Below are 57,671 nucleotides of genomic sequence, written 5' to 3'. Positions count from 1 at the left end.
CCCATCGACGCGAGCAGCCACAGCAGCACCGCGAGCGTCCCGCCCGCCACCGTCTGCCGCACCCCGCGCGACTCGGGAGGCCCCGACCGGAAGAGCAGCAGGACCAGGGCGACGACCACCGCGAACAGCAGCGGCCACCTCAGGCCCGCCCAGACGAGGGCCGCCTGATGGTCCGTCCCCGTACCCCGGCCGATGGCCCTGGCGACCCGCTCGGCGACGGTCAGCGTCAGGACCCCGCTGACCAGCAGCGCCAGGACGGTCAACGCCCTGAGCAGGATGGCCGGGAACGTCCGCCACGCCGGACGGCAGTCGGGAACGCCGTACATCGCGTGCAGCGCGCGCCGGAACACGGCCAGGTAACTGGACGCGGACCACAGGGCCGCGCCACCGGTGAGCACGATCAGCACCCAGCGGGCCGGCGCCTCCTCCTGCGAGCCGCCCATGGCCTGCGCCAGCACCGGGCGGGCGGCCTCCGGCACGAAGGCCCCCAGCTGCGCGACGACCTCCTGCGGGGAGCCCGTACCGAGCAGCGCCAGGGAGAAGACGATGACCAGCAGCGCGGGGAAGACCGCCAGGACCGCGTAGTACGTCAGCGCCGCCGCCCAGTCGGTGAGGTCGTCCTCCCAGACGGCGACCGGGGTACGGGCCAGCGCCCTGGCGTACGCCACGTGGCCGCGCCGGCCCGGCGCCGCGCCGCTCGCGGGGACACCGATCGTCATGAAACCACCGCTCCGTTCCGGCCTGCCGCGACCCGGCCGCCACCTCCGCGCGGGGCGACCGGCGGCGTCTCCTTCCCTGCTGCCCCGCGACGGCGGTGTCACGCCACGCCACACCACGGCACCGCACGGCGGAGCCTACGGGATCCCGGCTGATTCCCGGGCGCGCGAGCGGTGATGAGGAGAAGCATGACGACACCGGAGACGCGTACCAGGCTGCAACAGCTCGAGGACCGGCTCGGCGAGCGGACACCACCGCCGCTCGACGGCCAGACCCGCATCCCGCTGCCCCCGCCCACCACAGCGGACGACGAGGACGACGGCGCCGCGGCGCCCTGACGGGCCCGGCCGGCGGCCCCGGCGGCGGCGCGCGCCCGGCCGCCCACGCCGGGCCGGGCGCAGGTCCCCTCGGTCGACGGTCCTACGCCCCGGGCCGCATGACAGGCGGCGCGGGGACCCCGAGAATGCCTCCATGAGCACCGACCCGGTCACCCCGGCCCATCTCGACCGCATTGGGGCCGCACGTCCGTCCCGTCCCGACGCCGACGCACTGCGCGAACTGCACCTGCGGCACCTGCTGACGGTGCCGTTCGAGAACCTCTCGATCCACCTCGGTGAGGACATCGTCCTGGAGGAGAAGGCGCTGCTCGACAAGGTCGTCCACGCCCGGCGCGGCGGATTCTGCTACGAGTTGGGCGGCTCGTTCGCCGCGCTGCTGCGCGACCTCGGCTTCCGGGTGGACCTCCTCCAGGCGCGGACCTTCGACCACGAGGGCCGCACCGGCATTCCCTACGACCACCTGGCTCTGCGGGTCGGGACGGACGACGGCACCGGTCCCTGGCTCGTGGACGTCGGGTTCGGGGACCACAGCCACTACCCGCTCGCCCTGGAGGAGCGCGGGGACCAGGAGGACCCGGGCGGGGTGTTCCGCGTCGTGGAGACCGCCGACGGCGACCTGGACGTCCTGCGGAACGGGACGGCGCGCTACCGCCTGGAGCTGCGGGCCCGGTCGCTGTCCGACTTCGCGGCCGGCGCCTGGTACCACCGCACGTCACCGGCGTCGCACTTCACGCGGTCCCCGATCTGTTCGCTCCTCACCGAGGACGGTCGCGTCACCCTCAGCGGCCGGAAGCTGGTCACCACCGTGGACGGGCGGCGCACGGAACGGGTCCTGGAGGGCGACGACGAGACGCTGGCCGCCTACCGGGACCTGTTCGGCATCGTCCTGGACCGGCTGCCGGCCGTGCCGGGGACCGCCGCCCCGGCACGGGACGGGGGCCCCGGCGCCGTTCAGAGCCCGGCGACCCTGGAGCTCGCCGAGAGTTCGTAGACCAGCGTGACCGTGCGGCGGCCGTCGGGCGGGAGCGCGAGGTTCCAGCGGGCGATGCCCTCGGCGTCGATCGCGTCGGGTGCCGGGGAGCAGGCCGCCTCCCGCAGCCGTACGTCCACCGCCGAGGTCTCGGACACCGGGATCCGCTCGCGCAGGGCGACCATCCGCTCCCCGGTCTCCCCGGGGGCGGAGAACCGGGACAGGTACACCCGGACCGTGCGGGTCACCACGGTCCGCTGTGTGAGCCCGGCCGAGTCGCGGGACTCCTCGGTCTCCCGCACCACCCGGTGGTCGTCGCAGCTGCCGAACGCCAGCTCGAAGGGGGCGCCGGGAGCGGTGAAGTCCAGCGTGCCGCGCCCGGCGAACCCGCTGCCGCGGACCAGGTCCACCGGCCCGGCGAGCAGAGCGTGCCCGGACCGGTTGTCGCCCCGCACCACCTGTGTGACCAGCGGGGACAGCTCGGGCGAGCAGGCGTACTCGCTGCTCGCGGCCGTGCTGAAGGCGGAGAGCGGCACCCGGTGGGCGCGGCCGTCCGCCGGCACCGAGACGGGCGCGGGGGAGTGCAGCACCCGAGCCTCGCCGCCGTCGTCGACCCCCGGCAGGCCGAGCACCGGAGCGGGGCCCAGTTCCCCGATCTCCTCCTCGCGCACCTCGACGTCGACGGCGCGCCGCTCCGCGGCGGAGCGGTCCTTGAGCGTCAGCCGGTCCTCGCCGAGCCGCGGGGGGTCGCCGGCCAGGGCCGACCGGGCCGTCGACAGCGTCAGCCGTACGCCGGACCAGTCCTCGCCCGTGCGCTGCCAGACCATCGCGTCGGTCTCCAGCGTCAGTGAGTCCCCGTCGAGCACGGCCCGGTAGGCGGGCCGCCACAGCGCGCACGGGGTGAGGTGGCTCAGGCGCAGCCGTACCGGCCCGGCGACCGCGGCCTCCACGGTCAGCTCGACATGGCCGATCAGCTCCGTAGGCTCTTTCTCGGCCACGTCCATGGCCCGCTGCGTCTCCCCGAGTTCCGCGGCGAGGCCGGCCAGCCGGGCCTCCGCGGCGCGCAGCAGCTCACCGCAGGAGTCGCGCTCCTCGTCCACCCGGTCCAGTTCCCGCGCCCAGCGGGGCGCCGCGGTCTCCCCGGCGCCGGCCCCTTCACCGATCTCCCGGAGCAGGTCGGCGGCGAGGCGGCCGAGCAGGTCGAGGCGGGCGCGCAGCCGGTCGCGTCGCCCCTCCAGGGCGAACCGCTCCTCCTCGAGGGTGTGGACGCGCAGGCGCAGGGCGGAGTCGTCGCCGGCGGACGGCACCGGCCCGCGCGGTGTCCAGGTCCGCACGATCCGCGCGTCCAGCACGGTCGCGGCGTGGCCGGCGGTCAGCTCCGCGTGGAGGGTGCGGTCGACCGCCGGGGCGCCGATCGGCCCGAGGCGCAGCCGCTGGACTCCGGCCTCCAGGTCGAGAACGGCGGCGCGCTCGACGTGGGCGCGGTCCTCCAGGCAGGTGACGGCGGTGACGGGGAGGGGGATCGGTTCCGGCTTCGGTTCCGTGGTCATGGCGTGTGTCAGCTCCTGCGGTTGCCGCCGACCAGGGCCTTGCCGGCCGGGATGCGGATCTCGTAGCCGCCGTCGAGGGCGGCGGTGCCGCCGGCGGGCAGGTCCACCCGCCGGACGCGGGTGCCCGGGGTGTGGTGCTCGGGTCCCGTGCCGGGCTCGGGGACCGTCCAGCCCGGCCGTTCCTCGATGCGCACGTCCGGTTCGGAGGTGACGGGCACCCGCTCGCGGACCTCGACGGTGACGGGCCTCGCGAGCCGGTTGGCCAGCTCCACGTGGACCCGGTGGTCGAGCACGGTGATGTTGTTGCGCAGGCCCGACGTCGACTCGTGCACGTTCGTGCGGCGGGTGACCCGGATGCCCTCGGCCGGCCCGAGCCCCACCCGGCGGTCGGCACCGGCGGCGAGCGTGGGCAGCGCGGCGGTCAGCAGGAACTCGTCGTCGACCGTCACCTCGACCGGGCCGGCCAGCAGGGCCTGGTCGGTGGCGTTGCGGAGCACCAGCGTCGCGTACACGGTCTGCTCGACCGACGGCACGCACAGGTACTCGGTGCGCAGGCCGACCGGGATCTCGCCGATCGTGACGGTGTGCCAGGTGCCGTCCGACGGGACGTCGGCGCGGGCGGCGGCGTCGAAGCGGTGGTCGAAGGAGCCCGCCGACTCGCGGGGCCGCACGGCGTGGCCGGGCAGCGGCAGCGCGGCCACCGCCCCGGCGCGTCGGCGGTGCTCGGCCGCCACCGCGTCGAAGGGGGCGTCGGGGAACAGCCTGCCCCGACGGTCGGCCCGCTCCTCCGGGCCGCGCAGGACGAGGGCCGCGTAGTCGAGCTCGGCGCCGCTCGGCCGCGGTGGACCGGCCTCCGGTGCCGGCGCCGGTACGGGGGGCGCCGCCGATGCCGGTGGCGGAGGACCGCCGGGCGCCGCGGGCGCCGGCCGGGCGGAGGCCGCCGAGGCCCTGCCGCCGGCGCGAAGCCTGCCGCCGGGCCGCGCCTGGACCGGATGGGCGGGAGCGGGCATCGCGCCGCCGAAGGTCTCGGCGGGGGCGCCGGCCGCGCCGGCGGGCGTCGGGAAGGCGGCGGCCGGCCCACCGTAGGACCGCGGTGCCGGCGGAGGGGGAGGCGGCGGAACGGGGCCGGTCGCGCCGGCCACCGGCCAGGAGGCGGCCGGGACGGGTGGGGGAGCGGCGCCGGTGGCCGGGCGGGGACCGGCCGCGTCGTACCCGGCGAACAGGTCACCGAGGCCCGCGGGGGGCTCGCGCCAGCCGGAGGCGGCGGGGACGGGCTGCCGGCGTCCGATCCGGAGGGAGCGGAGCCGCGGCAGGTCGGTGCGCCGCCGCAGGTCGGCGGTGGCCAGGGCGATGCGCACCCCGGTCCAGTCCTCACCGGTGCGCTGCGCGACCGAGGCGCGCAGTACGAGCCGGCCGGTGCCGTCGCCCTGACGGTGAGCGAGCCGGTAGGTGGGCACCCAGACGGCGCCGGGGACCCCGTACTCCAGCTCCAGCTCCACCTCCTCGCCGCCGGTGCCGTCGAGGGTCACGACCGCGCAGACCGTGGTCGCCACGTGCGCCGCCGGTGCGTCGGTGGAGGCGCGGGCGAGCCTGTCGCTCGCGACGGCCAGCTCGTGCGCGACGCGGCGCAGCGCCTCCTCCCGTTCGGCCAGGCGCGCGTGCAGCACCGCCAGCCGCTCCTCGACGAAGTCGGCGAGTTCCAGCCACGCGTCGACCGGGGTCAGGCGGTGCGGGTCCCCGCGCCTGTGCGGCGGCGGGACCGGACGCAGTGCGGCGACCTCCTCGACCAGCCCCAGCTGCCGGTCCCGGCGGGCCACCGCCGCCGCGTACTCGTCGTGCAGCCGCTCGACCTCACGCCGCAGCTCGTCGGGCGTGCCGGTGCCGAGCGGCTCGGCCTCGACCTCCACGCGCGCCCCGGTGACCCGCACCCCCGGGGCGTTGAGGACACGGGCCCGCAGCGAACCGGGGTCCAGGGAGCGCGGCAGTCCCGTCACCCGCACCCGGCCGTCCGGCGGCACGTCGCCCCGGGCCAGGCGGTGACAGACCGCGCCCTGCGCGTACACCACGACCGAATCCAGGGCCGACGCCCACCGAGGTGCTGTCCCAGCCGTCATGTTCTCCGCCCCCACCGCGTCCTTGGCCGAGCGAAGCCTACGCCGGAGGGCCCCGCGCCTTCGTGCCGGTCCCCGGTTCCGGGCCGAGCGGCCCGCGTTCACCGCCGATGGTCACTGCCTCACCGGCACCCGGCCGGCCTCGCCCGGTGGATGCCGCCGGGCCCGGACGCCCGGGGACCGGCCGCCGACCGCGCGTCAACTGCCCCGCACGGCCGACGGATCGTGCGGGTCCCGCATGCGCGCGAGAGCGAACGTGCCTAGCATGAAAGCAGGGAATCGCGCGGCGCATGCCCCTCCCTTCCCCAAACCGGTCCGGTACCGGTGAGCGGCCGCCGATCCGTGGCACCGCGGCCGGCCGGACACCGACCGCTCCGCGTGAGGGACGCGGTCACCGGCCCCGGCGTGCCGACGGGCCTTCGGGGCCGTACCCACATCCCCGGAAACAGGACCGGAGGGTCGGTCATGGCAGTCACGGCCGACGCACGCGCGGAAGGGCTGAAGCAGGCCGAGGCCGCGGCCGAGCGGTACGAACGCACCAGCGCCGAGCGGCGGAACGTCGAACGGCAGATGGACGCCGGGGTCCGGTTCCCGGACTCGCCGGAGGCGATCGCCGTCCGCGCCGCGCGGTTGCTGGACCGGCAGGCGGTGCCCGCCGCCGCGGCGGTGGAGAGCATCCGCGAGGAGCACCTGTCCGCGCCCGCCGCGTACGAACGCATCCTCGGCCTGTCCAAGGAACTGCAGGCGTGGAGCTTCCTGCCGCGCGGCGCGCGCGCCGCGCACACCGTCGCCCGCATCCTGGCCAGGGAGAACGGCCGCGAGCTGCCGGTCGGTACCGGCTTCCTGGTCTCGCCGCGGCTGCTGATGACCAACCACCACGTCCTGCCGGACGAAGCGGCCACGCGCCAGTGCTTCCTGGAGTTCGACGCCCAGGTCACCATCGACAACACCCCTGGTACGGCGACCCGCCTGGAGCTCGATCCCGGCGCGTTCTTCGTCGCCGACGAGCGGCTCGACTTCGCCCTGGTGCTGGTACGGCCCACGGGAGACGGCCGGCCGCCGGGCGCGGTGTTCGGGTGGAACAGGCTCAGCGTCCAGCGCGGCAAGCTGGTCGTCGGGGAACCGGTGAACGTCATCGGCCACCCCATGGGCCGCCTCAAGGAGATCGCCGTCCGTGACAACGCGCTCCAGGTCCGGCTGGACGACTTCCTCCACTACCGGACCGACACCGAGCCGGGGAACTCCGGCTCACCGGTCTTCAACGACCAGTGGGAAGTGGTCGCCCTGCACCACAGCGGTGTGCCGGAGAAGGACGACCGGGGCCGCACGCTGCGCAAGGACGGCACGGTCTGGGAGTCCGGCGACGGGGACGACGCGGTCGCCTGGGTCGCCAACGAGGGCGTACGCGTCAGCTCCATCCTCCGGCACCTCGCCGCCCTGTCGCTCGACCCGCCGCGGCGCGAGCTGCTGGCCGGCATGGGGCCGGACTCCGGCCTGCCGGACGAAGGCGCGGCACCACGAGCGGTGACCGTGCCGGCGGACGCCGAGCCCGTCACCGTCGCCCGCAGGCCGAATTCCGCGCGTACGAGCACCACCGAACGCGTCCCCCTCCGCCCCGGTGCGACCGCCTTCGGCGGCAACCGGCACCTCGTCTTCCTGCACGGCAGGAGCCAGCAGGGCAAGGACACCGAGAAGCTCCGCCGGGACTGGTCCGCCGGACTCAACCACGGGCTCACCCGCGCGGGGATGACACCGATCGACCCGGCGGACGCCTGGTTCCCGTACTACGGCGACACACTCGTGGACGCCCTGCGGCAGCAGGAGGCGGTACCCCGCCCGTTCGTGGAGGTGACGGCCGGTCCGGTGGCGGAGGCGTGCGCTCCCGCCGGTCCGGCCCGCGAGGCCTACGAACAGCTCATCGCCGAAGCGGCGGCCGACGCGTACCTGCCCCGGCGGGACGGCACCGCGGACGAGGGTTTCGGTGCCTCGCTGGTCGGAGCGCTGGGGCGGCAGCTCAGCTGGCTGGCCGCCAGGACGGACCTGGACGAGTGGGTCATCGCCTCGATCCTGCGGGACGTCGCCGCGTACCTCGGCGACCCGGAGGTCCGCGACACGGTGCTCGACACCGTGCTCGCCGCGATGCCGGACTCCGGTGAGGTCGTCCTCGTCACCCACAGCCTCGGAACCGTCGTCGGCATGGACCTCCTCACCCGGCTCGGGCCGGACGTGGACATCGCCCTGCTCGTCACCGCCGGCAGCCCCCTCGGCCTGGACGGCGTGCACCGCCGGCTGCTCGCCGGCGGACCCGAGCGCCCCGAGGGGGACTTCCCCTGGGTCAACGCCTGGTGCCCGACCGACGCCGTGGCGATCGGCTGCCCGCTCGCCCGCACCTGGCAGGGCGAGCTCACGGACGTGGCCGTCACCAACTCCCGCGACCGGGCGCACCACATCGAGGAGTACCTCACCCACCCCGAGGTCGCCGGCGAGATCGGACGCTTCATCCGCGCGGCCTGACGGGACAACACCGCCCCCGGCCGGATCCACCGTCCGCCGGGACGCCTCGGACCACCGCCGTGGGCGGGGGTGCCGACGCCTCGCCGCCCCGCGCTCGCGAACACCCCGAAGTCCGGCCCGTCGGTCCGCGCCCCCCGCGCGCCGGCTCGGCGCGCCGCCGAAGTGTCCCCGCCGTACGCTGGAAGTGCACACGGAGCGGGAGGCCCGGGCCGTTCGTTTCGGGTTCCACCACCGCTGGATCACGTCCCCTTTCGGCAGGGCATCCCACGCCTGGACCCCACGCGTGAAGGAGCCCCCGATGGCAGCCAAGAACCGCGCGTCCGCCGGCCACGGGTCCTCGTCCCCGGACGGCGGGCAGCAACAGCTGATCAGTGACCTCAAGCAATTCATCCGCGCCAAGGGCTCGCGTTTCCTCAGCGACCCGAACGTGTCCTCGATCGGCATCGGGTACAAGGAGAGGAACGGGCGGCGGAGCAAGGAACTGGCCCTGCAGTTCACGGTGGACAGGAAGGTGCGCCCGGAGGCCATGGAGGGCCTGCGGACCACGGAGATCCCCGCGTTCATCGACATAGGCGACGGCGTCGAAGTACCGACGGACGTCATCCAGCGCTCCTACCAGCCGCACTTCCTGGTGGTGCCCGAGGGCGAGACTCCGGAGCGCCAGAAACGCCTCACCCCGGCCCGCCCCGGGGTGAGCGTGGGCAACGTCAACGTGTCCGCCGGGACCTTCGGGTGCGTCGTCTTCGACCGGAACGACGGCTCCCCGTCCCTCCTGAGCAACTGGCACGTGCTCAACGGCGTTGGCGGCGAACTCGGCGACACGGTCGTGCAGCCGGGGAAGGCAGACGACAGCCGCCTCGCCCTCAACCGCCTCGGCACGCTCAAGCGCGCCCACCTCGGCAGGGTCGGCGACTGCGCCGTGTCGACCCTCTCGGACCGGGACTTCGCCACGGACATCCTCGGCCTGGACGTCACCCCGGCGAAGCTGGGTGAGCCGCAGATCGACGACGGGGTCGTCAAGAGCGGCCGCACCACCGGGGTCACGCACGGCACGGTGACCCGGCCCTTCGTCAAGGTGAGCATCAACTACGGCCTGCCGGTCGGAGTGCGCGAGATCGAATGCTTCGAGATAGGGCCCGACCCGAAGCACCCGGCGGCCGGCGACGAGATCAGCCTGCCCGGCGACTCCGGGTCGGTCTGGATGTTCACGACGCGTTCCGGGAGGCCCACGGACGTCCTGGCCGGTCTGCACTTCGGCGGCGAGGCGGAGGACGACCCCGAGGAGCGGGCCCTGGCCTGTTTCCCGCAGGCGGTCTTCGGTGAACTGAAGATCACCCTCACCCGGCCGGACCCCGAGTCGCTGGAGGCCGTGACCGGGTACGACCCCGGCTTCCTCGCGGTACCGATCAGCACGCCGCGGCTCAACCCGTCGGTCAAGCAGGACGCCGTCCGCCTCGACGGCTCCGAGGTGATCCCCTACACGCACTTCTCCCTCGCCCTGAGCGCGTCGCGGCGGTTCGCCTTCTGGGTCGCCTGGAACATCGACGGCGGCTCGCTCAAGAAGCTCGACCGCAACGGGATCGACTTCGTCAAGGACCCGAGGCTGCCGGCCGCCGCGCAGGTCAGCAACGAGCTGTACAAGGGACGCGGCAACCGGCTCGACCGCGGACACATCGCGCGCCGTGCCGACGTGCTCTGGGGTCCGCTGACCGAGGCCGCGCGAGCCAACAAGGACTCGTTCTTCTACACGAACATCACCCCGCAGATGGACGACTTCAACCAGAGCTCGCGCGACGGCATCTGGGGACACCTGGAGGACGCTGTCTTCGAAGACGTCAGGGTCGACCAGCTGAGGGTGAGCGTCTTCGGGGGCCCGGTGTTCCACGAGGACGACCGGGTGTTCCGGGGGGTCGGGATCCCGCGCGAGTTCTGGAAGGTGCTCGTCTTCACCGAGGACGGCACGCTCAAGTGCAAGGCCTTCCTGCTGACACAGAGCCTGGAGCTGGCCGAGGCACTGGAGCTGGACGAGTTCCGGGTCTTCCAGGTCAGGCTGTCGGAGATCCAGAAGCGGACCCGTCTGCGCTTCCCCGCCGCCATGACGAAGGCGGACACGCTGGTGGTGCCGGAATCCCTGGAGGACAGGTCGCCGTTGGAGCGCCGGTCCGACATCGACTGGAGCTAGGTCGTGTCCGGAAGTCTCGCCCGGCCGCGACGCCCCACACGCCCGCCGCGTCGTCGCCGCACGGCCCGGCGGGCATGCGCGGGGCGAGGCGCTACGACGGGACGGCGACGCCCGTGGGCGCGTGATCGGTCTCCGGCTCCTGCGGCGGCTCGCCGAGCTGCTCGCGCACATAGTTCCAGACCACCGCGATCAGCGCGGCGACGGGCACCGCGAGGAGGCTGCCCACGACGCCGGCCAGACTGCCGCCCAGCGTCACCGCGAGCAGGATCACCGCCGCGTGCAGGCCGAGTCCGCGACTCTGGATCATCGGCTGGAACACATTGCCTTCGAGCTGCTGCACGACGACGATGATCGCCAGCACGATGAGCGCGTCGGTCAGGCCGTTCGACACCAGCGCGATGAGCACGGCGACGAGCCCCGCGAACAGCGCGCCCACGATGGGGACGAACGCGGACACGAACGTCAGCACCGCCAGCGGGAGGACCAGCGGAACTCCCAGGATCCACAGGCCGAGGCCGATGAAGACGGCGTCGAGCAGACCGACGAGCGCCTGGGACCGGACGAACGCGCCCAGCGTCTCCCAGCAGCGCTCGGCCACGACCGGGACGTCGGTGGCGAGCCTGCCCGGCAGCTGACGGGACAGCCACGGAAGGAACCTCGGGCCGTCCTTGAGGAAGAAGAACATCAGGAACAGCGCCAGGACCGTGGTGACCACACCGCTGAACACGGTGCTCATCCCGGTGACCACGGCGGTCACCATGCTGCCGACGCTCTTCTGCGCACGGGCGACACCGGCGTCGAAAGCGCCCGCTATCTGCGCGTCGTCGATGTTCAGCGGCGGCCCGGCGGCCCACTCGCGCACCCTCTGCACGCCCTCGCCCACCCCCTTGGCCAGCTCGCCGGACTGGGACGCGACCGGCACCGCGATGAGCGCCACGACCCCCGCCACGACCAGCACGAACAGCACCGTCACCACCGCCGCGGCCGGCGCCGGGCGCCATCCGTGCCGCCGCAGGAAACGCGTCAGGGGCCAGGTCAGCGTGGTGAGCAGGAGGCCCACGACGAGGGGCCAGACGACCGGCCACATGCGGCCCAGGAACCACACGGCCACCGCAGCCATGACGAGGACCAACAACAACTCGGCGGAGACGCGCGCCGATGTACGCAGCGCGGCGGCGGCTTTCGTGGCATTCAACGTGGCAGACATGGACGTCAGCCTACTGACACCGCTCCGCCGGGCCGCCGGACGAGGCGGCCCCCGTTCACAGCCGGCCGTTGCGGCGGAAGCCCCGGTGGACGAGGAGACACATGAGGGCGACGACGCCCGGGGCCAGGGGGTACCGGTACGTCCACCGGAACTCGGGCACACGGTCGAAGTTCACGCCGTACACACCGCGGACCATGGTGGGGACGGCGATGACGGCGGCCCAGGCGGTGATCCGGCACATGTCCTCGTCTCGGGCGACCGTGACCGGGGCGAGGTGCGCCGGGAGGATCGAGTCCAGCAACGCGCCCTGCTCGGCGCTCCGTTCGCTGACGCCGCCCGGTGACCGTCCACGTCGCGGAAGTACGGGCGTACGTCCGGGGCGACCGGCGCGGACGGCGGACGGCGCGGGGGCGAGGACGTGCAGCGGCTCCGGCGGAGCCACGGCCCGCTTGAACGGGCCGGTGGGCCGCCGAACGGCGCGCCGTGTCCGGTCCGCACCTGTCGACGGTCGATGGCAGGCAGCCCGGGTACGCGGGTGGCGCCGTCCCTTGCCGAGGTGGCCCGTGCGGACGGCGCGGGGAGTGAGCCGGGCGCTCCGGGGCACCCGCACGCCATGCTGGCACTCCGCGCGCTCGTCAAGCCCGTCGCCTCACCTCCGCCGGCCCACCTCGCACGGCGGAGCGCCCACGCCGTCCGCCGGCCTGCCCGGCACCGCCGCCCGAGCCGGCCCGGGAGCAGGTGGCACCGTCTCGTCATCGCCTACCGCGACATCGACCTCCTGGCCGGCCCGAACCCGCCGGGCGACGGCGGCGTGCAGGACCTGTTGCTCGTGCACGTCAGGAAGGTCGTCGGGCGCGTGACGTTCCGGGTCTGCCCCACCTGCGCCACGGGGACCATCACCGCAGTGGAGCTGGACGCCCCCCTGGTGAACACCGGGCTGCCCACCAGGGCGGTGGCGCACCTGCGCAGCCGGTACCCGGACCTCGTCTGGACCACGACTCTTCAGCGGCGTCTCACCCGGGACCTGTTCCGCCGCATGCGCGTCCTGACCACCGCCGACAGCCGCTGCGCCCACGGCTGACCGGGCCCCTGGCGGTCAACTCCCCGTTCCCGTTCGGCAGGGCATTGTGGCGCGAGACGCGTAACGCGGATGTCGTTCCCGGTCGCCGAGGACACCCCGCACGCCGCCGCGCGGCACGGGATCGACGCGCGGCCGTGCTGGCCGGGCATGGACGCGGCCTGGCGGGACCGGCTGTGGGGGTGGTCGAGCGGCGGTGCGTCACCGGGCGCCACGGCGCGGTGTGGCAGTCGATGATGGCCCACCATCTCCAGGACATCGGTCACCTCCGGCACCGGGCACTGCGGCGGATGACGCGGCAGTACATCGAGTACACGCACCTGGGCGCTCCCCGTCCACACCTGGCCGGTGGACCGACCGGCTCCAGCAGGGGCGCCGGCAGGGCGCGGTGCTCCAGGGTGAGCCTCGACGGGGCTTAAGTCAAGACGAAAGAAAAGACCCGTCCCAGCCATTGACCGTGCCCGACCGAGCCGTGCATGGTGCGGGAGAGCGCTCTCCCGGAACGTTCCGGACACCTTCCCGACCAACGGCCCCCGTACCCCGGGCCGCGCACACCGCAGCCGCACCCGTCCGCCCAGCCACTCCGTCCGCATACGGCGAACCGCGCGCACGCCGGCCCGCAACGGCCGGTTCCCCGCCGCCCGGTGGCCCGCATCAGCCCAGGAGCACACGTGTCCAGACCCCCCTCTGCGTCCGTCCGCCCGCGTCGCGGGCCACTGTCACTCCTCACCCTCGGCGCCCTGGTCGCCTCGTCCCTGACGCTCTCCGTGCCCCCGCAGGCCCACGCCGCCGAGACCCTGCTGTCCCAGGGCCGGCCGGCCACCGCCTCCTCCCAGGAGGGCGACGCGTTCGCCCCCGGTGCCGCCGTGGACGGCAACCTGACGGGCACTCGCTGGGCGAGCCAGTGGCGGGACGGCGAATGGATCCAGGTCGACCTCGGGTCGAGCAAGAACCTGAGCCGTGTCGTCCTGACCTGGGAGGCCGCCTTCGGCAGGAGCTACCAGATCCAGGCGTCCGACAACGGCACCGACTGGCGCACCCTCAGGACCGTCACGGGCGGCGACGGCGGCACCGACGACGTGGCGGTCTCCGGCTCCGGCCGGTACGTCCGGATGCAGGGCGTGGCCCGCGCCGGCGGCTACGGGTACTCGCTGTGGGAGTTCCAGGTCTACGGCGACGGTGGCGGTGGCACCACCCCACCGCCCGGGGGAGCGGTCCAGGTCACCGGCTCCCAGGGGAACTGGCAGTTGAGGGTCGGCGGTCAGCCCTACACGGTCAAGGGCCTCACCTGGGGCCCCTCCGTCGCGGACGGCCCGCGCTACCTCCCCGACCTGAAGTCCATGGGCGTCAACACCATCCGCACCTGGGGAACGGACGGTTCGACCAAGCCGCTGCTCGACAGCGCGGCGGCCAACGGCATCCGGATCATCAACGGCTTCTGGCTCCAGCCCGGCGGCGGCCCCGGCAGCGGCGGCTGCGTCGACTACCTGACGGACACGACGTACAAGAACACCATGCTCACCGAGTTCGCCAAGTGGGTCGAGGCCTACAAGAGCCATCCCGGCACCCTGATGTGGAACGTGGGCAACGAGTCGGTCCTCGGCCTCCAGAACTGCTACGGCGGCACCGAACTGGAGGCTCAGCGCAACGCGTACACGTCCTTCGTCAACGACGTCGCCAAGAAGATCCACTCCATCGACCCGGACCACCCCGTCACCTCCACCGACGCGTGGACGGGCGCTTGGCCCTACTACAAGCGCAACGCGCCGGACCTGGACCTGTACTCCATGAACTCCTACGGCGACATCTGCGGCGTCCGGAGCGCCTGGCAGCAGGGCGGTTACAGCAAGCCCTACATCATCACCGAGGGCGGCCCGGCCGGCGAGTGGGAGGTGCCGGACGACGCCAACGGCATCCCGGACGAGCCCACCGACGTACAGAAGCGCGACGGCTACACCAAGGCGTGGAACTGCGTCACCGGCCACACGGGCGTGGCCCTGGGCGCCACGCTCTTCCACTACGGCACCGAACACGACTTCGGCGGCATCTGGTTCAACGTCCTGTCCGGAGGGCTCAAGCGGCTCTCGTACTACGCCGTCAAGCAGGCATACGCGGGCTCGACCGCGGGCGACAACACCCCGCCCGTGATCAGCGACATGACCGTCTCCCCGGCCTCCGCCGCGCCGGCCGGCGGCGAGTTCACCGTCCGCGCGGACGTGCGTGACCCGGACAACGACCCGCTGAGCTACAAGATCTTCCTCAGCGGCAACTACGCCAACGGCGACAAGAGCCTGGTCGAGGCCAAGTGGCGGGCCACCGGCAACGGCACCTTCGCCGTCACGGCACCGGAGAAGCTCGGCGTGTGGAAGGTCTACATCGAGACGACGGACGGACGCGGCAACGCCGGCGTCGAGGCCAAGTCGGTCAAGGTCGTCGCCCCGCCCGTCACCGGGACCGACGTGGCGCGGAACAAGCCCACGACCGCCTCCTCCTACCAGGCCCAGTACGGCGACTGCCCGTGCCCGCCCGCCAAGGCCACGGACGGTGACCCGGGCACCCGCTGGGCCAGCGACTGGAGCGACCCGCAGTCGATCCAGGTCGACCTCGGGGCACCGACCGCCATCCGCAAGCTGCAACTGATCTGGGACCCCGCCTACGCCAAGTCCTACGAGGTGCAGCTCTCCGACGACGGCACCAACTGGCGTACGTCCTACGCGACGACCACCGGCAACGGTGACGTCGACACACTCGACGTGACGGCCACCGCCCGTCACGTACGCCTCCACCTGACCGCGCGCGGGACCGGGTGGGGCTACTCCCTCCACGAGTTCGGCGTCTACAGCTGACCGCTCCCCGCGGACGCACCACGGCGGGGGTCCCGCGCCCCCGCCCCCGGCGCACGCACCATCCCCCACCCCCACCACCCAGGCAGGAGATCCCCATGAGATCGAGCCCGGCACGGCTCCCCGCACTCCTCCTCGGCACCGCCCTGATCGCCGGCGTCCTCGGCCTCGGCACCATCGCCTCGGCGGCCGGTCCCGGCGGCGACGCCCCGGCCGCGATCGCCCAGGCCGCCGCGCACCACTCCGGGCACACCATGGCGGTGTCCACCCAGGCGTCCGGCGACGACCCGGACGGCGACGGCTACATCCCGGCCGTACCGCAGGTCACCGGCGTGACGCCGTCCGGCGCGACACCGCCGCCGCGCTACTTCCACGAGTTCCAGGCCAACTGCTCCGTGACGCACACCGCCCCGGACGACCCGATCGTCTACCCCGGCCAGCCGGGCCGGTCGCACGACCACACGTTCATGGGCAACACCTCCACCAGGGCGGACAGCACCACGGGCTCCCTCTACGGGGGCGGCACCACCTGCAAGGCGCCCGCCGACGCCTCCGCCTACTGGATGCCCTCGCTGTACAAGGGCGACCAGAAGATCCTGCCGATGGGCCCGCAGGTCATCTACTACAAGGCGGGAGTGACCGACTACCGGAGCGTGCGGCCCTTTCCCAAGGGGCTGCGGTTCGTCGTCGGCAACCCGACGCAGACCGCTCAGGAGTTCCGCGCGCACAAGGGCTTCGTCGAGGGCTGGGAATGCGGTGACAGCTTCTTCAACACCGACATCCCGACGAGCTGTCCGAGCCGGCCGGACGTCCAGCTCAACCTGCGCATGCAGGCCCCCAGCTGCTGGGACGGAAAGTACCTCGACACCCCGAACCACCAGAGCCACATGGCCTACCCGGTCGTCAAGCCCGGCACCAACGACAACATGTGCCCGGCCTCCCACCCGGTCGCCCTGCCGATGATCGAGTTCAAGATGGCGTGGCCGGTCAACGGCGACATGAGCCAGGTCCGCCTGGCCAGCGGACGCGGCTACTCCTTCCACTCCGACTTCTTCAACGCCTGGGAGGAGCGCACCCTCAAGGCCATGGTCGACCACTGCGTCGTGGGCGGCCTCCAGTGCGATCCGCGCGGCTACGACCAGACGCACCCCGAGCGCGGCGCGGTCCTCGACGCGGGGTACCGCCTGCCCTGACCGGGCCGGCGCGATCGACCGGCGGTCCGGCCGCCCCCGCTCCCCGGGGGGCGGCCGGACCCTCGACAGGCCCGCCCACCGCACCCCCGGCCCCGGCGGCAGGGGGCGCCCACCGGGCCCGGCACAGGGAGGGCACGCCCTCCCCGGACACACGAGCAGGAGGGGGATCGCGATGCGTGACGACATGCTCGACCGACTCGTCGAGAAGCTGGACCTGACCCGGAAGGTTCGTCTCCTCACCGGCGCCACGACCTGGCGCACGGCCGCCGAGGACGCGATCGGACTGCGGGCGATGGTCTGCTCCGACGGGCCCGCGGGGGTACGGGGGGAGGCGTGGGACGAGCGGCGCACCTCCGCGCTGCTCCCCTCCGCCTCGGCCATCGGCGCGGCCTGGGACGAGCGGCTGGTGGCGGAGCTGGGGGGCCTCCTCGCGGCCGAGGCGGCCCGCAAGGGCGTGGACGTGGTGCTCGCGCCCACGCTCAACCTGCACCGCTCGCCCCTGGGCGGCCGGCACTTCGAGTGCTTCTCGGAGGACCCGGAGCTGACCGCCCGCACCGGCGCCGCGCTGATCCGGGGCGTGCAGGCACGGGGTGTGGCGGCGACGGCCAAGCACTTCGTCGCCAACGACTCCGAGACCGACCGGCTCGACGTCGACGTGCGCGTCCGTGAGAGGGCCCTGCGCGAGGTGTACCTGGTGCCCTTCGAGGCCGCCGTGGAGGCCGGGGTGTGGCTGGTCATGGCCGGGTACAACGGCGTCAACGGCACGACGATGACGGCCCATCCGCTCCTCGCGGAGCCGCTCAAGGGGGAGTGGGGCTTCGACGGTGTCGCGGTCTCCGACTGGGCCGCCGTCCGCACCGCCGGGGAACCCGCGCGGGCGGCCCTCGACCTCGCGATGCCCGGTCCGGAGAGCCCCTGGGCGGCGGACCTGGTCCGCGCCGTCCGGGACGGACGCGTCCCCGAGTCCGCCGTCGACGACAAGGTACGGCGCCTGCTCCGCCTCGCCTCCCGGGTCGGTGCGCTGGAAGGCGCCGGCCTCGCACCCGAAGGCGCCGGCCCCCGGCCCGACGGCGCCCGCCACGCGGCGGGATGCTTCCCGGCCGGCCCCGGGGCGCACGGAGTGCGCGGTACCCGGCTGCTGCTGCGCCGGGCGGTCGCCGCCGGAGCCGTACTGGTGCGCAACAGGGGTGTGCTGCCCCTCGACCCCGGCGCCCTGCGGACGGTCGCCGTCATCGGTGGGCACGCCGCCTCACCGCGCGTCCAGGGGGGCGGCAGCGCGGGCGTCTTCCCGTCCGGGGTCGTCACGCCGCTCGACGGGATCCGCGCCCACCTGCGCGGCCGGGGCCGGGTGGTGTACGCGCCCGGCCCGTCGCCGGACGAGCCGCCGGCGCCGCTGGACACCGGCCGGTGCACCGACCCGAGGTCGGGGGAGCCGGGCGTGCTCCTGCGCTGCCTGGACGCCGAGGGGCGGGAGCTGTACGCGGAGCGGCGCCTGACGGGACGCCAGCTGGAACCGCGGCAGGTTCCCGGCGCGCACACCGTGGAGATCAGCACCCTGCTCCGGCCCGAGGGGGCAGGGGAGTGGACCTTCGGCATCGGCGGCTTCGGCAGGCTGACCCTCACCGCCGACGGCCGCGAGGTCCTGGACGGCACCTACCCCCGGGACACCGACGACCCCGCGCTCGTGCACGTCACGCCGCCCCTGCGGACCGCGCGGGCGCACCTGGACGGCAGGCGGCCCGTCCACCTCGTCGCACGACGTGAACTGGCCGCCGGGACCGGCCGGGCGACCCTCGTCTGCGCCGCCCCGCCGCGGCGCGACCCCGACGCCGCGCTGGCCGAGGCGGTGGACGCGGCGCGCGGCGCCGACGCGGTGGTCGTCGTCGTCGGCACGACCGAGCACAGCGAGACGGAGGGCCACGACCGTTCCGGCCTGTCCCTCGGCCGGCTCCAGGACGACCTGGTGCGCGCGGTCGCCGCCGCCAACCCGAACACCGTCGCGGTCGTCAACAGCGGGGGACCGGTCGAACTGCCCTGGCGCGACGAGGTCGGCGCCCTGCTGCTCGCCTGGTTCCCCGGCCAGGAGGCCGGCGGCGGACTCGCCGACGTGCTGTTCGGCCGCCGCGAGCCCGGCGGGCGGCTCCCCACGACGTGGGCCGCCTCGCTCGCCGACGCCCCCGTCACCCGCACCCGGCCGGTCGACGGGCGACTCGCCTACACGGAGGGCCTGAACATCGGCTACCGCGCGTGGCTGCGGGCGGGCCGGGAGCCCGCGTACTGGTTCGGCCACGGCCTGGGTTACACCACCTGGGCGTACGAGCGGGTGGACGCCCCGCCCCGGGTACCGGCCGGTGCGCCGTTCACCGTCCGGGTCGCGCTGCGCAACACCGGGACGCGCCCCGGCCGCGAGGTCGTCCAGGTGTACCTGTCCCGCCCCGACTCCGCCGTGGAGCGCCCCGCGCGGTGGCTCGCCGGCTACGCGGCGGTGCACGCGGATGCCGGGCGCGGCGCGGTCGCCGACGTGGTCGTGGCGCCCCGCGCGCTGCGGCACTGGAGCGCGGCGGACGGGTGCTGGCGCGTCGAGCCCGGGACGTACCACCTCATGGCGGGCCGCTCGGCGGGGGCCCCGGAATGGCAGGCCGACCTCGTCGTCGACAGCGGCGCCTGCGGCACGGGGCCGGGCGGCGCGCCATGAGCCGGCCAGGGCCCGCGCGCACCGCCCGGCCGGGACGCGGGGGCCGGCGGGAGTGGCTGCCGGCGCCGCAAAACGGCACGTTAGAGTGCCGGGGTGGACAGGCGGGGACCGACGCTGGAGGACGTGGCGCGGGAGGCAGGGGTCTCCCGGGCGACCGTGTCGCGCGTCGTCAACGGCGTGCGCAACGTGGACCCCGGGATCCAGGACCTCGTCCGCCGGGCCATCGAACGCACCGGGTACGCCCCCAACCGGGCGGCCCGGTCACTGGTGACCCGGCGCGCCGACACCGTGGCGCTCCTGGTGTCCGGGGCGGGGGACGCGTTCGCCGCGCGGGTCTTCGCCGACCCGTTCTTCGGCCGGATCGTCAGCGGAGCCGTGGCGTACCTGCGGGGGCGCGCGATGCACCCGGTGCTGATGTTCGCGGAGTCCGCGCCGGCCCGGCAGCAGGTCGTGGACTACCTGCGCCAGGGAAGCGCCGACGGGGCCCTCGTGGTCTCCCTCCAGACCGCCGACCCGCTGCCGGAGATGCTGCACGCCGCCGGTGTCCCGGTGGTGCTGTTCGCCCGCCCCCCGGAGGGACTGCCCCTCGCCTTCGTGGACCTGGACCACCGCACCGGCGGGCGGCTCGCCGCCGAGCACCTGCTGGCGCGCGGGTGCCGGCGCCCGGCGGCGATCAGCGCTCCGCAGGACCTGCCCGCCGGCCGGGACAGACTGGCCGGGTTCCGTGACGCCCTGACCCGCGCGGGCCTGGGCCCGGCACCGGCCGTGGAGGGCACCTTCACCGTCGACAGCGGCGCCGCGGCGATGACCCGCCTGCTGGCCGGGCACCCGGAGGTGGACGGCGTCTTCGCGGCCAACGACCTGATGGCCCAGGGGGCGTGCCAGGTCCTGTCGGAGCGGGGGCGGCGCGTGCCCGACGACGTGGCCGTGGTGGGTTTCGACGACTCCAGCGTCGCCGTGACGTGCCGGCCGCCCCTGACGACGGTGCGCCAGCCGGTCGAGAAGATGGCCGCCGATATGGGCGAACTGCTCGCGGCGCGCCTCCAGGGGGCCGCCGGGGGCCCCGCGCACCTGCTCTTCCAGCCCGAGCTCGTGGTGCGTGCGTCGGCCTGACGTCCGGGCGTCATGACCGACGCGCCGCCGCGCCCGTGACCCCGGTCCGGGGGCGGCCGCGCGACTTTTCCCGGTCCGTCCCAAAGCGTTCCCCGGCGCCGCCCCATGGGCTATTTTCAGCCTCACCCCCCACCCCTCCCTCTCCCTACTCCGGGCGGATCTCCATGAGTCGCGCCATCGTGCTGCGAGATGTGAGCAAGAAGTACGACCGCGGCTCCTACGCGGTCCACCGGGTCTCCCTGACCGTCGAGCCGGGCGAGTTCCTGGTCCTCCTGGGTCCCTCGGGCTGCGGGAAGTCGACCGTCCTGCGCATGATCGCCGGACTGGAGGACATCAGCGAGGGCGAGCTGCTGCTGGACGGCTCGTACGCCAACGACGTACCCCCGCGCGAACGGGACATCGCCATGGTGTTCCAGAACTTCGCGCTCTACCCGTCCATGACCGCCCGGGAGAACATCGGCTTCCCGCTGCGGCTCAGGGACCCCGGCGCGGACCACGACCCGCGGGTGGACGCGACCGCGCGGATGCTCGCCATCGAGGACCTGCTCGACCGGTTCCCGTCGCAGCTGTCGGGGGGTGAGCGCCAGCGGGTGGCGATGGGCAGGGCGGTGTCCCGCCGGCCGTCGGTCTTCCTGCTGGACGAGCCGCTGTCCAGCCTCGACGCCAAGCTCCGCAGCCACCTGCGGGCCGAGATCTCCCGCCTCACCAGGGAGCTCGGCGTGACCACCGTCTACGTGACGCACGACCAGTCCGAGGCCATGTCACTGGGCGACCGGGTGGCGGTGATGCGTGACGGCGCCCTGCAACAGGTCAGCCCCCCGCAGGAGTTGTACGCCCGCCCGGCGAACGTCTTCGTCGCGGCCTTCATCGGCACACCGCGCATCAACCTGCTGGACGCGGTCGTCCACGCGCCGCTCGACGGCCCGATGACGGTCGAACTCGGTCACCAGCGCCTGTCGCTGCCCGAACCGCTGAGCGTGGACCACCAGCTCCTGCGCATCCAGCAGGGGCGCCGGATCATCGTCGGCCTGCGGTCGGAGGCGGTGCGGATCGCCCCGCCGAGCCGGGCGAGGCCGGGCGAGGCGGCGCTGGTCGGCGTGGTGGAGCACGTCGAGTACCAGGGGCACGAAGTGCTCGTACACCTGGACACCGGCTCGCGGCCGGCGGGTGTGGCCGACCTGGAGGCGTCACGGCCCCGGGGCGCGGGCGCCACAGGCCACGCGCGGCGTCGGCACGGGCTGCGCCGCATGAGGCAGCGGGTGACGTCCCGGATGTCCGGCCGGGTGACGGTGGCCGACGACGGCCCGGACCTCACGTCCGAGCCGGAGCGCCGGACCATCGTCCGCAGCGACCTCGTCCTGCGGACCGGTCCGCAGGGGCGCGTGCGGACCGGCGCGCAGGTGCCGCTGCTGGTCGACCTGGGGCAGCTGTACGTGTTCGACCACCAGGGCCGCAGGATCTGCCCGGCCCCGGACGACATGCCCGGCCTGGACCAGTAGCGGCCCGCCGGCCCGGACCGGTGACGGGCCCCGTTACCGCGCCCCAGGCGCCGCCCGCCGGACACTTCCCGCTCAGGGCGCCGCCCGCTCCCGGAGGGTGGCCTGCCAGGCGGGTGCCGGCTCCTCGGCGTCCGGACGCCCGCGCCGGCCGCCGCGTGCGAAGAAGTCGGCGAGCGGCAGGATCGCCGCGCCGACGGTGACGGCGTCCGGCCCCAGGGTGCCGAGGTCGATGCGGACGCGCGTGGCGGGGTAGGACAGGGCGTACGAGGTGGCGTGGGCCCGTACCGAGTCGAGGAAGCGGGCGCCGAGCTGGAGGCCGGCCCAGCCGCCGACGAGGATGCGTTCCGGCTGGAAGAGGTTGATCAGGTCGGAGAACCCCGCGCCTAGGTACTCGGCCGTCTCCTCCAGTACGGCCAGGGCGGTGGCGTCCGGCCGCACCGGCGCCCCCGGGTCCGCGTTCGTGCCCGCCGCCCGGTCCGGGTAGGCGGCGGCGAGCATCGAGGTCAGCGCCGCCTCCTCGTCCGCCCCGGCCGGCGGCTTCCCGCCCGCCTCGGCCCAGCGCTCCAGCAGCGCCTCGGCCCCCGCGTACGCCTCCAGGCAGCCCCGGGCGCCGCAGCGGCAGCGCCGCCCCCGCACCCGTACCGTCAGATGGCCCCACTCCACGGCCCGGCCGGAGCGCAGGTCGTCGGTGACGACGCACGCGCCGACGCCCGAACCGAACAGCACCACCACGGCGTTGTGGGCGCCCCGCCCGGCGCCGAACCACATCTCCGCCTGCCCGAGCGTCTTGGCGCCGTTGTCGATGAAGTACGGCACCGACGGCGGCAGCGCCGCGAACTCGCGCAGCAGCCGCTCCAGCGGCACGGCGTTCCAGCCGATGGTCTGGCCGTGCACCACCGCGCCGTCCTCCGGCGTCCTGGCGACGATGCCGGGCACCCCGACCCCCACACCGAGCAGCCGTTCGGCGTCGATTCCGGCCTGCCGGACGACCTGCTCGACGCCGTCGCGCACATGGCCGACGACGACGGTGACGTCGTAACGGTCCACACGGCGCGGCCCGTTGGTGGTGAGCGGTCTCTCCACCCGCGCGAGCTCGGTCAGCGCCAGGTCGAAGAGCTCCACCCGGACCCGGGTCTCCCCGATGTCGACGCCGATCATGTAGGCGCTGTGCTGGCTGATGCGCAGCAGCGTGCGGGGGCGGCCGCCGGCGGAGTCCACGCTGCCCGCCTCCTCGACCAGTCCCTCGGCGACCAGCTCCGCCACCACGTTGCTGATCGAGCCCGAGCTCAGGCCGGTGGCGGGGCCGAGCGAGAAGCGGCTCAGCGGCCCGTCGAAATACAACCGTTGCAAAACGGCGGTGCGGTTCTCCCGCCGCAGGTCACGCACCGTCCGGCCGCTGCGCACTCTCACGGGCACCCTCTTCCCTAGGTCCTGGCTCGCAACATACCCCTGCGGCACCTCTTGACGCGACCTTCGCTTGAGGTTTAACTCACATCCTAAATTAAGCCGAGAGGTTCTTCAGGGGTCGAACGCGGGACGTCGCGCACCCTCTCCCTCGTCGGCTTCCACCCCTCCCCTGAAAGGGACACGAGGAGCCATGCGCAGAATCAGAGCCGCGGCCGTCGGCGCCGTCACCCTCTCCCTCGTCCTCTCCGCGGCCGCCTGCGGCGGTGGCTCTTCGTCCGGTGGGTCCGGCGACAACTCCCAGCCCAGGACGCTCACCTACTGGGCCTCCAACCAGGGCGCCAACATCGAGGTGGACAAGAAGGTCCTCCAGCCGGAACTCGACAAGTTCGAGAAGAAGACCGGCATCAAGGTGAAGCTGGAGGTCGTGCCCTGGTCGGACCTGCTGAACCGGATCCTCACCGCCACCACCTCCGGCCAGGGCCCCGACGTCCTCAACATCGGCAACACCTGGAGCGCCTCCCTCCAGTCCAGCGGCGCCCTGCTGCCCTGGGACGCGAAGAACTTCGAGAAGATCGGCGGCAGGGACCGCTTCGTCGAGTCCGCGCTCGGCTCCACCGGTGTCCAGGGGCAGGACCCCGCGGCCGTACCGCTCTACTCCATGGCGTACGCGCTCTACTACAACAAGAAGTTGTTCGCCGAGGCGGGCATCCAGAAGCCCCCGGCCACCTGGGACGAGCTCGTCGCCACCGGTAAGAAGCTCACCAAGGACGGCAAGGCCGGCATCGGTGTCGAGGGCTCCAACCTCTCCAACAACATCCACCAGGTCTTCGTCCTCGGCAAGCAGCACGGCGCCGACTTCTTCACCCCCGACGGCAAGGCCGACTTCACCTCCGACGGTGCCGTCGCCGCCGTCAAGCAGTACATCGACCTGATGGCCCAGCACAAGATCGTGGCCAAGGGCAACGCCGAATACGCCCAGAACCAGTCCCTGAGCGACTTCGCCAAGGACAAGACCGCGATGGTGCTGTGGCAGACCGCGGCCGCCACCTTCAAGGCCCAGGGCATGGACGACTCCGAATGGGGTGTCGCCCCGGCGCCGGTGCGGTCCGGCAAGCCCGGCCGGGGAACCGCCGTCAACTCCATGGTCGCCGGCATCAACCTGGCCGTCTTCAAGAACACCAAGAACATCGACGGCGCCATGGAGTTCGTCCGGTTCATGACCGGCGACGAGGAGCAGAAGATCCTCAACAAGGCCTACGGCTCCATCCCGCCGGTCACCTCCGCGCAGGCCGACCCCGCCTTCAACACCCCCGCCCTCGCACCGCTCCGGCAGACCCTCGCGACCAGCGCCGCCGCCCTGCCGCAGGTACCGGAGGAGTCGCAGTTCGAGACCGTCGTGGGCACCGCGGTCAAGGAGCTCTTCGCCGACGCGGCCGCCGGCCGGCCGGTGACCACCGCATCGGTCAAGGCCAAGCTCGAAAAGGCCCAGCAGCAGATGCCCAAGAAGTGAGTCCGGACGCCACCATGACCACCACCGCCATCGAGAAGACCGGCGGGCGGACCGCACCGCAGCACGACCCCGGGGCGGCGCGCATCCCGCGCCGCCGTCCCGGGCGGCTCCGGGCCCTGGGCCTGCCGTACCTGCTGCTGCTTCCCGCCCTGGTCCTGGAGATCCTGGTCCACCTGGTGCCGATGCTCATCGGCATCGTCATGAGCTTCAAGGAGCTAACCCAGTTCTACATCCGCGACTGGGGGACCGCCCCCTGGGCCGGACTGGACAACTACGCCGTCTCGGTCGACTTCGACGCCCCCGTGGGCGAGGCGCTGCTGAAGTCCTTCTTCACCACCTGCCTCTTCACCCTCCTGTCCGTCGGCCTGTGCTGGCTGATCGGCACCGCCGCCGCCGTCTTCATGCAGGAGACGTTCCGCGGCCGGGGAGTCCTGCGCACCCTGTTCCTCGTCCCGTACGCACTGCCGGTCTACGCCGCCGTCATCACCTGGGCCTTCATGTTCCAGCGGGACAACGGGCTGATCAACCACGTTCTGCACGACCAGCTCGGACTGACCGACAGCCCGCCCTTCTGGCTGATCGGCGAGAACAGCTTCATCACCCTGCTCGTCGTCTCCGTGTGGAAGGGCTGGCCCTTCGCCTTCCTCATCATGATGGCCGGCCTGCAGAACATCCCCCGGGAGATCTACGAAGCCGCCGCCCTCGACGGGGCCGGCGTGTGGCAGCAGATCCGCCGCATCACCCTGCCGTCCCTGCGGCCGGTCAACCAGGTCCTCGTCCTGGTCCTGTTCCTGTGGACGTTCAACGACTTCAACACCCCCTTCGTGCTCTTCGGCAGGGCCGCGCCGGAATCGGCCGACCTCATCTCCCTGCACATCTACCAGTCCTCGTTCCAGACCTGGAACTTCGGCACCGGCTCGGCGATGTCCGTCCTGCTGCTCCTCTTCCTGCTCGTCGTCACGGGCGTCTACCTGATCGCCACCTCCCGGGGAAGGAAGTCCGCCGATGTCTGAACACAGCCGGCCGGCCCCCCGCTCGCCCATGGCCGCCCCGCGCTCCTTCCTCTGGAGCCGCGCCGTCTTCCTGACCCTCCTCACCGGCTTCGTCCTGCTCCCGGTGTACGTGATGGTCTCCAGCTCCCTCAAACCACTGGCGGACGTCTCGGGAAAGTTCCAGTGGATCCCCTCGGGCCTGACCCTCACGCCGTACACGGACATCTGGAAGACCGTCCCCCTGGCCGACTACTTCGTGAACTCCCTGGTCGTGGCCGGCGCCGCCACCGTGTGTTCGGTCGTCATCGCCGTCTTCGCCGCGTACGCCGTCAGCCGCTACGCCTTCCGCGGCAAGCGGGTCTTCACCGTCACGGTGCTGTCCACCCAGATGTTCCCCGGCATCCTCTTCCTGCTGCCGCTGTTCCTGATCTACGTCAACATCGGCAACGCCACCGGCATCGCGCTCTTCGGCTCGCGCGGCGGACTGATCCTCACCTATATGACCTTCTCCCTGCCGTTCTCGATCTGGATGCTCATCGGGTACTTCGACTCGGTGCCCCGCGACCTCGACGAGGCCGCCAAGGTCGACGGCTGCGGCCCGCTCGGCGCGCTGTTCCGGGTCATCGTGCCCGCGGCCGTTCCGGGGATCGTCGCCGTGGCCGTCTACGCGTTCATGACCGCCTGGGGCGAAGTGCTCTTCGCCTCCGTGATGACGAACGACACCACTCGCACCCTCGCCGTCGGCCTCCAGGGCTACGCCAGCCAGAACGACGTGTACTGGAACCAGGTCATGGCCGCCTCACTCGTCGTGAGCGTCCCCGTCGTCGCCGGCTTCCTCCTCCTCCAGCGCTACCTCGTCACCGGCCTCACCGCCGGCGCCGTCAAATAACGCCCCGCACCACGCCGTTCGCTCCCACCGCTTCTCCGAGAGGGTTCCCGTGTCCGATCCGATCGACCTCGCCGCCTTCCCCCGCGACTTCGCCTGGGGGACCGCCACGTCCGCCTACCAGATCGAGGGTGCCGTCGCCGAGGACGGCCGAGCCCCCTCCATCTGGGACACCTTCTCCCACACCCCGGGCAAGGTGGACAACGACGACCACGGCGACGAGGCCTGCGACCACTACCACCGGTGGCCCGAGGACATCGCCCTCATGCGGTCCCTCGGAACCGACACCTACCGCATGTCCGTCGCCTGGCCGCGGATCGTGCCTGGCGGCGACGGACCGGTGAACGCCGCCGGACTCGACTTCTACGACCGGCTCGTCGACGGCCTCCTCGACGCGGGGATCACCCCCTCCGTCACCCTCTACCACTGGGACCTGCCCCAGGCCCTCCAGGACCGCGGCGGCTGGACCGTGCGCGAGACCGCCGAACACCTCGCCGCCTACGCCTCCGTCGTGGCCGAGCGGCTCGGCGACCGCGTCACCCAGTGGGCCACCCTCAACGAGCCGCTGTGCTCGGGCTGGATCGGCCACCTGGAGGGCCGGATGGCTCCCGGCCTGACCGACCTCACCGCCGCCGTCCGCGCCTCCTACCACCTGCTGCTCGCCCACGGGCTCGCCACCGGCGCGGTCCGCGCCGCCGTACCTGGCGCGCAGGTCGGACTCGTCACCAACCACTCCACCGTCGAACCCGCCTCGACCGCCCCGGAGGACATCGCCGCCGCCGTACGGATGGACGGGCACACCAACCGCTGGTGGCTGGACCCGGTGTACGGCCGCGGTTTCCCCGCCGACATGCGCGAGCTCTACGGCGTGGAGCTCCCCGAACGCCCCGGCGACCTCGACACGATCGCCGCCCCGCTCGACTGGCACGGCCTCAACTACTACTTCCCGGCGACCGTCACCGACGACCCCGAAGGGCCCGTCCCGCACGCCCGGGAGGTCCGCCTGCCCGACGTGCCCCGCACCGGCATGGACTGGCAGATCGACGCCGGCGGCATCGAGGCCCTCCTGATGCGCCTCACCGACGACTACGGCGTGCGCAAGCTGTACGTCACCGAGAACGGCTCCGCGTTCCCGGACACCGTCGGCCCCGACGGAACGGTCGACGACCCCGAGCGCGCCCGCTACCTGGAACAGCACCTGGCCGCCTGTGCCCGCGCGATCCGCAAGGGCGCCCCCCTCGCCGGGTACTACGCCTGGTCGCTCCTGGACAACTTCGAGTGGGCCTACGGCTACGACAAGCGCTTCGGCCTCGTCCACGTCGACTACGCGACCCAGACCCGCACCGTCAAGTCGAGCGGCCACCGGTACGCCGGCATCATCCGCGCCCACCGCGAAGCCACGGCCGGCTGACCCGCCCGCCCGCGCGGCGCCGCCCGCCCGGGTACCGTGATGGGGCCTCCCGCCACCCCGTCACCGGGGCGGGAGGCACCGGCAACGGTCGGCACAAGGACGACCGGTCCGGCGGCGGACCGGAACGGCGGAGGGGGAGGCCCGTGCGGGTCAAGGATTTCGATCATGTGGTGCTCAACGTGGAGGACGTCGAGCGGTCCCTGCGGTTCTACTGCGGACCCCTCGGCCTGGAGCCGGTACGGGTCGAGGAGTGGCGGGCGGGCAAGGTCCCGTTCCCGTCCGTGCGGGTCACCCCCACCATGATCATCGACCTGTTGGCCCGCCCCCGCGGCGAATCCAACGTGGACCACATCTGCCTGGTCGTGGACCCCGTGGACTGGCAGGAGGTCATCGACTCGGGCACGTTCGACGTGCTGGAGGGACCGGTCAGCCGCTTCGGCGCGCGGGGCACCGCCCGGTCGGTCTACGTGAGGGACCCCGACGGCAACACCGTCGAGCTGCGCTGGTACCCCGAGGACACCGGGCGCTGACAGCCCCGGCCGCCGCCCCGCCCTGCCGAGGAGGGGCGGCGGCCGGTCACGCGTGGTCCGGGCCGGGCGAGCAGCAGCCGTCCCGGCGCATCACCCGGCCCACCTCCAGCCAGTCCCGCCCGCCCCGCCCCGACCGGTCCTCGCCCCCGCGGCCACCGGACGCGCGGAAGGCCCCGCCGAGGGCGGCCCGCTCGTGCACGACCCCTGCCTTGAGCACCGCGACCGTACGGACCAGCGCGTCGAAGTCCGTGAACGGGTCGCCGTCCACCACTGTCAGGTCCGCGACCTTGCCCACCTCCACGGTGCCCAGGTCCCCGTCCGCACCGAACGCCCGCGCCGGGAGCGCCGTAGCCGTCCGCAGCGCCTCCGCCGGCGACAGACCGCCGACGTGCAGCGCCCGCAGGTTCAGGTGCAGGGACAGCCCCACCGGGACGATCGGCGCGTCCGTGCCCAGCGCCACCACACCGCCCGACGCCAGGACGTGCCGGTACACCTCGACCTCCGTGCGCAGCGCCTCCAGGTGCGCCTCGCCCGGCGGCTGCGCGGACATCTGCCGAACCAGGGCGGCGTCCCACGGCGGCATGATCGCCTCCACCCGCTCGTCCCGCGCGAGACCCGGATCGGCCCCCAGCAGCCACATCGCGGTGAACGGCGTGGCGATCAGGGTGAAACCGGCGCCCGGCGCCGTGTACAGCTCCCGCACGTCCTGGTACGCCCGGCCGGCGGCGGAGACCGCGTGCCCGGCCTCCCCCCGCTGGGTGGCCTGAAGGTGCGTGGTCATGTCCTGCCCGGTCTGCAGGCCGGGCGAGCAGAAGTGACTGCCCACCCGCGCCCCGAGCCGCTCATGGGCGAACCGCGCCGCCTCCTCCATCACCCAGTCCGGCGCCCTGACGTACGTCTTGACCACGTCCCAGTCGAGCGCCGCGCCCCGCTCCAGCGACCGGCGCAGCCCCTCACGCGTGCGGTGGGCCCTGCCCATGCTGTAGGCCACCCGGGCGCCGTCCAGCAGTTCACCGCAGCTCAGCAGCCGGGGCCCGGCCAGCTGGCCGGCCTCGACGGCCTCCCGGACGCGGGCCTGCTCGTGGGCGAACCCGCCGAGCGACACGGCGGTCGTGATCCCGTACGCCAGCTGGCAGGCGGTCTGCCGGCCACCGTACGTGTACTGCCAGGGGTGGGTGTGCGCGTCCCACAGACCGGGCAGCACCGTCCGGTCCGAGGCGTCGACCCGCCGGACCGCCGGCCGCTGCCGGCCCGGCCGGTGCGGCTCCACCGCCGCGACGCGCCCACCGCGCACGACGACGTCGACGTCCTCGCGGACCGGCGCGTCGTCACCGGTGCCGTCCCAGAACCGCCCGGCGTGGACGACGGCGTCGGCGGGTTCGGCCCGCCGGTAGTCCAGCGGTACGCGCACGGTACGCGGGCCGCCCCCGTCCACACCGGTCAGCCGCAGCCGGGTGCCGGACTGGTACAGCAGCGTGCGGGAGTCGCCGGACCAGGAGGGGGTGTCGGCGGGTTCGTCGGAGAGCTGCCGCAGGGGCCCCGCCGGGCGGCCGTCCGCCGTCACCGGCAGCAGGCACAGGGCCGATTCCACGACCAGCGCCATCCAGCGGCCGTCCGGCGACCACACCGGCCCCGAGGCGTAGCGGTCGGAGACCGAGGTGTGCGGGGCCACGGCGTGCAGCCGGGCGGCGCCGGACGCGGCGTCGACGATCCGGATGAGGTTGTAGCCCTCGCGGAAGCGCTGGTTGAGCCGGTTGCGGTCGCACAGGGCGAGGAACCGCCCGTCCGGGGACCAGCTGGGCCGGCCGGGCAGCCCGCCGCCGCCCAGCGGCGCCGCCAGCACCCGCTCGCCGCCCGTCGACAGGTCCTTGACCACGAGACGGCCCGTCAGGTCCAGGCAGGCGAGCCGCCCGCCGTCGGGGGACAGGGCCGGATGGACCCGCCCGCCGGTCGCCAGCGCCGTGCGCCGGCCGGTGGCGAGGTCATGGCGGTACACCCCGAGCAGGCCGTCGCTGTCGTCGGCGTACACCAGCGACTCCCCGTCGGGCGCCCACACCGGCCCGAGGAGGTAGCGCGTCCTGTCCGCCCGCACCAGCCGGCGCGGCGGCCGGCCGCCCGTGGTGCCGGCCAGCCACAGCGAGTTCAGCGCGGCGAACGCGATCCGCCGTCCGTCGGGCGCCAGCGACGGCAGGTGCACGCCCCGCACCGGACGCGTCCGGCCGCCCTCGACGCCGTACGTCCTGGACCGGAGGCGCGGCCGGCGCACCGGCACGGTCCCCTCGAACGGGATCCGCTCCAGGGCGCCGGGGGTCTCCGGGCGCACGAGGGTGAACCGTCCGTCGACGGTGAGCAGCAGCTCGCCCCCGGTCCAGCGCGGCGGAACGGGGGCGACGTCCCCGGGGACCGCCACCGGTTCGCCGTCCACGACCAGGACGCACCCGCCGTGCGGCGCCGGGGTCACCCGCAGGTACGCCAGCCGCCGCCCGTCCGGCGACGGCGCGGGCGCCATCACCTGCGCGCCGGCCGTCCCGGTGTGCTCGGCCCGCACCGGGCCGTCGCCGTCCGCCGGTACGGAGACCACGGTCCGGGCGTCGATGGCCGTCCCCGACGAGGAGGCCGTCACGGCCGCCCGTACGAACAGGATCCGCTTGCCGTCCGGTGTCCACGCCGGGTCGAAGTCCTCCCAGGCGCCGTCCTGGAGCGGACCCGGCTGCCCCGGCAGACCGCTGACGGCGGTGGAGGTGCCGGTACGCAGGTCGAGCACCCGGATGCGGTAGGGGGCGCCGGACACCGGGTCGCCGCCGCGCTCGGAGGCGAAGGCGATCCGGGTGCCGTCGGGGGACCAGGCGGGCCCCCGGTCGTCCCAGGGCCCGTCGGTGCGCCGCCGGAGGTCCGAGCCGTCGGGCCGCACTGTCCAGATGTGGAACCCCCCGCCCCGGTAGGCGCAGAAGGCGATCAGGGACCCGTCGGGCGAGTGGACGGGGCGGTTGGGTTCCAGCCCGGCCGGGGTGAGCGCGACGGCCCTGCCGCCCGCGCGCGGCAACGACCACAGGACGTGCTGGACCTCGGCGATCAACCGGTCGCCGGACGGGGCGATGTCGGCCGCCCCGTTCGTCGCCGCGGTGAAGCGCAGGGACACGATCCGGTCCCGGGCCGCCGCCGGGGCGGCAGGCGTCAGCAGCGCGGCCCCCGCCGCGGACCCCGCACCCGTCAGGAACCGCCGGCGCGACAGCGGCGACTCGGGTGGCGGCGCGCCGGCCGGGAGGGTGCCGCCGGGTCCCGCCGGCGGTTCGGCCGCCGGAGCCGGCCCCGCCGCCCCGGTGGTCGTCCGCGTCTCCCGGCCCGTTCCTTCGGCGTCCAACAGTCCTCCCTCGTCGGAAGTCCGGCGGGCCCGGTTCCGGCGGCCCGGAGCGCGGAAGCCGGCACGGCACACATGTTTCCGCACCCGGCGTACGGGGAGGGTGGGGACACCACATCCGGCCGGTCCTCGTCCGGAAACGATCCCCGCACGGTCCCCCGGCCGGCCCATGCCGGGGCGTAGGGCATGATCGGGGGATGTCCGATCGCATCATCGCCGCCTGTGACGGGGCGGCCAAGGGAAACCCCGGCCCGGCCGGCTGGGCGTGGGTCGTCGCCGACGCCGAGGGCCGCCCCGAGCGCTGGGAGTCGGGTCCGCTGGGCCGGTCCACCAACAACGTCGGTGAACTCACCGCCCTGCTGCGGCTGTTGGAGGCCGTCGACCCCGGGACCCGGGTCGAGGTGCGCATGGACTCCCAGTACGCCATGAAGGCCGTGACCCAGTGGCTCCCGAACTGGAAGCGCAACGGCTGGCGGACGGCCGCCGGCAAGCCCGTAGCGAACCAGGAACTCGTCCAGGGGATCGACGCCCTGCTGGCGGACCGGGACGTCGAGTTCCGCCACGTGCCCGCCCACCGCGTGGACGGCGACCCGCTGAACGCGATCGCCGACCAGGCCGCGAGCGACGCGGCGGTCACCCAGCGGGCCGCCGGCACCGCGCTCGGCGACCCGGACGTGCCGGAGCCCGCCCCGGAGCGCAGCGCCCCGGCGCGGACCCGGACGGGTGCGGCGCCCAGGAAGCGGCCGGCCGGCCGTGCCGCGTCGGGAGGGGCGCCGCGCACCATCAAGGCGAAGTTCCCCGGCACCTGCCCCTGCGGCCGGGCGTACACCGCCGGTGAGCCGATCGCCAAGCTCGGCACCCGGTGGGGACACCCCGGCTGCGGCGGCCCGACCCCGGACGCGGACTGACCCCTCCGGCGCGGCACCGTCGCCCCTGTGGGGCCGACGAACCGGGTCACCGCCCCGGTTCCTCGGCCCCGCCCCAGGGCGGGGCGGGCGGGTGCGCCGGCCTCAACGGCCCGCCGCCGGGCGGTGGACGCCGTTGAGGTAGTGCTCCCCGATGTCGCGTAGCCGGTGGGCCGTGGACCGGTGTGCCGTCAGCACCCTGGCGTTGCGCCAGAACCGGTCCAGGCCGGGCGCGTCGGCGAGTTCCAGCACCCGCGTGGTGATGTGCAGGGCGGCCCTGACCGTGACGGTCTCCGCCGTCGCCACCAGGGCGGCGACGTCGGCGGGTTCCTCCACGCCGAGGTGCGGCCCGGCCTCCAGGGCCCGCGCCATGGTCTCCGTGGCCCGTTCCACGACGACCGCGGCGGTCTGGGCCGCGGCCGCCAGCTCCCCGTACGCGAGCAGCAGGTCGGGGTCCTTGGCGGGCAGCCGGTCGTGTGCCGCCGGGACGGCGGTGCCGGGAGGCCGGGGGACCGGGGCGCGTCTGCCGGTGTCGCGGGCCTCCGCGAGGGCGCCCTCGGCGATGCCCAGGCCGACGTGGCACAGGGCCAGCCGGAGCGCGGGCTCGGCGAGCGCGGTGAAGGGCGCGGTCGACTCCGCGTCGTGCGGCCGGGGGCCGAGCACCTGCGCGGGCGTGACGGTCACCCGGTCGAAGGCGACGGTGCCCGCGCCGGCGAGCCGCTGGCCGAGACGGTCCCGCGCGGGCTCGACGGACACCCCGGACCGGCCGGGCCGCACCCGTACGACCAGGAGATCACCGGTGACGGCGCAGACGGCGTCCACCGCGAACCGGTCGGCGACGGTCACGCCCGTGTCCACCGCCACCCGCCCGCTGAGCAGGTACCCGGAGTCCAGCGGGGTCAGGGTGAGGCCGGGGCCGGTCCCGTCGGGGGCGGTGGAGTGCACGCCGCCCGCCCACAGCCACTGCCGGCGCGCCGTGTCCCGTTCGAGGGCGGCGGCGCGGGGCGCGGTGCCGTAGAAGCGTCCGTTCCAGGTGTGCGCGTAGTGGCGGGCGAGTAACTCGCCGACCGAGCCGTCCGCGGTGGCGATCTCCCGCACGACCGCGCAGCCGGTGCGCCAGTCCACGCCGTACGCACCGCCGGGCGGCACCAGGGCCGCCAGGAGGCCGGCCTCGCGCAGCCGGGCCGCCTCGTCGGCGGGCGGCCGGCCGGCCCGGTCGCGCGGGACGGCGTCGGCGGCGAGGTCGTCGGCGACCTCCCGCGCGGTGCGGAGCAGGACGCGGTGTCCGCCGTCACGGTGGCCGACGGGAGTGCGGCCGGTGCCGGTGCCGGTGACCGGGCCGGTGACGGTCGCCGTCGCTGTCGAGGTCATCGCGGACGTCACCGGCGGCCCGGGGCGGCCGCGTGGTCCCGGTCGGCCCGTGAGGCGGGGGTGCCGTGGGGGGTGGCGGTGGTCATGTGAGGAGCTCCAGGTGTCGTGAGGGGCGCCGGTCGATGACGGAGTGCCGAGCCGACGGAAGGTCAGGGGCATGACACCCGGGCGCCCCGAGGCGCTGGGTCCCGGGTCGGAATCCACGCGGAGCGTCGTCCGCACGGCGCAGGCCCCGCATCCCCTTTCCCTACGCTTTTAGTAGGGATATTGGCCGGGGGAGGGCGGGTCGGCAAGGGGGCGACCACATGGTGGTCAACTCGGTCTCACGCTACGAGAAACCGCGGACCGGATGCGCCGGGACGCGTCTCAGGGGTTGGACCAGGCGGCCGGATCCTCCGTCAGCGAGTGCGCCGTCTCCGGGAGGTGACCGGACGCCACGTCCGCCAGTGACACGCCCTCCAGGATGCGCCGGACGTTCGCACGCAGGGCGATCCACAACGGCAGCAGCGGCTCCGCCGGCCCGCTGTAGGACAGGTCCGGCGGCCGGACGCCCCGCACCGACACCAACGGGCCGTCCACCGCGCGCACGACGTCGGCCACGCTGATCTCCGCCGCCGGCCGGGCCAGCCGGTAACCGCCGTTGACCCCGCGCTGACTGACCACCAGGCCGCCGCGCCGCATGTCGTTGAGGATGCCTTCGAGGAACTTGTGCGGAATCTCCTGCGCCTCGGCGATGGCCTCCGCCTTCAAGGGCCCGTTCCGCTCGCCGGCGGCGAGCACCAGCGCGGCGCGCACCGCGTAGTCGGCCCTGGCTGAGATTCGCATGGGGGCATTATCCCGCAGCCGGCGGGGCACACCTATCCACCCGTTCACTCGATCGTTGGTCTTCACGGACCCGCCGGTGCCACTCCGTCACGCTGGCGGAGTCGAGGACACGAGGGGACGGGGACACCGTGGGATACCGGGAACGGGACGAAGACGCCGCCGGCAGCCAGTTGTTGCAGTTGGCCGCGGGAGCCGCCGATCTGGCGTACAGCGGGCTGTCGTCCGTCCTGCGGAACGCGCGCGGACTGCTGGCCCGGGCCGACGTGGCCGAGCTGGCGGCGGAGGGGCGGCAGCAACTGCGGGCCCGGGGCCGCCTGGTCCTGGACCGGGTCGCCGCGCCGCCCCCGGCGCACCTGGAGGTACTCGCCCGGCACGCGGCCGCCCGCCGTGCGGCGGGTGACCGCGATGACTGACGGCGGGGCGCCGGCCGCGCTCGAGGACCGGGTCGGCGAACAGGTGCGCGACTTCGTCGAGGACGAGATCGACCGGCTGCTGGCGATCGACGCGGACCTGGCACCCGTCGCCGAACAGCTGCGGATCGCCACCGCACACGGCAAGCGGCTGCGGGCCGCGTTCTGCTACTGGGGCTGGCGCGCCGCCGGGCAGCCCGACAGCGGCGAGCTGGTACGGGCCGCCGCCGCGATGGAGCTGGTGCACGCCGCCGCCCTCGTCCACGACGACCTGGTCGACGACAGCGCGCTGCGCCGCGGAAGGCCCACCGCCCACCGCGCGCTGCGGGCCGCCGTGGCGGGCCGGCCCGGGGCGACGGCAGCCGCCCGCTCGCTGGCCATGCTGGTGGGCGACCTGCTCATCTCCTGGGCCGGGCAGATGTTCACCACCTGCGGCCTGCCCGCCGCCTACCTGTCACGGGCGCGCCCGCTGTGGGACGTGCTGGCCCGGGAGCTGGTGGCCGGCGAGTGTCTGGAGATCCTGCGCACGGGCGCCGGTCCGGACCCGGCCGCCAGCCTGAAGGTCATCCGCTACAAGACGGCCAAGTACACCGTCGAGCACCCCCTCCACATCGGCGGCGCCCTGGCCGGAGCCGCGCCCGACGTCCGGGAGGTGTTCACCGACTACGGCCTGCCGCTGGGCGAGGCCTTCCAGCTGCGGGACGACCTCCTCGGCCTGTTCGGCGACACCGAGCACACCGGCAAGGCCGAAACGGACGACATCGCCGGTCACCGCCCCACCGCCCTCCTCGCCCTGACGTGGCAAGGGGCCACCGGTGCCGAACGGCACGAACTGGGCACGCTGCTGGGCCGCCGTGACCTGAGCGGCGACGACGTGGAGCGCGTCCGGACGATCATGCGGCGCACGGGGGCGCCGGCCCGGGTGGAGGACATGATCGACGAACGGGTGAGGGCGGCCACCCGCGTCGTGGAACAGGCGCGGCTGCCCGCCGAAGCCGCCCGGTCCCTGACCGGCCTGGCCCGTACCGTCACCGACCGCAAGCACTGACGGCCCCCACCCGGGCCGCCCCCGTCCACCACGGCGCCCGAGCCGCCTCCGCTCGTACGACGCACGAGGAGCCCCGATGACCTACACCGAGCAGTCCCTGGACGCGCTGCGCCTGGCCGGTGACGAACTGGCCGACGCCACCGTGGCCACCCTGTTCGAACGCGGGGAGGTGGGCAAGTTCAACACCCTCATGCGGTACGTCTCCACCGTCGGCCAGCCGCTGCCCGAGGGCCTGCCGGAGGTGGCCCGCGCGTACCTGCACGAGACCAGCAGCCCACCATCATGGGTGGACTGGGACGAGATGGAGAGGGCGCGGCTGTTCTTCATCGACAACGACGTCCACATCTCCACGGCGCTGTCCTTCGCCTCGATGCCCGCCTGCTACGTCGTGCCGCACGTGGCCAGACTGCTGTCGGCGACGCACTCGCTCCAGTACCCCTCCAAGCGGATGGCGGAGACGGGCCAGTTCACCGTCCACCTCATGCGACCCGACGCCTTCGAGGCCGGCAGCCGCTTCATCCCCGCCGCGCAGAAGGTGCGCCTGCTGCACGCGTCGATCCGCCACCACCTGCGCCGCGAGGATCGCTGGGACACCGCGAAGCTCGGCACCCCGATCTGCCAGGAGGACATGATCGGCGGCCAGATGATGTTCTCGATCCAGGTCCTGGACGCCCTGCACCGCCTGGGCATCCACATGAGCGTCGAGGGGGCAGAGGCGTATTACTACGCCTGGCGGGTGGTCGGCGCGATGCTCGGCGTCGACCAGGAGCACGTCCCAGAGGACCTGGAGGCCGCCCGCCGGTTCTCCGACCTGTACATGGTCCGCCACATGGGCCCCAGTGAGGAGGGCGCCCGCCTGACCCGCCAGCTGATCGACCTCTATGAGGAGGTGGTCCCCGGCACCCTCTTGGACCCGGTCGTCGCCGCCCTGATCCGCTACCTCATCGGGGACACGTGCGCCGACTGGCTCCAGGTGCCCCGCACCTCCTGGGACACGGTCGTCAAGGCCGCTCCCGCGCTGCTGAACGTGCTGGAGACGATCGAGGACCGCTCACCGCTGGGCGCCTGGGCACTCGACCGGCTCGGCCACCTGACCACCCTGTTCGAGCTCAGCTCGCTCACCCGGGGGCGCGTGATGCACTACGCCGTCCCCGAACACCTGAAGAAGGAGTTCGGCGTCTCGACCCGGTCGGCCCGCACCCGGCGCTGGACCCCGCCGGCCGCCCGGCTGGGCCGGGCGGCCGGCTGGGCACCCTAAGGTCGTGTCCGTGAAGTCCCGCCTGGCCCGCGACGCCCTTCGGGCGGACGCCGTTACTTTCCGGACCTAGGCGCCGGTGGTGTCGTCCTCGTCGCCGTCGTCCCACCTCTCGGCGGGACCGGCGTCGCCCGTGCTGTTCGAGGGGCCGTCCACGGTGGCCGCCTGAGCGGTGGGGGGTGCGGGGCTCAGGGCGGCGATGGCCGCTCCGGCGACGAGGGACGCGACGGCGAGCATGCTGCGCTTCTTCATGCCCGGTCCAACTGCCGCCCCCGGCCGACGTCACGACGACACGCCCTTCGAACGTACGTCGCCATCCGCGGGCGGCGCGAACGCCCCCCTCGCCGTCGCCGCCGTCGCCGAGCGCGCCACGGCGGCGGATCGTCGCCCGAGCGGGCTGAAGCCCGGCCCCGGCCACCGCGGAGGTATGTTGCGGTGAGGACATCCGAAGAGGGGGCTGGGTGACAGTGGGCAATGGCCGGACGGTCCGCGACCTGCGGCGCGAGAACCGCACCGCCGTGCTGCAGTGCCTGTACTTCGACGGGCCGCTGAGCCGCTTCTCGCTCGGCCCCGCCACCGGCCTCAGCTCGGGCTCGATCAGCAACGTGGTGGCGGAGCTGGTCGCCGAGGGACTGGTCGAGGAGGCGGGGAGCGTGGACTCCGCCGGCGGCCGCCCCCGTACCCTGCTGCGCGTCCGGCCCGGCAGCGGCTGCATGATCGGCGTCGACGTCGGCGAGACCCGGGTGCGGATCGAGCTCTTCGACCTCACCCTCACCGAACTGGCCCGCACCGAGCGGCCCCTCGCGGCCGGCCCGTCCGGCGGGCACGAGCGCTACGACGTCGGCGTGGTCGTGGACCACCTGCGTGACGGCATCGCCGAGGTCCTGGACCGGGCGGGCATCGACCCCGACGACCTGCTCGGTGTGGGGGTCGGGGTGCCCGGCATCGTCGCCAGGACGCCGGAGGACGGCGCGGTGGTGCACGGCCAGACCATCGGCTGGAACGCCGTGCCGCTGGAGCGGCTGCTGCGTGCCGCGGTGGCGCTGCCCGCGTCGGTGCCGTACTTCATCGACAACGGCGCCAAGACGCTCGGGCAGGCGGAGATGTGGTTCGGCGCGGGACGCGGGGCGCGCAGCGCCGTGGTGGTGCTGTTCGGTTCGGGCGTCGGCGCGTGCGTCGTCACCGACGACATGGGGCCGGGCCGGGCCGTGGAGTGGGGCCATCTGACGGTGCGGGTGCGGGGGCGGCGCTGCCGCTGCGGGGCGCTCGGCTGCGTGGAGGCGTACGCGGGGGCCGAGGCGCTGCTGGAGCGCTGGGCCGAGGCGGGCGGGAAGCCGCCGGCCGGGGCGGACGAGGAGGCGGCGCTGACCGCGATGCTCGCCGCCGCCTACCCGGACCGGGCGGCGGGCACGAACGCGGACGCGGACGCGGACCCGGGGGCGCCGGTGCGGCCGGACGCCACCGCCCTGGCCGTACTGGAGGAGACGGCCGAGTACCTCGGCGCGGGGTTCTCCGACCTGATCAACCTCTTCCAGCCGGAACGCATCCTCGTCGGCGGCTGGGCCGGCCTCCAGCTCGGCGCCCGCTTCCTCGACTCGGTACGGGCCCACGCCACCTCGTACGCCCTCGCGTACCCGGCGGCCCGCGTCCGGATCGAGCTGGGTGAGCTGGGGCCGGACGCGGTGACCGTCGGTGCGGCGATCCTGCCGCTCGCCGAGTTCTTCGCCGGGGGAGGCCGCCGCGCCGGGGCGGTGGCCGGATCCGTGGAGCAGGCGCCACCGGCCTGGCGGGCGACGCTCCGGGATCGCGCCGCCCAGTGAACGCGGGCGCGGGCCCGGCCGCTCGGAGGAGGGCCGGACCCGCGCGGGGGCCGTCCGGTGTCAGGGGAAGGACACGACGGTGGACGGCACGGTCGAGGTGCCGGCGGGCACCGTGGACGCTCCGGTGTCGTTGATGACGTGGTTGTAGTGGCCCATGCCGCCGAGGGACACCACCAGCAGGCTGTGGAACTTCACACCCGGCTTGACCGGGGCCTTGAAGCCGTGGTCCTGGCGGATGTTCGGGTCCACGTTGTAGTTGCAGTAGCTGCCGAGCCCCCACGCCTCGTGCGTGGTGACGGAGTCGTCGACGCGGTAGGCGGCGAAGCCCTGGGTGGAGCCGTTCTGGATGGCGGCCTGGTTGGGCGCGTCGTAGGCCTTCTCGTTCTGGTAGAAGATCGTGCGGCCCCGTTCGCCGTACCACTCCACGTCGTACTTGTTGAAGTGCTCGACGAACAGGCCGGTGGCCAGGACGTCGTCGCCGTTGACCCGGACGCCGTAGTCGGCGCGGTTGGTCTCCCACCCGACGCCGTCGCCGTGGTCGGCGCGCCAGACCCAGGTGTGGTCGATGATCGTGTCGTCGCTGTTGATCACCATGCTCGTGGTGGCCTTGCCGGGGCCGGCGCCACCGATGCGGATGTAGACGTCCTGGACGGTGGTGGGGTTGGCGGCGTGGTCGGCGGCCGCGCCCTGCGGGCCGACCTCCAGCAGCGTCGGGGAGTTGACGGCGCCGGCGTCGATGAGGAACCCGGCGAGCCGCACACCGTCGACGTCGGCGACCTTCATCGCGGTCACACCGTTGTCGGGGATGATCGTGGCGAGGCCGAGACCCAGGACGATGGTGTTCGCCCGGTTGACGTTGATGGTCCGGTCGACGTGGTAGACGCCCGGGGTGAACAGCAGGTGCAGGCCCTGGGCGAGTGCGGCGTTCATGGTGGCCGCGGTCGTGCCCGGCTTGACGACGTAGAACCTGCCGAGCGGGATCGACTCGCCCTGCGGGGTGCCGTTCGCCCAGCTGGTGCCGCGGGCGTCGGTCCGCTTGGCGGGCGCGAAGACCTTGTACTCGTTGCCGTCCAGGTAGAGGAACGGCTTCTCACGGGAGACCGGGGTGGTGGCCAGCGTGGTGTAGCGGGGCTCGGGGAAGCCGGTGGCCGGGGCGCCCTCGACGCCGGAGAACACCTGGTTCCACACCGAGTTGGACCAGCCGCCGATGGCGCTGTCCCGGGTGTACCACTGCTGCTGCGAGTAGTTGCCGATCTGCCCGTCGACCTTGCTGTCGGCGATGTAGCCGCCGCTGGCCCAGCCGTACCCGTTCGGGGCGAGGTTCAGCCCGCCCTTGACGTGCATGCGCCGGAACGACGCGGCCTGCGAGACCGCCCACCGGTTGGTGCCGCTGACCGGGTTGAGCGCCAGGTTCTCCGCCGCGCGCCAGAAGTTCTGGGTGGCGTTGCCGTTGAACCAGCCCGCGTCCACGGTCACGTCACCGTTGATGGTGGTGTCGTCGGGGCGCAGACCCAGACCGGCGATCTGCGTGTAGAACCCGATCTGCGCGTTGAGGCCGTTGTACGTACCGGGCTTGAACAGGAACGCGTGCCGCCCGCTGCCGAACTGCGCCGACTCCTGCTGCCGGAACACCTCGTCCAGCTTCGCCTGGATGCCGGGCGTCGAGGGGTCGAACACGTGGACGTTGGGTCCGAGGTCGCCGCCGCCGGGCAGTGTCGGGCCGCCGTCGTCGCCGTTGCCGTACACCTGGAACTCCCAGAGCGAATAGCCGTACCCGGTCGCGCGCGTCACGCCCTGCATGCGGACGTAGCGGGCGGTACCGGAGACCGGGACGGTCTCGGTGCCCCCGGCGCCGGTGGTCGTCGAGTGGGCCGTCGACCAGTTCGCGCCGTCTGTGGAGAGCTCGATGCGGTACGCCTTCGCGTACGCCGCCTCCCAGCGCAGGACGACCTGGCTCAGGGGGCTCGCGGCGCCCAGGTCGACCTGGATCCACTGGGGGTCGGAGAAGGCGCTCGACCAGCGGGTGCCCAGGTTGCCGTCGACGGCGGCGGCCGGGGCGGTGCCGCCGTTCTCCTGGCTGGACGCGGTGGCCGGGCGGCCCTGGGACAGCAGTACCGGGGCGGCCTGGGCGGCCGGGGCGGGTGCGAACGCCAGCAGGGTGGCGACGAGTGCGGTGATCAACGCGCCGGCCACACCCCGGCGGAGGGTGATGGGTGGTCGGTGCGGGGGTGGTGGCGCCATGGTCACGGCGGCTGCGGGCATGGTCGTACTCCTCGGATGGTGGGGGTGACTCGGGTCGAGCGCTCGTGCGACTTGGGGAGAGCGCTCTCGCGGTGACTGATGCTGGCCGCTCGCCGTCGTGCCGGTCAATATCCGTGCATGGCTTTTCTTTTGGCTTTCATTAAGTGCAGATGCACTGTGCGGGGCCCCGGCCCGGCATGCGGAGCCGGGTCGGGGACGGTAGACACATGGGTGTGCAGACCTTCCTGCCGTTCCCCCGGTTCACGGCGTGCGCCGAGGTGCTCGACCCCCGCCGCCTGGGCAAACAGCGGGTCGAGGCACTCCAGGTGCTCCGCGGGCTGACCGTGCCCGGATACGGCTGGCGGCGCCACCCGGCCGTCCGGATGTGGGTCGGCTACGAGGAGGCCCTGGTCCGCTACGGGCTCGACATCTGCGGCGCCTGGACCGCCCTGGGACACCGCGACACCTGCGCGGTGTCCCTGCTCGCGGACTTCCAGGGCGTCCGCCCCGGTGCGCCGGTCCGTCCGCAGGACGAGCTCGCCGCAGCCGGTGAGCTGCCGCCCTGGCTCGGCGACCCCGCCTTCCACCGCAGCCACCAGTCGGCCCTCCTGCGCAAGGACCCCGACTTCTACGCGGCCCACTTCACCGGGGTCCCGGACGACCTGCCCTATCTGTGGCCCGGCTCCGACCGCGAAGCGGCCTGACACCCTCCGCACCAGGCGTTCCGCGCGGCTGTGCCATACTCGGCCGCGCTCCAAGCACTTCGCAGTCGGGGGAACACTGTTGAGATTCACGCCTGCCGTCCTCGCCACGGCAAGGGCCGAAGGACCGGGCGGCACCGCATGAGCGGGATAGCGCTGACGGCCCCGTACCTGGACACGGACGCCGACCAGCTGTCGTTCGTGCTGGGACGCCCCGCCCGCGAGGCGCTCGCCGTGCGCGACCTGACCGTCGGCGGACTCGACGTGCAGCTGCGGCTGCTGGGCGCCTCCCACCAGGTGTTCGCCGGTCCGGTGCGGGAGACGGTCGCCTGCCTGCCCGGCGTCGAGGGCGGCCTGCCGGAAACGGCGTCCCAGGACTTCGACGACTGGCACTACGACTTCCAAGCCCGCGTCGGGTGCTTCGGCCCCGTGGAGTTCGGCGCGCGGGTGGCCCGGATCCGGGGCCACTCGGAGGACCACCCCCGGGCGCTGTACGGAGTCTTCCCCGGCTCGCCGGAAGCGGTCACCGCGCTGACCGTCGAGCGGGAGAGCGCCGGGCTGAGCTGGCGCACCTGGCACACCTACCCGCAGAGCCGCCGGATCGTGGCGACGCACACCCGGCTGGAGGCCCGATGAAGACCGCTCGACGCATCAGCGTGCTGCTCCTCGCCACCCTGGCCCTCGCCGCCTGTTCCAGCGATCCGGACGACGACGACGGCAACGACGTACCGTCGGGCTGGATCCGCGGCGAGTACTCCTCCAGGGGCGGGGACTACGTCGACAGGACCGACCCGGCGCCCAGGGTCGCCGACGAGATCAACGGCAACACCTCGGCCGTCGCCCGCCTCACCGACGGCGACAAGGTGTTCCTCCGCTACCGCGACGACATCGTCGGGATCAGCCCGCTCGCCACCGGCACCGGCAGCCTGATCGAGATCGCCGACTACCGCACCGGTTACCGCCGCTGGCGCACCCACCTCGGCTCCGCGTGGCCCGACCCGGACACCGCCGCGTTCCGCGGTGGGGGCCCCGGCTCGGGCAAGTGACACGCCGGACCCGCACACCCGCTTCCTCCGCTTCCCCCTTCTTCCCGAACTCCTCGACGACGTCCCCGAAAGGCACACCGTGGCAGAGATCTTCGAGTCGGCAGGCACCGCCCTGCTCTACGGCCTCGTCGGCTTCGTCGTGATGGCGGTCGGCTTCATCGCACTCGACCTCGTCACCCCCGGCAAACTGGTCCACGTGGTGTGGACCGAGCGCAACCGGGGCGCCGCGGTCCTCCTCGCCGGCCAGACGATCGCCATCGGCCTCGTCATCGAGCAGTCCATCCGGGCCAGCGAATCCGAACTGGGCCTCGCCCAGGGACTCTTCAGCACCCTGCTGTACGGCCTCGCCGGGGTCGTCGTGATGACGTTCATCTCCGTCGTCGTCGGGCTGCTGACCCCCGGCCGCCTGGGCCACGCCGTGCTCGACGACAACGGGACCAGCCCCCACCCCGCCGCCTGGGTCCAGGCGGCGATGTACCTCGGCACGGCCTTCATGGTCGGTGCCGCCGTTTCCTGAACCCCCCATGAGCACCACCGTGATCGACCGCCCCACCCCGGCCGCCGCCCCCCGGCCGCCGAGGACGTACCGACGCGGAACACGCCTCCTGCTGCTCCTCGCGGTGTTCGTCTGCGCCGCCTGCGGTCTGGTCTACGAACTGGCGCTGACGGCGCTGGGCAGCTACCTCATCGGCAACTCCGTGATGCAGACCTCCGTGGTCATCTCCGTCATGGTCTTCGCCATGGGCATCGGCTCCCTCGCCGCCAAACCGCTGCAACGCCGAGCGGTCGGCGCCTTCGCCCTGGTCGAGATCCTGCTCGCGCTCGTCGGCGGCCTGTCGGTGCTCGTCCTGTACGTCGCCTTCGCCTGGCTGCGGCTCTACATGCCCGCCATGGTGGTCGTCTCGTTCGTCGTCGGCCTGCTGGTCGGCGCCGAGATCCCGCTGCTGATGACGCTGCTCCAGCGGATCAGGCGGCAGGAGGCGGGCAGCGCCGTCGCCGACATGTTCGCCGCGGACTACGTCGGCGCGCTGGTCGGCGGCCTCTGCTTCCCGCTGCTGCTCCTGCCCGCGTTCGGCCAGCTCAAGGGCGCGCTGGTGGTGGGCGCGGTCAACGCGGTGGCCGGCGTCGTCGTGGTCCTGTGGATCTTCCGCCGCGAGACCCGCCCCATGGTGCGGCGCGGACTGCTCGCCGGCGCGGCCGGCGTCCTCGCCGTCCTGGCCACGGTGTACGTCCTGGCGGACGACATCGAGGTCACCGCGCGTCAGCAGCTCTACCGCGACCCCATCGTCCACGCCGAGACCACGCCGTACCAGGACATCGTCGTCACCCGTTCCACCGCCTTCACCGGGGAGCCGGACACCCGGCTGTTCCTCAACGGCGACCTCCAGTTCTCCTCCGTGGACGAGTACCGCTACCATGAGGCGCTCGTCCACCCCGCCCTGTCGGGGAAACGCTCCTCCGTACTGATCCTCGGCGGCGGCGACGCGCTGGCCCTCCGCGAGGTCCTGCGCTACGACGACGTCGAGACGGTGACCCTGGTCGACCTCGACCCGGCGATGACCCGTCTGGCCCGCACCTTCACGCCGCTGCTCGACCTCAACGACCACGCGCTGTCCGACCCGCGCGTCACGGTCGTCAACGCCGACGCCTTCACCTGGCTGCGGGACGCCGGCCGGCGCTACGACACGGTCCTCATCGACTTCCCGGACCCCGACACCGCCGCACTGGCCAAGCTCTACAGCGTGGAGTTCTACCACCTGCTGGGCCGCGTCCTGACCCCCGACAGCCACCTCGTGGTGCAGGGCGGCTCGCCGTTCTTCGCGCCCAAGTCGTTCTGGTCCATCGCCGCGTCCATCGGCGAGGCCGGGTACGCCACCACCCCGTACCAGGTCGACGTCCCCAGCTTCGGCAACTGGGGCTTCGTCCTCGCCACCCCCGGCGACGGCCCGCCGCCCGCGCTGCGCCTGGCGGCCGGTGTGCCGCCCCTGCGCTTCCTCGACGACGACGTCCTCGCGGCCGCCGGCGTCTTCCCGGTGGACCGGCGCCCCCAGGACGTAAGGGCATCCACGCTGATGGATCCCGCGGTGCTGGAGTACACCCGCCACGAGTGGGACAACTACTGACCGCGACCGTACGGCTCCCGGTGCGCCGACCGGTACAACGGGCACTGGGGCGGCTCGGGCCGATGCCCGGCAGCCCTCCGTCGAACTGTTCGATGTCGCGGCGCCGCTCGACGCACCGCCAGCTCGGCTTCGCGCTCCAGATGTGCACGGTGCGCCACATCGGTCGGCTCCCCCCCGACGATCCTCTCGACACCCCCTGGCCGGTGAGCGAGCACCTGGCCGCGCGGCTCGGTATCCCGGAAGGACCGCCAGCGGGCGGACAGGACCAGCGTGCCGAGTCCGCGCCCGGCGGGCCCGGCATTGTGCCGTGCTCCGCGCCGGGCGGTCAGCCCACCTCTGTGCGGCCGGTGCCGTACCGCCCTGAAGGCACGCTCTTGGGAGCGTCTCGCGGGCTGCCGACGGCTGCGGCTTCCACCGTCCGGTCGACGACGCGGACCATGACCAGGCCGTCACCGAGCCGCTGTGGAACGGTCGCGGAAGCGCCCGTCGTCATGAGGTGGATTCGGACACCTCCCGGAGTCGGTTTCCTGGCCGAGGCGTGGGGGAGCGGCGGTCGCGGGGCTTGGAGCACGAACGACACACGCGGTCGTGGTCCCCGGTCGGCCGACGCGTGCGAGGGGTGTGGTTCAGGCCAATCGGCAAAGGGTCTATTGACGATTGATTGACCGTCTCTTTACTTTCGATGCCGATGGTTGATCGTCACAGAACCATTTGCTCATAAGAAATGATGCTTTCTGCCACTCCGGGAGGTTTCACCATGGAACAGCTCATCAAGCGCATGACTGAGGAGTCCGTGTGGCGCAAGTGGGTCGCTGCCAACTCCGCCCAGGCCGCGAAGGACGGGTGCATCAGCGCCACGCCCAAGAGCGGCTGCATCAGCGCCGCCCCCAAGAGCGGCTGCATCTCCTGACTCGCTGACGCTCCGCGCTGCCGGCGCGGCTGTCGCCGCGCCGGCAGGTCTTGCTCGCTCCTCCCCGCAGTCGAACCCGTCCCGGAGAGCCCCCTTGAACCGCCTGCCGAGCGCCGATGTCCTGGAAAAGGTGCGCGACATCCCGATCTACCGTTCCTCCGTCGAGCTCGGCCACTTCCCGATCCTGGAGAAGCCGGAAATCGCCCGGGGCTTCCCCGACAACTGGATGACCCCGGAGCTGGCCCGCGCACTGGAGGCCGGAGAAGCCGAGTTCGTACTGTCCACCGGTACCAACCACGCTCGCATGCAGCTCATCCGGCCGCCCTACTTCCTGCTCCGCTCGTACTACCGCCTGTGGAGCGACCACCCCGATCTCGGCGCCTCGTGGCACGCGGGCGCCCGCCGGGTTTCACTGACCACCGTCCTGGCCACCGAACACGTGGCGCGGGTGAACGCCCGCAAGCCCGGAGCGACTCCCGGTGAACGCTGGCTCGACGACCGTACGCTGTATCTCAACCTCCGGCTGGACCCCGCCGATTGGGACCGTGACGAGGTCGAGCGCATGCTCGCCGAGATCCGCGGGGCCGCTACCGCCCACTCCGGCGCCGGCTATCTGCTGGACTGCTCCGGCTACCACCTGGCGCACCTGATCCGGAAGGTCTCGGCATGGGGCCTCTGGGACGCGTTTCCCCGCCCGGTCGGCATCGTCCACGCCTATGAGTACACGCCGCTGAACGTCCGTGCCTATCTGCGCGCCCACTTCGACTGCCCGGTGGTCGACCTCTTCGGCAGCACCGAACTCGGCTACCTGTTCTACAGCGATACCGAAGGCGGTTACCAGCCCTACCTCAAGGACATGAGCGTCGAGCTGATCCCGGTGGAACCGGACAGCGGCATCCACAGCCTCATCGTCACCAGCGTCCGCAACCCGTACATGCCGTTGGTCCGCTACCGGTCCGGCGACTGTGTGCGCACCCGCGACGGCAGCGCCGACCCGGAGCGGATCGTCTCCTTCTGCGGGCGGGAGAAGGAACTGCTGCCCACTCCCGGAGGCCCCGTCTCCCAGGCCGACCTCGACGCCCGTATCGCCGGCATCCGCGGTCGCGTCTTCCTGTACCAGTTGCGCCTGACCGGCGAAGCCGGATCCCACCTGTCGTACACGACCTTCGACGACGCGCCGCTGTCACCCGGCGAGACGGCCGAGCTGTCGGCGTCCGTCACCGCCTTGACCGGGCGGGCCTGCCAGGTGGAACACCGCACCGGAATCCCCATCGGGCGATCCGGCAAGTACGCCTGGCTGACCAGGTCCGACCCGTCCTGACCCCGTCCGTACCGGCCCTGCCTGTGCGCGGGGCGTCCGACGCGCCCGGCGACCGCTTCCCGACAGGAGTCCCATGCCCACTTCCGCAGCACCCGCCGCCCCCTCGGGGACCCCCGCCCAAGAAGTGCCCGACGTCGAGACATTGCTCGGCCCGGCTCTGCACGAGGAGGTGGTGCGGCACTTCACGGCCAAGCCCGACGCTCCGTCCGCGTCCGTCGTACGGCACCAGGTCCGCGAGTGCCTGCGCTACCTCTACCTCCTCTCCAGCCACCCCGACCGGCTCGGCGGCCTCTTCCTCCCCGTCGAGCAGGACATCGACGAGATATGGCACTACCTGATCCTGCAGACGCGTGAGTACCGCGACCTGTGCGAGCACCGGCTGCCCGGCGGTCACTTCCTCCACCACCGGAGCATCTCCTACGACGCGTACCAGGAAGCCCCCGGACGGGAAACCGCCGTCGAGGAGGCCCTGCGCTGGATTCCCCTCTACACGGTCGCGTTCGGTCCCTTCGACGCCGACGCCCTGCCGCACTGGACGATCGTGCGTTTCCTCCACGACGAACTCCGCATGTCCTTGGAGGAGATAGCAGCCCTGGCCGACGACGCACGGACGCCCGAGGGCACCGCGGCCCCGGTGGGGACCCACGCGTGACCCAGACGGCCCCGCCGACCCCTGTGCCGGACCTCTCCCGGGAACGGCGCCGCGCTCTGACGGTGCTCGTCGCCTCGCAGATCCTCGGCGGTGCCGGTATGGCGGCCGGCATCACGGTCGGCGCGCTGCTCGCCCAGGACCTGCTCGGCTCGACCAGCCTGGCCGGACTGCCGGCCGCCCTGTTCGCCGTCGGAGCGGCCCTCGGAGCGGCCGTACTCGGGCGTGTCTGTCAGCGCTTCGGGCGCCGCCTGGGGTTGCTGCTCGGCAACGGAGCCGCCGCGCTGGGCAGCGCGGGCGTGGTGGCCGGAGCTACGGCGCGCTGGCCCGTCCTGCTCCTGGCCGCGCTCTTCGTGTACGGGGCGGGTACGGTCACAGGGCTGCTCGCGCGTTACGCGGGAGCCGACCTCGCCCCGCCCGAGAGACGCGGCCGGGCCGCCGGAACCGTGTTGTTCGCACTGACACTGGGCGCGGTCGTCGGCCCGAACCTGATCGGCCCCACCGGCGCCCTCGCCCACGCCTGGGGCGTTCCGCGGCTGGCAGGGCCCTTCCTGCTGGCGGCGGCGGCCTACACGGCGGCAGCCCTGGTGCTGCTGCCGTGGCGGCGCCCGGACCCGCTGGGCCCGGCACAGCCCCAGCGACCCGGCGGTACTGTGGCCGAGCCCGGCGCCGTACCCCACGGCTCCGTGCGCAGTGCCCCGGGTGTCGTCATCGGCGCCACCGTGATGATCACTGCCCAGTTGGTGATGATCGCCGTGATGACCATGACGCCCGTCCACATGACCGGCCACGGTCATGCGACGCAGGCGGTGGGTCTGGTCATCGCCCTGCACGTGGGCGCGATGTTCCTGCCGTCTCCCCTGAGCGGTCTGCTCGCGGACCGAATCGGCGGGCGGCGGGTCGCCGCCACGGCCGGCGTCGTCCTGCTGGGCGCCGGCCTGTCCGCCGGCCTTGCCCCACCGACCTCCGTCACGCTGCTGGCCTGCGCGCTCGTACTGCTCGGCGTCGGCTGGAACCTGGCCCTGCTCGGCGGCACGGCCCTGATCACGGACGCCACCTCCGCCGAGAACCGCGCCGCGGTACAGGGCCTGGCGGACGTGGGGATGTCCGCGGCGGGTGCGACGGGCGGCATGGTCTCGGGCCTGGTGGCCGGCGGCAGCGGCTACCCGGTCCTGGCGATGGCGGCGGGCGCCCTCGCCCTCGCGGTGATTCCCGCGGTGGCGCTGAGCAGGAGTGGCCGAAGCCCGGTTAAGGGCCGGAACCACGCGGCGGCGGGGCCCAGCCATCCGTCACGGTGAGACCACCACCGTCCACGCCGTCTCCTTCGCACCGCAGGCCCCCACACCTGGTCCGCGAGGTGACGCGGAAGAACAGGAGAACCCCGATGGTTACCACCCCCGGCCCGCCCTCCGCCCCCCACTCGGTCGATGCCGTCGTCGTCGGGGCCGGACTGTCCGGTCTCTACCAGCTGCACCGGCTGCGTGAGCTCGGCCTGACGGCGGTGGTCTTCGAGGCCGGTGACGACATCGGCGGAACCTGGTACTGGAACCGGTACCCCGGGGCCCGCTGCGACATAGAGAGCATGTCCTACTCCTACTCGTTCTCCCCGGAGCTGGACCAGGAGTGGGAATGGAGCGAACGGTACGCCTCCCAACCGGAGATCCTGCGGTACATCCACCACGTGGCGGACCGGTTCGACCTGCGCGGGGACGTCGTACTGGGCACCCGGGTCACCCGCGCCGTGTACGACGAGGACAGGCACTTCTGGCGGGTCTCCACGAACACCGCCCGGGTTGTCACCGCCCGGTTCGTCATCCTGGCGACGGGCTGCATGTCGGCCCCCAAAGCCCCGGAGATACCGGGCGCCGACAGCTTCGCGGGCCAGATCCACCACACCGCCCAGTGGCCGCACGAGGGCGTCTCCTTCACCGGCCGGCGGGTCGCCGTGATCGGTACCGGGTGCTCGGGTGTCCAGGCCGTCCCCGTCATCGCCGCCGAGGCGGCCGCCCTCACCGTCTTCCAGCGCACCCCGGCCTACGTGCTCCCGGCCCACAATCGCCCGCTGCGCACCGTGGAGATCGAAGAACTCAAGGCGTACTACCCGCGGTTCAGGCAAGCCCAGCGGTCGTCCAGGGGAGGAACCGTCTTCGAGCCACCGACCCGGTCGGCCCTGGAGGCGGACGAGGCGGAGCGCACGGCGTCCTACGAGGCAGCCTGGGACTCAGGCCTGCTGAACGGTCTGCTGCGCACCTACACCGACATCCTGACCGACGGGACGGCCAACGAGACCGTGGCCGAGTTCATCCGGTCCAAGATCCGGTCGATCGTCACCGATCCGGCGACAGCCGAACTGCTCTCCCCGCGCACGTTTCCCTTCGCGACCAAGCGGCCGTGCCTGGGCACCGGCTACTACGCCGCCTACAACCTGCCGCACGTGACGCTGGTGGACCTCCGCACGACGCCGATCGAGACCATCACGCCCCGGGGCATCCGGACCTCGGACGGGGAGCACGTCGTCGACACGATCGTCCTCGCCACCGGCTTCGACGCCCTGACCGGCTCCCAACTCGCCATCGACATCGTGGGCAAGGGCGGGGTGAGCCTCCGTACGAAGTGGGCGGACGGCCCCCGGAACTATCTGGGACTTGTCTCGTCCGGCTTCCCCAACCTCTTCACCATCCTGGGACCGCTCAGCCCCTCCGTGCTCACCAACATCGCGGTGTCCCTGGAACAGCAGGTCGAGTGGATCACCGACTGCATCGCCCACCTTCGGGAGCGTGGGCTCACGGAGATCGACGCGACCTCGAGAGCCGAGGCGGACTGGGGCACGCGAGTGGCAGAGCTCGCCGCCCGAACGCTCTACCCGGCGGTGGACTCCTGGTACACCGGAGCGAACGTTCCGGGCAAACCCCGGGTGTTCCTGGCCTATGCCGGTGGACTGGACCGGTACCGGGAGGAGTGCGATGCCGTGAGCCGGGGCGGCTACACCGGCTTCGTCCTCTCCGCCGCACCCTCCTGAGCGCGGGCGGGTGCGGCGCCGACCCGGTTGCGTGCCGGGCCTCACCGGGTTCCGCCGGGCGCGGAGCGCCGGAACGGGGAACACCGTAAATCGGTCGGGGCCGGCCCGCGCGGTCCCCGGTGGGCGCCGTCGCTGGTCCGGGGGCCCGGACCCTGCTGACTCAACCGGTGGGAGACGCGCTGACGGCAGGTCGGCACTCCACGGAACGCCTGCGGCTGAGACTACGAGGGCGGTGACGCAGGGCGGTGGAACACCGGGTGCGTGTGCCGACCCGATCCCGGCTGTGCGGGCCCGCCGAGCCGCAGGAGTGCGACGCACTCCCACGGCCCGCGCGGGTGCAACGCGCCCGGCCGCGAGTCGTACACGGCCGGATCCGCGCGAAAGAGGGGCGCGTCCGGCGAGCCCCCCGTCCAGGCCGTCGACCGGTCCCGAGGTGGACCGACAACCCACTCCGCCTCGGTACCGACCACGTGCCTTCGTGCTGACGGCCGGACAGGCCGGGACCGCGCCCCTCTCGTGGAGCGCTCACCGTTTCGCGACGGCTCCCACTCCGCTCAGCCCCTGGGACCCCCGTTGTACACGGGAGGTGCCCCGCCTGCGGCCTTTTGCAACTCGGTGTGGGCCGCGGTGACCTTCACGGCTGCCGGGACCAGGTCGAATTCGGTGACCTTCACGGGTTCCGTACCGGCCTCGCTGTGCCGCTCGGCCCAGTTCTCCAGCGCCGTGCGGCAGGCGTGGTCCAAGTGGTGCAGCCCGGTGAGGTCCAGCTCGATCGGACGGTCTTGCGGCAGCGCCTCCAGGCTGTCGAGGATCTTCGGCAGCCGCAGGAAGGTCGCGTTGCCCGACAGGTACACCTGGACGGGACCGGCGCCCTTGTCGATGACCTCCAGCTTGGTGTGCGAGGCGTCCCAGGCGGTTTTGATCACGGACAGCGCCAGTCCGATCAGCACGCCCTCGAACATGTTCACCGCGACGATGGAGACGGCCGTGACCGCCAGGATCAGAGCCTCGCCCCGGTGGGAACGCCACAGCGCCGCGGTCTGGCGGAAGGGGATCAGCTTCCAGCCCGCGTGGATCAGGATGCCGGCCAGCGCGGGAATCGGTATCAGCGCCAGGGCGGACGGCAGCGCGGCGGCGAACAGCAGGAGCCATACGCCGTGCAGCACCCGGGACGCCTTGGTCCTCGCACCCGCCGCGACGTTGGCGGAGCTGCGCACGATCACCGCGGTCATCGGCAGCGCGCCGAGCGCACCGCAGATCGTGTTGCCCGCACCTTGGGCGATCATCTCCTTGTCGTACTGGGTGCGCGGGCCGTCGTGCAGCCGGTCCACCGCGGCGGCGCTGAACAGGCTCTCCGCGGAGGCGATCAGGGCGAAGGCGACGATGGTGCCCCAGATGGCCGGGGAAGCCAGCTCGCCGAAGGCCCCGGAGCCAGGCGGCTGGATCACGCCGAGCAGCCCCTCCACTTCGACCGTGGCGACCGGCAGGCCGAAGACGAGCGCGGTCACCGTGGCCAACAGCACCGCCGCGAGGGCGCCGGGCACAGCCTGCGCCGCCTTCGGCATCCTCTTCCACAGCAGGATGACGGCGATGGTTCCCGTACCGATCGCGAGCGAGGTGAGGGCCGCGGTGCTGCTCAGGACGTCGGTGACCGCTCCTGGCAGCCCGGCGATCTTGCCGAGGCCGGTGTCGGGCGCCTTCAGGCCGGCCGCCGCGTAGATCTGACCGGCGATGATCACCAGGCCGATGCCGCAGAGCATGCCCTCGACGACGGAGACGGATATCGCGCGGAACCAACGGCCCACCCTCGAAAAGCCCATGGCGAGCTGGAGCAGTCCGGCGACCAGCACGATGACGCCGAGCGCGGACACCCCGAACTCGCTGACGGCCTCGAAGACCAGCACGGTCAGGCCGGCGGCGGGCCCGGACACCTGGAGGCTGCTGCCGGGCATGAGCCCGGTGATGATACCCCCCACGATACCGGTGACCAGGCCCAGTTCGGCCGGGACCCCGGACGCGACCGCCACACCGACGCACAGCGGCACGGCGACCAGGAAGACGACGATGGAGGCGGTGAAGTCCTGCCGCCAGTAGGGGAACTTCGACAGTACGTTCATGGCGGTCACCGGTCCCCTCAGAGCCTCTCGAAGGTGTCGGACCCGGCCTGGTGCGCGTGCACGGTTCCGGTGTGCACCTCGTAGTACCAGGCGTGCAGTCCCAGCCGGCCGTCCGCCGAACGCTTGTCGACGCACGGGTACGAGCGCAGCCGCAGCACCTGGGCCAGGACGTGGTTCTGCACCGCCTCGGCCACCGTCGGGTCGCCGCTGTCGGCGCACCGGGGTTCGTCGGCGGCGTACGTGAGCCACTCACGCACAGCCGGTACGGGGGTCAGGTCGTCACCGCGCACCAGCGCGCCGACGGCCCCGCAGTGGGAGTGGCCGCAGACCACGATGTCCCTCACCCCGAGCACCTCCACCGCGTACTCGATGGTGGCCGCCTCGCTGGTGGGGTGCGCGGAGGCGTACGGCGGGACTATGTTGCCCGCGGTCCGCAGCTCGAACAGCTCGCCGGGCCGGGCGCCCGTGATCAGAGCCGGAACGACCCGTGAATCGGAGCAGGTGATGAACAGGACGTCGGGGGACTGCCCTTCGGCGAGGCGGGCGAACTCCTCAGGGCGCTGTCCGAACGTGCGGGCGTTGTCGATGAGGGACTGCATGGTGTGGTAACTCCTCCTGGCGCGCAGTGGGGGCGCGTCGGGCCTGCATGACAGGGACGGGGCGGATTCTCTGTTGCTCAGCAGCGGAAGACCTGGAGCGCGGCCGGGGTGAGGGCCGACGGCGGTCTCGGAGCGCGGTGGTGGCGGCGCCGGACCGGACTGCTTCCTGTGACGCCGACAGGCTCGGTGTCAGCGGCGGACGGGCGGGCGTACCCGGGACGGCGTCCGCGACGCGGAGCCGGTCGCGGGTGCGCCGGAGGCCCGCCGGCGCCGCGGGAACGGCTGATGGCGTGGCCGAGGGCGACCTCGTCGCGCAGCGCTTTCCCGGTAGAGGGTGTTCCGGGACGTCACGTCTTCCTGGCAGGAGCACTTTCGGCCTGACTCCGGGCCTCTGGAGAGCGGACGGTGTGCGCGGATGCGAAGGACGCGAGGGGTGCGAAGAACCGGAGGCGAACGGGGCGGACGTCAGGTCCTCGGTCGTCGCCCGAGGCGTCACAGCACGGAACATGCGCCCCCCTTCCGGTAGTTCGTACGCATAGCGCGTGCCAACATCTGGTCAATCGATGGTCAAGAAATACTTTACCCGGCAAAGTCGTTTGCAAGATTTACTCAACGTTTCGAGGGCGAAGAGAGCCTGAAAACTGCAGATGGTTGGCGCGAATCAACCCTTCGCGGGCGCGGTGGGACCCGCGGACGCGGTTGGACGCGGTCCTTCCGGGCCGGGACACGGGTGCGGGCGCAACTGCCCGCACGGCGTGCCGACGATCCAGTGGACGTCGCAGGGGTCCAGCGGCCCGTTCGCCGGGTGCACCAAGGGGAACACCAGAGGGACCACCGCATGCCCGGCACCGTGTTCAGCGCATGGCGCGGTGCCGGGTATGCGCGTCTCCTCGTTCATGTGGCGGGAGATGCGGCGGAGCCCAGCCCGGTGAACGGGGCTGTCCAGGACGGCTCCGACGCCGTGATCACACCAGGCGTCGCAAGATCATCCCACCGGTGACCAGCGGTTACGAGGCAACCCTTGGCCCGCCTGCCGTGCAGCGGCCCGGTAGCGCGACGGTGAGATCCCGTACCGCCCGGAGAACGCCTGCCGTAGCACCTCCGCGCTGCCGAATCCGCAGCGGGCGGCTACGGCCGCCATCGGCAGCGCGGTCGAGACGAGCAGCTGCGCCGCAGCCTCCGTCCGGGCGAGCCGGACGTACCGACCCGGCGCCTGCCCCAGCTGGTCCGTGAACAGCCGGGTGAGGTGACGCGGCGTCACCCTCGCCCGAGAGGCCAGCGCCTTCGTGCTCAGATCGGCGTTCGGGTGCGCGGCGATGTGCTCGACGAGCCCCCTGACCAGTTCGTCGCGCGGCGCCGGAGATGCCGTGAACAGGCTCATCTGCGCCTGGTTGCCAGGCCGTTGCAGATAGATGACGAGGTCACGGGCCACCTGGCGCGCCAGTTCGGGACCATGGTCCTCCTCGATGAACGCGAGCGTGAGGTCCAGGGCGCTGGTGACCCCCGCCGCCGTGTAGACGTTCCCGTCGCGGATGTAGATCGGCGCGGAGTCAATGGTCACCTCCGGGTGCTGGTCGGCCAGCCGGCGTGCGTATCGCCAGTGCGTGGTCGCCCGGCGCCCGTCGAGCAGCCCGGCGGCGGCCAGGACGCCCGTCCCCGTGCACACCGACGCGACCCGGCGACTCTCCTTCGCGAGCCGCCGGACGTGCCCCACGAGCCGCGGATCGGCAGCCGCCCGCTCGAAACCCACCCCGCCCGACACGATCAGGGTGTCCAGCGGGCCGACGAGCCGTTCAAGGGGCTGATCGCTCCCCAGCGTGAGCCCTGTGCCGCAGACGAGCGGACCGCCTCCCGGCCCGACCACACGCACCCGGTACGGCACGGTCGGCACGCCGATCCCGTTGGCCATGGCCAGGGGCGTGGTGACACACGCGATGTCCAGCAGTTCGGCCGCCTCGTACCCGACCACCACCATCAGCCGCTCCGCCATGCGGCAACCCTATGCCGGAAGGACGGGTACCCCAATGGATCGGACGTCGTTCCGGCAGCTTGTTCCCTGGCGGTCCGTACCGGCCGGACCGTGGGGCGTAGCCGCACGCATCGTGAGAGGACGCCGATGACCCACCCCGTACGCAACGACGCCGAGGGCACCTGGCGGCACCGCTGGCCCACGCTCGCCGCGGTCGCCCTGGTGGTCGCGACCTTCGTGGACGGTGTGCCGCCCGTGGGTCTGCTCGCCGGTCTCCTCGCCGTCATGCCCGTGTGCTACCTGCTCTTCGGCGCGTTCCGCGGCGAACTTCGCGCCTTCCGCGTCCTGGCCGTCCAGCTCGCGGGCCTGGCCGGCTTCACCGCCATGGCCGCGCTCGCCCTCGCCCTCGACGAGACCCCGGGCCTGCGCATGGTCGCCGTGGGCTGGCTGGCCCACGGGATCTGGGACATCCTCCACCACCGGTCGGGCAAGGTCGTCCCGAGGGCCTGTTCGGAGTGGTGCGCGGTCGTCGACGTGGGTGGCGCGCTCGCGATCCTGACCCTCGCCTAAGGGCTGTGCCCGAGACGTGTCGGCTACGCCGGTGGCTTCAGCCCCTCGATGCGCAGCCGGACCTCGCTCTCGACGGTGTCGTCGGCTCTGGCAGCCCGCACGCGCATGATCGCGGTCGTGGTGAGGCGCTGTACCGGGGTGGTGCCGTCGTGCAACGCCGGCCGGGGGGCGGGACGCCACTGGCTGTCACGCGATGGTCGTGAATGTCGCACGGCGGGGACATGATGAACACGGGTGCGCGCCCGGCGGGCGTGTCACGCACGGCCGGGACGCTGGCAGGCCGGGCACGGCGCGTCCTGCCCGTGGGCATCGACGACGGTGCCCCATTCGCCGCAGTCGTGGCAGTCGCGGGCGGAAGCGACGTCGATGCGAAGTGCGGGGGTGGGAGCGGTCGGGTCGGCTTCGTGGGCCATGCGGGGAAACTCCTCGTCAAGCGCGGTATGGGTAATATTGCCATACCTTGCATAGGTATGCAATCGACTCCGTGATCCGCGCGACTGGCTCCCTCCCGGCCGCGAGGGCGGCGGCGTGACGACACCGGGGCCGGGGGGGGGGGGGGGGGGGGGGCCCGGGGGGGGGGGGGGGGGGGGGGGGACAAACAGCTTGGATGGGTCCGCTCACGGCTTGGGTCCTTCGCAAAGGGGGGGGGGGGAGGCACCAGGGGGGAT

At 73.2% G+C, this 57,671-nt stretch carries 47 protein-coding genes and 1 pseudogene (1 of these 48 only partly in view); 32 read left to right on the top strand and 16 right to left on the bottom strand.

Translation table 11 applies throughout. The features are described 5' to 3' along the window. A protein-coding gene (locus tag AC07DW_RS19555) for a YihY/virulence factor BrkB family protein (protein WP_478858904.1) crosses the window boundary here: on the bottom strand, positions 1-719 show its 5' portion. Its footprint begins 187 nt before the window's first position; the window shows 719 of its 906 coding nt (coding positions 1-719); the start codon lies at positions 717-719; its stop codon lies beyond the left edge, outside the window. 186 nt (positions 720-905) lie between these two features. Between AC07DW_RS19555 and AC07DW_RS19550 the strand changes: the two genes are divergently transcribed. Both AC07DW_RS19550 and AC07DW_RS19545 read left to right on the top strand, forming a co-directional pair. Beyond that, the gene (locus tag AC07DW_RS19550; RefSeq protein WP_478858903.1) at positions 906-1,055 is read left to right on the top strand and encodes a hypothetical protein; all 150 of its coding nucleotides are present in this window, start codon (positions 906-908) and stop codon (positions 1,053-1,055) included. A 133-nt stretch (positions 1,056-1,188) separates the two neighbouring features. Further along, entirely contained in the window at positions 1,189-2,046 is an 858-nt protein-coding gene (locus AC07DW_RS19545; RefSeq protein ID WP_478858902.1) for an arylamine N-acetyltransferase family protein, read from the top strand. Here AC07DW_RS19545 and AC07DW_RS19540 read toward each other — a convergent pair. Together AC07DW_RS19540 and AC07DW_RS19535 are read right to left on the bottom strand one after the other, a co-directional pair. Then, positions 2,007-3,575 (bottom strand): DUF4139 domain-containing protein, encoded by a 1,569-nt coding sequence (locus AC07DW_RS19540; protein WP_478858901.1) that lies wholly within the window; start codon positions 3,573-3,575, stop codon positions 2,007-2,009. The genes AC07DW_RS19545 and AC07DW_RS19540 overlap by 40 nt on opposite strands. A gap of 8 nt (positions 3,576-3,583) precedes the next feature. Then, positions 3,584-5,689, bottom strand: a complete 2,106-nt coding sequence (locus tag AC07DW_RS19535) for a DUF4139 domain-containing protein (protein WP_478858900.1) — start codon at positions 5,687-5,689, stop codon at positions 3,584-3,586. Positions 5,690-6,151: 462 nt separating this feature from the next. Here AC07DW_RS19535 and AC07DW_RS19530 point away from each other — a divergent pair, with 462 nt between their 5' ends. Both AC07DW_RS19530 and AC07DW_RS19525 read left to right on the top strand, forming a co-directional pair. Continuing rightward, positions 6,152-8,200 (top strand): trypsin-like peptidase domain-containing protein, encoded by a 2,049-nt coding sequence (locus tag AC07DW_RS19530; protein WP_478858899.1) that lies wholly within the window; start codon positions 6,152-6,154, stop codon positions 8,198-8,200. Between the two features lie 298 nt (positions 8,201-8,498). Beyond that, complete coding sequence (locus tag AC07DW_RS19525; RefSeq protein ID WP_478858898.1) at positions 8,499-10,382, top strand: DNA/RNA non-specific endonuclease; 1,884 nt, start codon at positions 8,499-8,501, stop codon at positions 10,380-10,382. A 91-nt stretch (positions 10,383-10,473) separates the two neighbouring features. Here the strand turns inward: AC07DW_RS19525 and AC07DW_RS19520 are convergent, their stop codons facing one another. Then, on the bottom strand, positions 10,474-11,589 hold the full coding sequence (locus AC07DW_RS19520; RefSeq protein ID WP_478858897.1) for an AI-2E family transporter: 1,116 nt from the start codon (positions 11,587-11,589) through the stop codon (positions 10,474-10,476). A gap of 55 nt (positions 11,590-11,644) precedes the next feature. After that, positions 11,645-12,031, bottom strand: a complete 387-nt coding sequence (locus AC07DW_RS19515) for a CorA family divalent cation transporter (RefSeq protein ID WP_478858896.1) — start codon at positions 12,029-12,031, stop codon at positions 11,645-11,647. 171 nt (positions 12,032-12,202) lie between these two features. Here AC07DW_RS19515 and AC07DW_RS19510 point away from each other — a divergent pair, with 171 nt between their 5' ends. From AC07DW_RS19510 to AC07DW_RS19485, 6 genes are all read left to right on the top strand, one after another. After that, entirely contained in the window at positions 12,203-12,670 is a 468-nt protein-coding gene (locus tag AC07DW_RS19510) for a hypothetical protein (protein ID WP_478858895.1), read from the top strand. A 668-nt stretch (positions 12,671-13,338) separates the two neighbouring features. Beyond that, positions 13,339-15,513 (top strand): discoidin domain-containing protein, encoded by a 2,175-nt coding sequence (locus tag AC07DW_RS19505; protein WP_478858894.1) that lies wholly within the window; start codon positions 13,339-13,341, stop codon positions 15,511-15,513. Between the two features lie 95 nt (positions 15,514-15,608). Then, positions 15,609-16,703 carry a DUF1996 domain-containing protein gene (locus AC07DW_RS19500; RefSeq protein ID WP_478858893.1) on the top strand — a complete coding sequence of 365 codons (1,095 nt, stop codon included), beginning with the start codon at positions 15,609-15,611 and terminating at the stop codon, positions 16,701-16,703. Positions 16,704-16,875: 172 nt separating this feature from the next. Beyond that, a complete protein-coding gene (locus tag AC07DW_RS19495; RefSeq protein WP_478858892.1) occupies positions 16,876-19,398 on the top strand; it encodes a beta-glucosidase in 2,523 nt (840 codons plus the stop codon). Positions 19,399-19,491: 93 nt separating this feature from the next. Then, positions 19,492-20,511 (top strand): LacI family DNA-binding transcriptional regulator, encoded by a 1,020-nt coding sequence (locus tag AC07DW_RS19490; RefSeq protein WP_478858891.1) that lies wholly within the window; start codon positions 19,492-19,494, stop codon positions 20,509-20,511. A 164-nt stretch (positions 20,512-20,675) separates the two neighbouring features. Further along, positions 20,676-22,010 (top strand): ABC transporter ATP-binding protein, encoded by a 1,335-nt coding sequence (locus tag AC07DW_RS19485; protein ID WP_478858890.1) that lies wholly within the window; start codon positions 20,676-20,678, stop codon positions 22,008-22,010. 72 nt (positions 22,011-22,082) lie between these two features. Here AC07DW_RS19485 and AC07DW_RS19480 read toward each other — a convergent pair whose 3' ends face one another. Beyond that, positions 22,083-23,420: an ROK family protein gene (locus AC07DW_RS19480; protein WP_478858889.1), complete on the bottom strand. Its 1,338-nt coding sequence runs from the start codon at positions 23,418-23,420 to the stop codon at positions 22,083-22,085. A gap of 187 nt (positions 23,421-23,607) precedes the next feature. Between AC07DW_RS19480 and AC07DW_RS19475 the strand changes: the two genes are divergently transcribed. The 5 genes from AC07DW_RS19475 (at position 23,608) to AC07DW_RS19455 (ending at position 28,746) form a co-directional block, all read left to right on the top strand. Continuing rightward, positions 23,608-24,927, top strand: coding sequence for an extracellular solute-binding protein (locus AC07DW_RS19475; RefSeq protein WP_478858888.1), 1,320 nt, complete (start codon positions 23,608-23,610; stop codon positions 24,925-24,927). Positions 24,928-24,941: 14 nt separating this feature from the next. Beyond that, entirely contained in the window at positions 24,942-25,940 is a 999-nt protein-coding gene (locus AC07DW_RS19470) for a carbohydrate ABC transporter permease (protein WP_478858887.1), read from the top strand. A gap of 28 nt (positions 25,941-25,968) precedes the next feature. Next, the gene (locus AC07DW_RS19465) at positions 25,969-26,808 is read left to right on the top strand and encodes a carbohydrate ABC transporter permease (protein ID WP_478858942.1); all 840 of its coding nucleotides are present in this window, start codon (positions 25,969-25,971) and stop codon (positions 26,806-26,808) included. Positions 26,809-26,857: 49 nt separating this feature from the next. Then, entirely contained in the window at positions 26,858-28,216 is a 1,359-nt protein-coding gene (locus tag AC07DW_RS19460; protein ID WP_478858886.1) for a GH1 family beta-glucosidase, read from the top strand. Positions 28,217-28,359: 143 nt separating this feature from the next. Continuing rightward, the gene (locus AC07DW_RS19455; RefSeq protein WP_478858885.1) at positions 28,360-28,746 is read left to right on the top strand and encodes a VOC family protein; all 387 of its coding nucleotides are present in this window, start codon (positions 28,360-28,362) and stop codon (positions 28,744-28,746) included. A 46-nt stretch (positions 28,747-28,792) separates the two neighbouring features. On the opposite strand, the gene AC07DW_RS19450 is transcribed toward AC07DW_RS19455, so the two are convergent. Beyond that, entirely contained in the window at positions 28,793-31,978 is a 3,186-nt protein-coding gene (locus tag AC07DW_RS19450) for an amidohydrolase family protein (RefSeq protein ID WP_478858941.1), read from the bottom strand. Between the two features lie 323 nt (positions 31,979-32,301). Between AC07DW_RS19450 and AC07DW_RS19445 the strand changes: the two genes are divergently transcribed. After that, positions 32,302-33,012, top strand: a complete 711-nt coding sequence (locus AC07DW_RS19445; RefSeq protein WP_478858884.1) for a ribonuclease H family protein — start codon at positions 32,302-32,304, stop codon at positions 33,010-33,012. A 102-nt stretch (positions 33,013-33,114) separates the two neighbouring features. Here AC07DW_RS19445 and AC07DW_RS19440 read toward each other — a convergent pair whose 3' ends face one another. After that, on the bottom strand, positions 33,115-34,380 hold the full coding sequence (locus AC07DW_RS19440; protein WP_478858883.1) for an acyl-CoA dehydrogenase family protein: 1,266 nt from the start codon (positions 34,378-34,380) through the stop codon (positions 33,115-33,117). A gap of 366 nt (positions 34,381-34,746) precedes the next feature. Then, positions 34,747-35,205 (bottom strand): RrF2 family transcriptional regulator, encoded by a 459-nt coding sequence (locus AC07DW_RS19435; protein WP_478858882.1) that lies wholly within the window; start codon positions 35,203-35,205, stop codon positions 34,747-34,749. 128 nt (positions 35,206-35,333) lie between these two features. On the opposite strand from AC07DW_RS19435, the gene AC07DW_RS19430 reads away from it, so the two are divergent. The 3 genes from AC07DW_RS19430 (at position 35,334) to AC07DW_RS19420 (ending at position 37,921) form a co-directional block, all read left to right on the top strand. After that, complete coding sequence (locus AC07DW_RS19430) at positions 35,334-35,618, top strand: polyprenyl synthetase (protein WP_478858881.1); 285 nt, start codon at positions 35,334-35,336, stop codon at positions 35,616-35,618. Beyond that, positions 35,611-36,663 (top strand): polyprenyl synthetase family protein, encoded by a 1,053-nt coding sequence (locus AC07DW_RS19425; RefSeq protein WP_478858880.1) that lies wholly within the window; start codon positions 35,611-35,613, stop codon positions 36,661-36,663. Before AC07DW_RS19430 ends, AC07DW_RS19425 begins: the two co-directional genes overlap by 8 nt. 76 nt (positions 36,664-36,739) lie before the next feature. Further along, positions 36,740-37,921, top strand: a complete 1,182-nt coding sequence (locus AC07DW_RS19420) for an oxygenase MpaB family protein (RefSeq protein WP_478858879.1) — start codon at positions 36,740-36,742, stop codon at positions 37,919-37,921. Between the two features lie 66 nt (positions 37,922-37,987). Here the strand turns inward: AC07DW_RS19420 and AC07DW_RS19415 are convergent, their stop codons facing one another. Next, positions 37,988-38,170 carry a hypothetical protein gene (locus AC07DW_RS19415; protein WP_478858878.1) on the bottom strand — a complete coding sequence of 61 codons (183 nt, stop codon included), beginning with the start codon at positions 38,168-38,170 and terminating at the stop codon, positions 37,988-37,990. 209 nt (positions 38,171-38,379) lie between these two features. On the opposite strand from AC07DW_RS19415, the gene AC07DW_RS19410 reads away from it, so the two are divergent. Continuing rightward, positions 38,380-39,738 (top strand): ROK family transcriptional regulator, encoded by a 1,359-nt coding sequence (locus AC07DW_RS19410; protein WP_478858877.1) that lies wholly within the window; start codon positions 38,380-38,382, stop codon positions 39,736-39,738. Between the two features lie 60 nt (positions 39,739-39,798). Here the strand turns inward: AC07DW_RS19410 and AC07DW_RS19405 are convergent, their stop codons facing one another. Further along, a complete protein-coding gene (locus AC07DW_RS19405) occupies positions 39,799-42,000 on the bottom strand; it encodes a discoidin domain-containing protein (protein WP_478858876.1) in 2,202 nt (733 codons plus the stop codon). Between the two features lie 212 nt (positions 42,001-42,212). Here AC07DW_RS19405 and AC07DW_RS19400 point away from each other — a divergent pair, with 212 nt between their 5' ends. From AC07DW_RS19400 to AC07DW_RS19350, 11 genes and pseudogenes are all read left to right on the top strand, one after another. Continuing rightward, on the top strand, positions 42,213-42,683 hold the full coding sequence (locus AC07DW_RS19400; protein ID WP_478858940.1) for an MSMEG_6728 family protein: 471 nt from the start codon (positions 42,213-42,215) through the stop codon (positions 42,681-42,683). A 138-nt stretch (positions 42,684-42,821) separates the two neighbouring features. Continuing rightward, positions 42,822-43,316: a DUF2617 family protein gene (locus AC07DW_RS19395; protein WP_478858875.1), complete on the top strand. Its 495-nt coding sequence runs from the start codon at positions 42,822-42,824 to the stop codon at positions 43,314-43,316. Beyond that, positions 43,313-43,726 (top strand): DUF4247 domain-containing protein, encoded by a 414-nt coding sequence (locus tag AC07DW_RS19390; protein WP_478858874.1) that lies wholly within the window; start codon positions 43,313-43,315, stop codon positions 43,724-43,726. The genes AC07DW_RS19395 and AC07DW_RS19390 overlap by 4 nt, the downstream gene beginning before the upstream one ends. A gap of 79 nt (positions 43,727-43,805) precedes the next feature. Next, positions 43,806-44,243 carry a DUF350 domain-containing protein gene (locus AC07DW_RS19385; protein WP_478858873.1) on the top strand — a complete coding sequence of 146 codons (438 nt, stop codon included), beginning with the start codon at positions 43,806-43,808 and terminating at the stop codon, positions 44,241-44,243. Between the two features lie 7 nt (positions 44,244-44,250). Next, positions 44,251-45,849 carry a polyamine aminopropyltransferase gene (locus AC07DW_RS19380; RefSeq protein ID WP_478858872.1) on the top strand — a complete coding sequence of 533 codons (1,599 nt, stop codon included), beginning with the start codon at positions 44,251-44,253 and terminating at the stop codon, positions 45,847-45,849. A 101-nt stretch (positions 45,850-45,950) separates the two neighbouring features. After that, positions 45,951-46,091 (top strand): annotated as a pseudogene (locus AC07DW_RS19375) (DUF4158 domain-containing protein); the annotation flags it as partial. A 515-nt stretch (positions 46,092-46,606) separates the two neighbouring features. Next, positions 46,607-46,759, top strand: coding sequence for a hypothetical protein (locus AC07DW_RS19370; RefSeq protein ID WP_478858871.1), 153 nt, complete (start codon positions 46,607-46,609; stop codon positions 46,757-46,759). A 94-nt stretch (positions 46,760-46,853) separates the two neighbouring features. Continuing rightward, on the top strand, positions 46,854-48,080 hold the full coding sequence (locus AC07DW_RS19365) for a hypothetical protein (RefSeq protein ID WP_478858870.1): 1,227 nt from the start codon (positions 46,854-46,856) through the stop codon (positions 48,078-48,080). A 73-nt stretch (positions 48,081-48,153) separates the two neighbouring features. Continuing rightward, on the top strand, positions 48,154-48,732 hold the full coding sequence (locus AC07DW_RS19360; RefSeq protein ID WP_478858869.1) for a glycine-rich domain-containing protein: 579 nt from the start codon (positions 48,154-48,156) through the stop codon (positions 48,730-48,732). Then, positions 48,729-50,027 carry an MFS transporter gene (locus AC07DW_RS19355; protein WP_478858868.1) on the top strand — a complete coding sequence of 433 codons (1,299 nt, stop codon included), beginning with the start codon at positions 48,729-48,731 and terminating at the stop codon, positions 50,025-50,027. The genes AC07DW_RS19360 and AC07DW_RS19355 overlap by 4 nt, the downstream gene beginning before the upstream one ends. An 86-nt stretch (positions 50,028-50,113) precedes the next feature. Further along, a complete protein-coding gene (locus AC07DW_RS19350) occupies positions 50,114-51,748 on the top strand; it encodes a flavin-containing monooxygenase (RefSeq protein ID WP_478858867.1) in 1,635 nt (544 codons plus the stop codon). 554 nt (positions 51,749-52,302) lie between these two features. On the opposite strand, the gene AC07DW_RS19345 is transcribed toward AC07DW_RS19350, so the two are convergent. The 3 genes from AC07DW_RS19345 to AC07DW_RS19335 form a co-directional block, all read right to left on the bottom strand. Then, entirely contained in the window at positions 52,303-53,865 is a 1,563-nt protein-coding gene (locus tag AC07DW_RS19345; protein ID WP_478858866.1) for a SulP family inorganic anion transporter, read from the bottom strand. A gap of 17 nt (positions 53,866-53,882) precedes the next feature. Further along, complete coding sequence (locus tag AC07DW_RS19340; RefSeq protein WP_478858865.1) at positions 53,883-54,464, bottom strand: carbonic anhydrase; 582 nt, start codon at positions 54,462-54,464, stop codon at positions 53,883-53,885. Between the two features lie 985 nt (positions 54,465-55,449). Further along, positions 55,450-56,454: a GlxA family transcriptional regulator gene (locus tag AC07DW_RS19335; protein ID WP_478858864.1), complete on the bottom strand. Its 1,005-nt coding sequence runs from the start codon at positions 56,452-56,454 to the stop codon at positions 55,450-55,452. Positions 56,455-56,580: 126 nt separating this feature from the next. Between AC07DW_RS19335 and AC07DW_RS19330 the strand changes: the two genes are divergently transcribed. Further along, the gene (locus AC07DW_RS19330) at positions 56,581-57,003 is read left to right on the top strand and encodes a hypothetical protein (protein WP_478858863.1); all 423 of its coding nucleotides are present in this window, start codon (positions 56,581-56,583) and stop codon (positions 57,001-57,003) included. A 23-nt stretch (positions 57,004-57,026) separates the two neighbouring features. Here the strand turns inward: AC07DW_RS19330 and AC07DW_RS19325 are convergent, their stop codons facing one another. Beyond that, a complete protein-coding gene (locus tag AC07DW_RS19325; RefSeq protein WP_478858862.1) occupies positions 57,027-57,215 on the bottom strand; it encodes a hypothetical protein in 189 nt (62 codons plus the stop codon). A gap of 42 nt (positions 57,216-57,257) precedes the next feature. Next, positions 57,258-57,416, bottom strand: a complete 159-nt coding sequence (locus AC07DW_RS19320; RefSeq protein WP_478858861.1) for a hypothetical protein — start codon at positions 57,414-57,416, stop codon at positions 57,258-57,260. Between the last annotated feature and the right edge of the window lie 255 nt (positions 57,417-57,671).

Source organism: Streptomyces sp. NPDC045701, assembly GCF_056432045.1.
Note: the sequence above shows the minus strand (reverse complement) of the source record. Positions and strands in the feature narration are given on the sequence as shown.

Bases quoted from the DNA above. Each gene is read 5' to 3' on its own strand.
- AC07DW_RS19445 (WP_478858884.1), top strand. From the start codon at position 32,302: ATGTCCGATCGCATCATCGCCGCCTGTGACGGGGCGGCCAAGGGAAAC.
- AC07DW_RS19405 (WP_478858876.1), bottom strand. From the start codon at position 42,000: ATGCCCGCAGCCGCCGTGACCATGGCGCCACCACCCCCGCACCGACCA.
- AC07DW_RS19350 (WP_478858867.1), top strand. From the start codon at position 50,114: ATGGTTACCACCCCCGGCCCGCCCTCCGCCCCCCACTCGGTCGATGCC.
- AC07DW_RS19475 (WP_478858888.1), top strand. From the start codon at position 23,608: ATGCGCAGAATCAGAGCCGCGGCCGTCGGCGCCGTCACCCTCTCCCTC.
- AC07DW_RS19360 (WP_478858869.1), top strand. From the start codon at position 48,154: ATGCCCACTTCCGCAGCACCCGCCGCCCCCTCGGGGACCCCCGCCCAA.
- AC07DW_RS19425 (WP_478858880.1), top strand. From the start codon at position 35,611: ATGACTGACGGCGGGGCGCCGGCCGCGCTCGAGGACCGGGTCGGCGAA.
- AC07DW_RS19540 (WP_478858901.1), bottom strand. From the start codon at position 3,575: ATGACCACGGAACCGAAGCCGGAACCGATCCCCCTCCCCGTCACCGCC.
- AC07DW_RS19500 (WP_478858893.1), top strand. From the start codon at position 15,609: ATGAGATCGAGCCCGGCACGGCTCCCCGCACTCCTCCTCGGCACCGCC.
- AC07DW_RS19320 (WP_478858861.1), bottom strand. From the start codon at position 57,416: ATGGCCCACGAAGCCGACCCGACCGCTCCCACCCCCGCACTTCGCATC.
- AC07DW_RS19530 (WP_478858899.1), top strand. From the start codon at position 6,152: ATGGCAGTCACGGCCGACGCACGCGCGGAAGGGCTGAAGCAGGCCGAG.
- AC07DW_RS19335 (WP_478858864.1), bottom strand. From the start codon at position 56,454: ATGGCGGAGCGGCTGATGGTGGTGGTCGGGTACGAGGCGGCCGAACTG.
- AC07DW_RS19435 (WP_478858882.1), bottom strand. From the start codon at position 35,205: ATGCGAATCTCAGCCAGGGCCGACTACGCGGTGCGCGCCGCGCTGGTG.
- AC07DW_RS19535 (WP_478858900.1), bottom strand. From the start codon at position 5,689: ATGACGGCTGGGACAGCACCTCGGTGGGCGTCGGCCCTGGATTCGGTC.
- AC07DW_RS19330 (WP_478858863.1), top strand. From the start codon at position 56,581: ATGACCCACCCCGTACGCAACGACGCCGAGGGCACCTGGCGGCACCGC.
- AC07DW_RS19340 (WP_478858865.1), bottom strand. From the start codon at position 54,464: ATGCAGTCCCTCATCGACAACGCCCGCACGTTCGGACAGCGCCCTGAG.
- AC07DW_RS19390 (WP_478858874.1), top strand. From the start codon at position 43,313: ATGAAGACCGCTCGACGCATCAGCGTGCTGCTCCTCGCCACCCTGGCC.
- AC07DW_RS19370 (WP_478858871.1), top strand. From the start codon at position 46,607: ATGGAACAGCTCATCAAGCGCATGACTGAGGAGTCCGTGTGGCGCAAG.
- AC07DW_RS19380 (WP_478858872.1), top strand. From the start codon at position 44,251: ATGAGCACCACCGTGATCGACCGCCCCACCCCGGCCGCCGCCCCCCGG.
- AC07DW_RS19470 (WP_478858887.1), top strand. From the start codon at position 24,942: ATGACCACCACCGCCATCGAGAAGACCGGCGGGCGGACCGCACCGCAG.
- AC07DW_RS19520 (WP_478858897.1), bottom strand. From the start codon at position 11,589: ATGTCTGCCACGTTGAATGCCACGAAAGCCGCCGCCGCGCTGCGTACA.
- AC07DW_RS19345 (WP_478858866.1), bottom strand. From the start codon at position 53,865: ATGAACGTACTGTCGAAGTTCCCCTACTGGCGGCAGGACTTCACCGCC.
- AC07DW_RS19395 (WP_478858875.1), top strand. From the start codon at position 42,822: ATGAGCGGGATAGCGCTGACGGCCCCGTACCTGGACACGGACGCCGAC.
- AC07DW_RS19525 (WP_478858898.1), top strand. From the start codon at position 8,499: ATGGCAGCCAAGAACCGCGCGTCCGCCGGCCACGGGTCCTCGTCCCCG.
- AC07DW_RS19545 (WP_478858902.1), top strand. From the start codon at position 1,189: ATGAGCACCGACCCGGTCACCCCGGCCCATCTCGACCGCATTGGGGCC.
- AC07DW_RS19415 (WP_478858878.1), bottom strand. From the start codon at position 38,170: ATGAAGAAGCGCAGCATGCTCGCCGTCGCGTCCCTCGTCGCCGGAGCG.
- AC07DW_RS19495 (WP_478858892.1), top strand. From the start codon at position 16,876: ATGCGTGACGACATGCTCGACCGACTCGTCGAGAAGCTGGACCTGACC.
- AC07DW_RS19465 (WP_478858942.1), top strand. From the start codon at position 25,969: ATGGCCGCCCCGCGCTCCTTCCTCTGGAGCCGCGCCGTCTTCCTGACC.
- AC07DW_RS19485 (WP_478858890.1), top strand. From the start codon at position 20,676: ATGAGTCGCGCCATCGTGCTGCGAGATGTGAGCAAGAAGTACGACCGC.
- AC07DW_RS19420 (WP_478858879.1), top strand. From the start codon at position 36,740: ATGACCTACACCGAGCAGTCCCTGGACGCGCTGCGCCTGGCCGGTGAC.
- AC07DW_RS19440 (WP_478858883.1), bottom strand. From the start codon at position 34,380: ATGACCTCGACAGCGACGGCGACCGTCACCGGCCCGGTCACCGGCACC.
- AC07DW_RS19550 (WP_478858903.1), top strand. From the start codon at position 906: ATGACGACACCGGAGACGCGTACCAGGCTGCAACAGCTCGAGGACCGG.
- AC07DW_RS19510 (WP_478858895.1), top strand. From the start codon at position 12,203: ATGCTGGCACTCCGCGCGCTCGTCAAGCCCGTCGCCTCACCTCCGCCG.